We start from the raw sequence: 57671 nt of genomic DNA, 5'->3' as shown, positions 1-57671 counted from the left end.
CGGGTCGGTCAGTCTTCGTCGCCTTCCTCTTCCTCTCCCCGCACCCAGTAACCGGTGGCCTTGAGCCATTCCTTGGGGACGTTGCGTTCGTCGCTGAGATACCGGCGCATGGCACGGGCGCGATGCGATTCGGTCGCGATCCACCAGAAGGTGTCGCCCTTGGGGGATTCGAATTCCGAGAGCGCGCGTTCCAGCAGGCGGCTATCGGCCGGATCGGCACCCTTGCGGTCTAGCCACTGCACGTCGAAATAGGCGTTGCTGGACAACGTCTGGCGATCCGCCAGCTGCGGGATTTCCGCCAGTACGGTCGCCGTGGCGGTGGCCGGCAATTCCTCCAGCCAGCGCCCGATCGCCGGTAACGCCGTTTCGTCGCCAATCATCACGTAATGATCGAAGTCACTGGCCACGACATAGGAACCACGCGGACCACCAGTGCCCAGGCGCTGGCCTGGTTCGGCCTGCGCTGCCCAGGTGGAGGCGGGGCCATCGCCGTGCAGCACGAAGTCGATGACCAGCTCGCCCGCCGTCGCGTTGTAGCGGCGTGGTGTGTAGTCGCGCATCGGCGAGCGTTCCTTGTCCGCCGGGTAATCCAGGCCGTTGGGGCCGGGCGTGGGCTGGACGATCTCGCCGTGGCGATTGGGGAAAAACAGTTTGACGTGATCGTCCGGCGCGGCGGACACGAACCCCTGCAGTTGCTCACCGCCAAGCACGATGCGACGCATATGCGGGGTGAGGTCTTCGACGCGCAGCACGTCCAGCTGACGCATCACGATGGGATGCCGGACCATGCGCGATTCGTGTGTCGACATAGGCACACTCCTTGACGTGGATCGAGCCGGGCCGCGTTCGCGCGACCCGGCCGTGGGGCATTACTCGCGATGGCGGCCCGTGGCGATTTCGCCCGCGGCGCGCTCCAGGATGTCGGCCACGCGCTGGGTTTCCGTGGCATTCCACTCCCCGCCGCGCATAAGCAAAGCATGCTTGAGTGCGTGCATGGCGTGACGAATCGACGTGGGCAGCGACATGCGTGCGGCCATCCGTGCGCTTTCCTCGGTGCGGTTCATCACCGCGTCCACCGCCGGGCGGTTCTGGTCCAAGAAGGCACGGCCGTCGTCGGTGATCGCGTAGAGCTTGCGGCCACCCTGTTCATTGTCGATCTTCGCGTGGCCCAGCTCCTCGAGCATGGTCAGGGTCGGGTAGACGGCGCCCGGGCTCGGCGAGTACTGGCCGTGGAACATCTCCTCGATGGTGCGGATCAGCTCATAGCCGTGGCGAGGCTGTTGCTCGATCAGGGCAAGAAGGAGCAGCTTGAGGTCGCCATGGCCGAACATCCTGCCACCGCCCCGTCGGCCGCCGCCGCGCAGTCCATCGGCCCACTCGGCGAAGAAATCCGCCCCGCCCATGCGGTCGAACGGGCCGCGGCGACCCCCGAAAAACGGCATGTCGTCGCGCTCAGGGCCGGCCTGGGGGCCATGCCAGTAGCGATGCTGGCCATGGTGATCGTGGTCGCGGAAGCCGCGCCCCATGGCGCGGAAAAAGAAATGATGGCGATGCATAGATAGGTTTCCGATATATCGTTTAGTGACAAGTACGATATATCGAAAGACTATCGAGAGTAAAGCGCCCGCGGGGCGGGCGTTGGGGCGCGCCTGCGGCGCTGTGAACGGTGAACGGTAAGAGCAGAAGCAACACCCTCGCTTCTACTGTTCCCCGTTCCCCGTTCCCCGTTCCCCGTTCCCCGTTCCCCGTTCCCAGCCTGCAACGCGGGCGCTCCTCACCGCTTCACTTCCGCCGTGCCCTTCATCTGGGTGAGGACCTCGCGACACGTGTTGTCGTTTTCTTCCTTGCCGGTGGCGATGAGCGGGATGAGCGCCGCAGCCGGAGCCGCAAAGACTGCCAGAGCCACCGCGCCACCACCGCGCAGAATCAGCGGACCCGCTTCAACGCCGACATCCGGATTCTTCAGCGTGCCTTTGACGTAAAGCGGCGAGCGAAGCGAGATGATGCGCAGTCCCTTGCTGCTCGGCTTGACCTTGAGGTCGAGCTTTTCGTTGGCGAAGTTCACCGTGCCATTGACCACGATGATGGCGTCCTCGGTGTCCATGACGAACATGCGCGTGGAGAAGAGGCCATTCGTCGCGCCCAGGTCGGCGGCCGCGCAGTTGATCTTCACCACCTTGTCGCCGAACAGGCGCGCGATGATGATGTTTGCCACGTTGAGGCCCGCCGTTTCGAGCAGCGCCTTGCTGACGGCGCCATCATTCATCAGCAGCTTCAGTTCACCGTCGGCGGTCCCCAGCAGTGCCGCCACCGAGTTGCCTTGTGCGGACAGGTTGGTGCTGCCGTTGATCTCACCGAAGCTGGTCTTCATCACCTCGAACTTCGGGAATAGCTGCTTGAGCTTCAGCTGTCGCGCGTGCAGATCGAGCTTGCCTTTCATCGGCGTGGTGCTGCCGTCGAGCATGATGTTGCTGACCACGGTGCCGCCGGCCATGCCGAAATTGAGTGGCGTGAGTTTCAGCACGCCGTTGTCCAGGATGATGTGCGTGCTGAGCTTGTCGATCGGCAGGTCGGCGTCGCGCACGATGCGCGCACCGGTGAACTGCACATCGGCATCCATCGCTTTCCATCGATCGGTGCGGAAGGGCTCCACGGGCAATGCCTTGTCCGCCGGCTGCATGACCGCATCGCCGCGCTCCTGCTTGTCCGCATTCGAATCGGCGCCAATTAATGGCGCGAGATCGGAAAACTGCAACAGTTGCGAGCGCAGGGTGCCGGCCAGCTTCGGTCGCGCGCCACCGGTATCGAACGTCAGATCACCTGCCAGGTCGCTGCCTCCGACGCGACCCCGAAAATGCTTGTACTCAAAATGACTGCCCTGAGGGCGAAGCTGCGCTGTCAGCCTGCCTTCGGTCGCATAAGGCGGGGTATCCGGCAGGGTGATGCCGGTCAGCGGATACAGCTTGGCCATGCTGCGGCCGGAGAACCACAGTTTGAGGTTCAGCGCACCCATGTGCATGGGATCGGTCAGCGTGCCGACGAAGGCGATATGCGTGTCCTGGACGTGGATATCCGCCTGCACGGGGAAGGGCGTGTTCGTATCCTGCAGCGCCAGTACGCCGCCAGTTTTGCCCGAGCCTTTCACTGGCGCGCCGTGGTACTTGCCCTCTGCCTGCCAGGCGAACTGATACGGCAGGCGTGGACGAGGTCCCTTGTCGTCATCTTTCTCGCCCGATGCGGCAAGCGTTTTCTTTGCCGCGGCGCCGGTGGTCTTCGCGGCCTGATCGCGTGCATCGTCCGACTGTTGCGCCACGATCTGGTCGAAGGGAATGGCCTTCTCGAGCGGGTCGACTTTCACGTCGAGTGTCAGCTGGTTTTGCACATCGCTCAGGCTCGCCTGTCCCTGCGAGAAACCGATCGAACCCAGTTCCAGTTTCCACGGCGAGGGCTCGCTGTCCTGCGGGAAAGTGAAGTCCCATGTGGCGCGCCCATCCTTGTCGCGTTCGAGTGTCAGCACGGGATGGTCAAGCTGGAGCATCGGCACCTTGATGCGATGAGCGATGAGCGGCAAGGGCGCCACGCGGAACCGCAGCGCATCGAGCTGCGCAAACTGAGGCTGCGACGCCCACTGCGGATTGGCCACGCGAATGTCGCGTGCTTCCAGCTCCGGCCAGGGCACGATCGATGCCAGCCAGCCAGCATCCGGCTCCCGTCGCCAGGTCACGCCGAGATTGCCCTGGATCACGAACGGTCGACCGATGGCCTGGCTCACCTTGTCGTTGATCATCGGCTTGAGGCGATTCCAGTCGTACGTGGCAATCACGACGATGGCGATCACGATCAGCGCGACGAACGCGCCAAAGATGCCGACGATCACTTTGCCTTTGCGCTTCATGCGGTCTCCCTCGTTATCCGCATTCACGAATAGCCCGCGCCACGAAAAGATTCCGTGTGCATGGCGCATATGCGCTCAGGGCCGATTCACGCTGTCGCAGGCGAATGACGTGGATCAGGTCGTCATGTGCACGTTGCGTGCACACTTCGTGAGTGAGTCATGGGGAATCGCAGTGAATACGAAGTACGACGCCTTGCAGGTGAGTTTTGGACGCTGTCTGCGTCGACCCGGTTTCATCGAGCGCTTCTACGAGGTGCTTCTCGCCAGTCATCCCTCGATTCCCCCGATGTTCGCTCGCACTGATTTTCGCGGACAGCGCCTGGCACTTCGTCGCGGCATCAGCATGGCCATCTCGTGGGCGGCGGGAAGCACGATGGTGCGGCGTCCGATGCAACAGATGATCGACGTGCATTCACGTACCGGACGGGCACCGGTTGAGCCCGCGCTCTATGCGTGCTGGGTTGACTGCCTGCTGCAATCCATCGGCGAGTACGATCCGGAACTGACGCCGGATCTGGCGCGTGAGTGGCGCGATGCGATGAACAAGGTCGTATCCAATTTCGCCGAGCACTATTAGCGGGTGGAAGAGCGGTGAGTTCGCTCGCTGTAAACGGTAAACGGTAAACGGTAAGTGCGAGGTCAGGTAACCTCAGTCGGCTCTTACCGTTCACCGTTTACTGTTTACAGGCGGCGCCAGCCGCCGACCTCCCCGTTACGGCGCCTTCGCTTCGCGCACCGGTACGTTGATGCTGCATACGTCGATCTTGCCTGCCGGCAGGCGATAGAAATCGTCGCGGCGATTGCGCTTGGCCTCGATCAAAGCGGCGAACGTCGGGCTATCCGTGCGGAGCACTTCAATCTTCGCGCGTTCGCTTTCCGGCAAGTCAGACGCCAGGCTCACCGACTCGATCGTCGTGCGCTGCGAAGCGTTCTCGTAGAAGCCCAGCGGGCCGGTGCCGCGCGGATAGGCGGACAGGAACTCCATGCCCTTCAGGACACGGCCGGCGATCGCCAGGTTGCGATCGAGGCCGCGTGGTGCCTGACCAATGACGGCATACAGCGAGCTGCCGTTGCCGCTGTCGGGGCTCACGTCGCGTGCCACGCCCACCGCACCGTAGCAATGCGTGATCCATTCCTGGCCGCTGGCCTTATCGCGTGCCACGGGGAAACCTTCGGAGAAGCCGACTTCCGGGGCATACACGTCGCCGTCCGGAAGGGCCGTCCACGGCAGCTTGCTGTCGATCGGACGCGTGTATTCCGGCGGCAGCGTCTTGCGCGCCTTGCCCAGCGAGCGGAGCTTGCTCTTGTCGCCCTTGTCGTCGTCTTCCGGGTCGGCCCATTGCGTGACGAAGTTGTCCTGCACGCGCACGATGGCCAGCTTGTCAAAGTAGTGCTGCTTCACCAGCGTGCGGATATTGGCCGCGTGCTCGGGTGTGAAGTCCGGTGCCAGCTCGATCAGCACCGTGCCCTGCGGGAGCTTCATCTGCAGCAGGTTGTTCGGATCGGGCTTGCGCCACTCTGCGGGCTTGGACTGTTCCAGCAACTCCTTCGGCGTCGGGGACTTGCCGGTTGGCGTATCGGCATGGGCAAGCGGCAGGGCGAGAGCGATGGAAAGACCGAGCAGGGCGGGAGCGAGACGCATGGCGAACCTTGGCAGTGGGTACATGCGCCGAACGTAGCAGAGGAAGTGCGCACCATGCACGTGGCGGGAGTTGGGTGACGGGACTATGCTGGCTCGCCGGGGGGCGAAGGGAAGCGCACATACGCAATACGTCCTGGACCGGCGCCTTGTCGCCCGGACTCCCATGAAATGTCACCTGCTTGCTCTTGCCTGTCTTTCACTGTCGTTGGGCGTAGCCGCCGCGGAGGTGCAGCACTCCGGCATCGATGCCTCGGCCCATGATGTCGCCATACGACCCCAGGACAACTTCTACCAGTACGTCAACGGCGGCTGGCTCCGCGCCGCGCAGATCCCCGCCGACGGTGAGCGCATCACGCCTTCGTCCGAACTGGATGCCATCATCCGTCAGCGCTTGAAGGGGATCATCGAAGGTCCTCAGCCGGAGGCGGCCGAACTGCGTCCCGACTGGCAGAAGATGACCCGCCTCTATCGCAGCTATCTCGATGAGTCGCGGCTGGAATCGCTTAGATCGACGCCCCTGGCCGATCTTCGCCAGCAGATCGCCCAAGCCGACACGCCTGAGAAACTCTGTCTCGCCATGGGCGAGCTGGGGCGTCTGTGGGTGATGAGTCCGTTCTCCAACTCGGTGCTCAACGACGCCGACGATCCGTCGATCTATGCCGTGACGATTTCCCAGAACGGCCTGGGCTTGCCCGATCGCGATTACTACCTCGAAAAGGGCGCGCCTTTCGAACAGGCGCGCGCCGCCTACGTCAAGCATCTCGCGACGCTGCTGCGACTCGATGGCGACACCCGGGCCAAGGAACACGCCCCTGCGGTCATGGCGCTGGAAACTCAGCTGGCCAAGGCGCAGTGGAGCGGGGCGGACAGCAGCGATCCGACCAAAACCAACAACCGGATCCGCATCGACACGCTTGCGCAAACGATGCCGTCGCTGGATTGGTCTGCGTATCTCAAGGGTGCCGGCATCGCGGGTCGCATCGACAACATTGTCGTCGCGCAGCCCGGCTATTACGAGGCCGTTGGCAAACTGCTTCACAGCGTGCCCGCCGACACCTGGCAGGCCTACCTGCGCACGCAGATGCTGACGGCCTATGCGACCTATCTCAGCCGTGTTTTCGTCGAAGAAGACTTTGCTTTCAACAGCAGGGTGCTTCGAGGCATCAAGGTGAACACGCCGCGTTGGCAGCGCGGCATGGATCTGATCGAGGCATCGATGGGCGAAGGGTTGGGCCGTCAGTATGTCGCTCAGTACTTTTCGCCAGCCTCGAAAGCACGACTGCAGCACATGGTCGACATGCTGGTGCTGGCGGCGCGCGAGGAGATCGATGAGGCCGATTGGATGGAGCCGCAGACGCGGGCCAGGGCGAAGGAGAAGCTGTCCACCCTGCACGTGAAGATCGGTTATCCCGATCGCTGGCGCGACTACAGCCAGCTCGATATCCGGGCTGGTGATCTCGTGGGCAACGTACGTCGCGCGCGATCGTTCGAATACAACCGCAACATCGGCAAGCTCGGCCACGCGGTGGACAAGGACGAGTGGTACATCACCCCACAGACGGTCGATGCCTACCAGTATCCGCCGCAGAACGAGATCGTCTTTCCCGCCGGCCTGATGCAGCCGCCGTTCTTCGACGTCGACGCGGAAGACGCAGCGAACTATGGCGCCATCGGTGCGTCGATCGGCCATGAGATCAGTCATGGCTTCGACAATATCGGCAGCCAGTACGCGGCGGACGGTCGCTTGCTCGGCAAGCCAGGCTGGTTCACGACCCGGGATCAGGCGCGGTTCGACGAGCGTGCGCATGCGATGGCCGTGCAATACGACAAGGTCGAGGTTCTGCCGGGCCACTTCATCAACGGTCAACAGACGCTCAGCGAGAACGTAGCGGACAACACCGGCCTGGCCATGGCGTATCGCGCGTATCAACTGTCGTTGGGTGGCAAGCCTGCGCCGGTCATCGATGGCCTGACGGGCGACCAGCGCCTTTACATGGCATGGACGCAGAAGTGGCGAGCCAAAGTGCGCGACAACGAAACCATCAGGCTACTGCGCAGCAATCCGCATTCGCCTCGCCAGGTGCGCGGGCAGGAGGCCTTGAAGAACCAGGATGGCTTCTATCGGGCCTTCGACATCAAGCCGGGTGACGGTATGTACCTGGCGCCCGCGCAACGCGTAAAGCTCTGGTAACGCATGATCAGAACGTGCAGGTGAATCAGTCGGCGTTGGCGGCCGGGGCAACGTGGCCCTGGCTGGCGACGGCGGCGGGAGCCGAGACGTCGGTGGTGACCATGGCGCCCAGCGTCATGACACACAGCAGCAGGCAGGCGGCGAAAAAGCTCTTGAGCAGGATGTTTTCAAGTTTCATGGCGATGTTCCTTTCGTACCGATGAATCAGCCGGTTCAGCCGGCGGGAGCGGAGGCAACGGGTGCGGCGTTAGCGATCGTGGTGGAGGCCGGAGCCTTGGCCGTGACCATCGCACCAACCGTCAGTGCGCAAACCAGCAGGCAAGCTGCGAAGAGACCCTTGAGCATCAGCGATTCGAATTTCATGTCCTTTCTCCTTGGATGAAGTGGTTGGGCTTTCACTGGATAGATGGCAAGGGTCGTGCCAACCGCATCGTTGCCTGGAAACCCGCGCCGTTGAGCCGTTTCTTCAAATCGTCATCGACGACTTGCGGTGTCCGCGGACGCACGTCCGACCGCGTCCGGACAGCACGGACAACGCACGTGCGGACGGTTTCACGTTTCGTGTACGCTCGCGCTTCTCTCTCCCCGGGTCAGGCAAATGGACGGCTATCGCTTTACATCGCCGCTATTCAGGGTCGAAGCAGGCGAAGACCTCGCGACTAACCCGGGTATATATGGCAAGCAGCTGGCGCACTGGCTGGGCGAGCGCCTGGCGCGCGAAGGCTACGACCAACCCGTGGTGATCGCCGAGGATTGGGGCTGGTGCGTGCAATGCGCTGCGCAGCCCGTACCCGTGTGGGTGGGCTGCGCGAATGATGAGGATTCGGAAGAGGGCGCCGCCATGCCGGATCACCGGCGCGTGTGGCGATGCTTCGCTGTCGTCGAGCCCGGTTTGCTGGCGCGTCTGTTTGGCGGTGCGGTCGTGAAGGAGCAGACCTTGCGCATTCGTACGGCGCTGGAGCGCGTGCTCGCAGGCGAACCGCTGATCAGCTTTGTCGACGAGGCTTGATCAGCTCGCCACGCCACTGTGCTGCGAGGCGATATACCCGGGTTCGTGACTGCTCAGCGCCATGCTGGCGACGGTGAGGACGGAGACCAGCACGCCAAAGGCGAACAGGGCGGCGAGCAGGGTGGATTCGAGTTTCATGACAGGCTCCTTGCAGTGTCGGGCTCAATGGCCCGGACCATCAGCCACTCAGGGTGGCGGCGGCAGCGGGTGCGGCGTGGGCAATGACCTGGGCCGACGACGGCGCCTTGGCGAAAACCATCGAACCCATCGTCAGCGCGCAGACCAGCAGGCAAGCGGCGAACAGACCCTTCAGCATCAGCGATTCGAACTTCATGACCTTTCTCCTTGGTGGGGAAGTGATGTTGCTTTCATGGGTTAGATGGCAAATCACGTGCCAGGGTTGAAAGGCCTCGCAAATGGCGTGGCTGCGCCATTTGTCGGCGATGGATCGCTAGCCGGGGCCTGTCCGCGGACGAAACGGGTGTCTGTCCGGACACGCGCGCCGGTCAGTCCACAGAAAAAAAAGGGAGGCGCAGGCGTTTGCTCTTGCCTGTGCCTCCCCAAGTCCTTCCGCGAGCGCTCAGGCGCTCGTCATGACATCGATTCAAACACCCCAGAGCTTGCGCGCCTCCTCGGCGATGACGTCCGGGTACTCCTCCTGGAAAAACAGCTTGCCTTCCGCAAGGCGACGCACGCCCTTCGATTGCGGGAACGTGCGATCCAGGTATTCCGCATCCGTCTGAGCGAACACCGTGTCTTCGCCACCCCAAAGCACGCGCATCGGGACATGGCTCTGCTTCAGCTTCGACTCGATGCCCGCCAGCGGATTGGGCTCCATCGCCAGGTGGATGTCGTGGTACTGCTTGCGGCGAAGCTCCGAACTCACCACTGGGCTGACGTAATAGGCGATGTGCTCGCTCGTGAGTACGGAAGGGTTGTGGTAGACGGCCTTGCCAAACGTGGCTTGCGCCATGGCCGTATCGCCAAGCCACGCTTCGGTGGCATCGGCCAGCTTGCCTGCGCGCGCCAGTTCGATCGCCGGCTGCGCGCCGGCGGGCGGGCTGTCGCCTTCCACATCGCCATTGGTCAGCAAGAGGCTGCGTACGCGCTGGGGATGGTTCACCGCCAGCAATTGCGCGATGCCGGTACCCGAGTCACTTGCGACGAAGTCGGCCTTGTCGATGTGCAGTGAGTCCATCAGCGCGACGATCATCGCCATCTGCGCGTGCGCATCAAGCGGCTGCGCGGCCGGCACTTCCGTGTAGCCGAGCCCCATCCAGTCCGGCGCAACACATCGGCGATAGGGCGACAGCCGGGCGATGGCGCCGCGCCACTGAAAGCTGTTGAGCGGTATGCCATGCAGGAAGATCGCAGCCGGGCCGTGACCGCGCTCGATGTAAGCGATCTTGCCCATGCTCAGTGCTGCGTAGCGGCGTGATGCCTTGTATTCGGCGGCGGTCAGGTCGGGCGTGCCGAGGGCGGCCCAGGCGCTGCGCATGGTGCCGGCACCTGCCACGTAAAGGCCCAGGACGCCCAGTGCGGTGGCTCCTGATGCCTTGAGGAACTGCCTGCGCTGCATCGTGATGCTCCATCGGTGGGGATGGGGCAAAGGATGCGGCGGGCAGGTAAACCCGGCGAGCACAAAAGGATGATGTTGAGCACGCCGGGATGATGTTCGGCACGGGTTACCGCGCCGCCGCAGGTGTAGCATGCGCCCCATGACCGATCGGCCATCGTGCTACCCGGATCCTTCCAGCCAGCTCGCGGCGCCGGGCGCCTTGCCCTGGCTGGATGTCTTGCAGACACCTGTGCCCACGGGCGTCTTCCAGTCTCCCGTCGATCATCGCCACGTGCTCTGCCTGCATCTTGGAAAGCCTGTGCCGGTGACCTGGAAGGATGGCCGGATGGAGCGGCAGGGCACGCGCCTGCATGGACAGTTTTGCGTCGTGCCGGCCGGGTCGAGCACGCGCTGGATCGTGTCGCAGCCGGCGACGTCGCTGCTGTTGCGCCTGTCGCCCGATGTCCTTGCCGAGAGTGGTGCCAGGCGTTTCGAGGACCTGGCGCCCGCCATCCATATTCGCGATCCGCACATCGAACGCATCGGCTGGATGATGCAGGCGGAAGAGCGCGACGGTTATCCCGGCGGGCGGCTTTACTCCGACAGCCTCGGCACCGCGTTGGCGGCGCGCCTGCTGGCGCTGCAGCAGCACGACGCACCGTCCGACCTGCGCACGCCTGCCTTGGCGTCATGGCGACTGCGGCAGGTCTTCGATTTTGTCGACGCCCATCTCGACCAGGACCTGACCCTGGCCGAGCTGGCCGCGATTGCCGGTTACAGCGTGTCGCATTTCAAGCCGATGTTCCGTCAGGCTGTCGGCATGCCCGCGCATCGTTTTGTCATGGAGCGTCGCGTGGAGCGGGCAAGAGCGTTGCTCAAACAGGGTGGGATGTCGTCGACGGACGTCGCGCTGGCGACGGGCTTTACGCACGGCAGCCACATGGCGCGATGGTTGCGTCGCAGCTAGGCCGCATTCAGGGGCATTTGCATCGTTGTCATGCGAGGTTGTGCGACGTGCGTATGCCTCAGGGGCGATGAAGCAGCAGGCGAACCACGGATGCTTCCAGCTGACGTGGCCGTGATAGCACCCGTTCGCCAACGAATCGCCTGAGCGTCCCGCGCTCCCAATGCACCTTGATGTCCGGGTGCACATAGCTCTTGCGGCATATGTTCGCTGTGTTCTGCAGCACATCGGCCACCGCTTCGAATACGCCATTTGCCGTTTGCGTTTGCTGCCGCTGATTCATATCCGCATTCGGCGGCGCTTTCGCAAATTGCCTGGCTGCCTCGACGGTGGCTGCCCAGGTGCGGAAGTCCTTGGCACTGAAATCATCGCCCATATGCCTGCGGAGATAGTCGTTGACCATGCCTGACTCCAGCGAGTGGATGATGTTCTGGTCATCGCGGTACTGGAACAAGCGTTGCCCCGGGAGACGCTGCATGCCTCGCAGCAACCGAAAGACGCGCGCATCGGTCAGGGTGACCGTGCTCCGCCGCCCGCCTTTGGCCGGAAAGCGCAGCTCAAGGCCTTCAGCATGTTTGCGAAGGTGATGGTTGCGGAGCGTGGTCAGGCCATAGTGGCCGTTATTCGTGGCGTAACTGTCATTGCCGATGCGCAGCGACGTCTGGTCCAGCAATCGCACGATCAGGGCAAGCACTTTTGCCCGTGGCCATCCGGGCCGTCGCATGTCGATACGCAGCTGGCGACGCAGGTGCGGAAGTGCCTTGCCGAACGCAGCGAGTCGTTCGAATTTTCCCTTGTCGCGAGTACGTCGCCACTGCGGGTGATAGCGGTACTGCTTGCGTCCTCGACTGTCCTTGCCCGTCGCCTGCAGATGCCCCAGCGGATCGCGGCATATCCAGACCTCTTCGTAAGCCGGTGGTATGGCCAGGGCGCGAATGCGCGCCAGCACCTTGGGGTCGTGAATGGCCTGGCCGCGGGTGTTCTGGTAGGCAAAGCCCCGGCCGCGCCTCACCCGGTGGAAGCCGGGCGCGTGGTCGTTGACGTAGTGCAGTCGGGGCATGGCGACGTCGTTTGACCTGTGAGGGAGGCTCGGGGCGCGGCCATCACTTCAAGCGCCTTATTCCGCTTCGTCGGTTTCCCGCGGGTTGCGTGAGGGCCGGCCCGGCGGGTTCGCCTGGTCCGGTTGCTTCGGCTGCTGGCGGTGCGGCTCGCCGCGAGGCTCCTGCCGCTGCGAAGACGTGTGGTTGCCGATCATCGGTTCGTTTGGAATCGGGTTGTTTGGAATCGGGCGCGGAATGTCGGGCGACGTTGGGTGGTTCGACGGTGCTTTCACAGGCCGCTCATGCGATTCGCCGAAGGTCCGTGGCGCCCGCTCAGCCATCGACTCCGTTCCGCGGCGGCTGGTGTCCTGCTGGGTGGCGTGATTCATGACGTGGCTCCTGTCCATGGGGTCACCGGTCCGGCACGGGCCCGGTGTCCGGACGTTGCCCATAAGTCAATCAAGAGGAAGTACCCAAGTCATCAACAAACTCGTGCACAAGTGGAACCGGCACCCATGACTTCCCGCCCATGTACTAGTGTGAACTTCACACTAACCTTCACTCACGGGTAAGTTGCCGTGAGGGTATGTCCATGGACGAAGTCTCCGGGCTATTGAAGAAGTTCCAGAAGGAGCTGTCGGCGGGCACGGTATCGCTGGTCTTGCTGGCGGTCCTCGGGCAGGCGCGGCAGCCCATGTATGGCTACCAGATCGCCAAGCGGCTGGAAGAGGTGGGAGAGGGCGTCCTGGCAGGCAAGCAGAGCGCGCTTTATCCGGTGCTGCGCAATCTGGAAGGCGGTGGTCTGCTCGACAGTGAGGTCGAGCCCTCGGTCAGTGGGCCACCGCGAAGGTATTACCGCATTACCACATTGGGTCGCGACGTTCTGCGTGAGTGGAGCGCGGCATGGCATGCCACGCGCGATTCCGTCGATTCCGTGCTGTCAGGAGGGGTGATATGAACACGCCGCGCACTATCGCGGAGTACCTGGAGCAGCTTCGCGCTGCGTTGTCCGGCGCCGATCCGGCCTTGATCCAGGACGCCTTGTACGACGCCGAGGAACACCTGCGTGCGGAATGGCAGGAGATGCCCGGCAAGTCCGAAGCCGAGCTGGTGGCCAAGGTCGTGGGGAGCTACGGCGCCCCCGAGGAAGTGGCCGAGATCTACCGCGACCAGGAGATCAAGATCCAGCGCGCCCTGCGCACGCCGCCACCGCCGCGTCCGCGCTCGCTCGTAGGCCGCTTCTTCGGCGTGGCCGCCGACGCACGCACCTGGGGCGCCATGTTCTACATGCTGCTGTCGCTGGCGACGGGCATCGTGTACTTCACCTGGGCCGTCACGGGCGTGAGCCTCTCGGCGGGCCTTTCGGTGTTGATCATCGGCATTCCTTTCATCGTGCTGTTCTTCGCAACCGTGCGGGCGTTGTCCCTGATCGAAGGGCGCATCGTCGAGGCGATGCTGGGTGTGCGCATGCCCCGCAGGCCGCCCTATCCGGCGATCAAGGGCCTGTCGATCATGCGTCGCATTGGTCGCATGTTTGGTGATCCGCGCACGTGGACGACCATGCTCTACATGCTGCTGATGCTGCCGCTGGGCATTCTTTACTTCACGCTGACCGTGACGCTGACGGCGGTTTCGGTGGCGCTGGTCGGTGCGCCCATCAGCTACGCGCTGGGCGAAGAGTGGACCCGCTGGATGACGGTCGACTACGGCTTCGGCGGCCACACGCCCACGGGTTGGGACGCGGCGGCGCTGTTCGTCATCGGTGTGCTGCTGCTCTTCGTGACGCTGCACGTGGTGCGGGGCCTGGGCAAGATGCACGGCCAGCTGGCCAAGGGGCTGCTGGTGTCACGCGACAATTGATGGACGGCGCGGCTACAGTCGCGCCTTGCCATGGATGAAGGTGGGGTCGGTATGCGTCGTAGCGAACGGTGGATGGTCGGCCTGGGGCTGGCGATGGGCGTGGTGAGCGGTGGCCTGGCACAGGACGCCAATGACCTCACTCCGTCCCGCGCCAGGGCGCTCTTCGACGAAGCGAAGCAGCAGTGCGACGCCGACGGCGGCAAGCTTTGGGGCAGGAGCCTCTGCGGGCCGATGATGATCGTCGAGCCGGCCACGCGCCGTGTCAGCGCCAACGCGCCTGACCGGTACAACGCGTTGGTGGAGGAGCACGGCGTCTTCATCGGTCGCCTCCCGGAAGGCGAGACCATCGCCAATACGTCGGTGGAGTGGTCGGGCGTCAAATGGGTCCAGGTCCAGTGGCCCATGCCGACCGACGCCGTTCAGCAGCGCGTGCTGATGGCGCATGAGTCCTTCCATCGCGTGCAGGCCGAGCTGGGTCTGGAGGCGAAGGGGGAGCAGAGCAACGGGCACCTGGACGAACTCCAGGGTCGCTATCTCCTGCAGCTCGAATGGCGCGCCCTGGCCGCGGCGCTAAAAGCGAATGACGATGCGACGATCAGGGCACATGCACGCGATGCGCTGATGTTTCGCGACAGGCGCTACGCCACGTTCCCGCAAGCCCGCGCCGCGGAGCGCTCGCTCGAACGCAACGAAGGCCTGGCCGAATACACGGGCATCATGATCGGCGGCTCGGATCCATCGGAGCGCACGGCCCTCGCGCTGCACGACCTTAGCTCGCATGTGGCCGATCCAAGTTTCGTGCGTTCGTTCGCTTACGCCACCGGACCGGCCTATGGCCTGCTGCTGGATCGCTACGCGCCGGACTGGCGGGTGCAAATCCGCGAGCAGGCAGATGAGACGCCAGCCTCGTTGCTGGCCATGGCGTTGAAGGTGTCCGCTTCGGCAACACAGGCCGATGCGCAACTGGCAGTGCGCGCCAAAGCCTACGATGGCGCCACCCTGCTTGCCGGCGAAACGAAACGAGCGGCCGAGCGCGAGCGGGAGCTGGCGACTTATCGAAACAAGTTCGTGCAGTCGCCCATCCTGGTCTTGCCGTTGAGCAACCCCAGGGTCATGTTTGATCCGCGCAATCTGGTGGCCATGGGCGCGGCGGGAACCGTATATCCAAGCGCGAAGTTCGTCGCCGACTGGGGATCGCTTGAGGTGCGCGATGGTGCGCTGCTCGCCGGAGACTGGTCGAAAGTGCAGGTGCCCCGGGCGCTGGCAGCTCCGGGGCAACACGGCACCATTGGCGACAAGGGCTGGACGCTTGTGCTGGCGGATGGATGGCAGATCGTGCCCGGTGAGCGCGATGGCGACGTCACCGTGAAGCGCGTGGCGCAGACACCCTGATCATCGCGCCGTAGTCACACCAGCTGAAGGTCCACGGCCTTCGCGCCCGGAAACACATCGCCCACCTGGGTGGGCGACAGGCCCCAGACACGTCCGAACAATCCGCCGAGGACGCTGCGGTAATTGTTGAGCACCGGGTAGTCGCGGTTTTGCAGCAGATTCTGCGCGGTCACGGCGACCTGCTCGCCAAGGACGCGTCCGCCGCGGACCTGCCCGCCGAGCACCCAGTAGACGGTCCCGTGCCCGTGATCGGTGCCTTTGTTTCCATTCTCCCGAAAGGTGCGGCCGAACTCGGATACCACCACGACGACGGTGTTGTTCCATTCCTCGCCCAGTGCATCGGCGTAACTGGCCAGCCCCTCACCCAGGCTCGCCAGATTATTGGTCAAGGCGCCATTGGCGTTGCCTTGATTCACGTGCGTGTCCCAGCCACCCACGTCGACGAAGCCGAGGCGGAACTGCGCTTGCATCAAGGTCGCCATGCGTCGCGTCTCATCAGCAAAAGCGCGTGCGTTGGCCGCGCCGCGATTGGCCTTGGCCATTTCATCCTGCAGTTCGGCTGAGACCTTCTGGCGAAGCTCGAGGCCATCGGAAGCAGCCGATGCCAGGGGCGTGCCCTTGTACATGCCGGCCAGGATCGACGATTGCCGGTCGTCGAAATTCGCCTTCGCGTTGCCGCGCAGGGACACATTGGGAATGTCGTGCTTGCCGCCCTGGAAACTCAGCGGCAGGGCATCGGTGAATGCAATGGGCGGCGCGTTGGTCAGTTCGCCGGAGAGCCTGGCCAGGAAGCCGCTGCGATAGTCGGACCGCTGGCCCGTGGCCTGGCCTGCTTCGATGTTGTCCTGCGTTTCAAAGTGGCTGCGCGACATGTCGTCGGTGCCGGCGAAGGGGATGAAAGCCAGCTGCTTGCGTTGCCAGAGCGGATACAGGGAGTCGCGGAGCGCGGGATTCAGGCCCCAGCCGCCGTCGAGTGCGATCGCGCTCTGGGCATTCGTGGCGTCGGGCTTCGCGATGGCAAGGTTGGGTCGTGATTCGTAGTAGAAATCGCTGCCGCAAGGCACCAGCAGGTGATTGCAGTCGTACCCGCCGCGCAGGAAAACCACCAGCATGCGCGGCGCGCTTGCGGGCGCCGCGAAAAGGCGAGAGCTGAAGCTCAACGTGGGGGCGGCGATGGCCGCGGCGGTCAGTGAGCGAAGGAATTGGCGGCGATGCATGGTGCGCTCCGGACGATCAACGGTAATTGAAGTCAGGCGAGGCCAGCAGGAACGTATTCCATTCTTGCTGCGACGCAGCCTTGCCAAGGGCATCGCGCGTGGCAGGCGCAAGATGCGGCTCGATGGCGGCGTAGTAGAGCTTGCTGGTCAGCATGGGGAAGCCAGGCGCAACGCCCTGCGAACCTTCCGGCACGAACAGGCGGTTGGTGCCCGTGCCGATGGCGCGGGCGATATCGAAACGCTTGGCCATCTGTCCGGAACTGGACCAGCCCGTGGCATCCAGCGGCCAGCCATCGGGCGTCAGGCGACCGTACAAGGGCTCACCCAACTGGTTGAGCCAGTTCAGCATCGGACGGGCGTTCACGACGGGGCGACCGTCGTAGGCGAGGCGCACGGCCGATACGACGAACTGCGTGGGGTCCTTTAGCTTGCCGCCTTTAGCGGCGACCAGCTCCTTCGATTCGAATAACGTACGCAGCACCTTGGCGATGTCGCCGTCCGTGCGCAGGAACGTTTTCGCCATGCGGTCGACAAGCTCCGGCGGCGGTTCGTCGGCGACGAAATAGCGGGCGAGCTTGAGCGAGATGAAATGCGCGCACGCCGGCTGGTGCGTGATCAGGTCTACGGCCTGTTCGATCTCCGTGAAGCCGCTGCCCTTGATGGTGTGGCCGAGCAGGACCTTGTCACTGAAGTCGTGTCGCATCGGGTTGAACTCGAACAGGCCCTTGCGCACGTAATAATTCGCATAGCGCGGATTGACGCGAGGTGGCCGATCCTGGCGGAGGGCGAGGCCCGCGCCCGTGAGGATCAGCGCGAGTTGCTGGACGTCTTGTTGCGTATAACCCGCATTGACGCCCAGCGTGTGCAGCTCCATCAGCTCGCGCGCGTAGTTTTCGTTGACGTGGCCATTCGCGTTCTGGGCGTTGTCGAGGAATTCGAGCATGGCCGGGCTTTGCAGCGTCGCCATGACCAGATCCCTGAACTTGCCCAGTGCGTAGGGACGGATGCTGTCGCTGGCGTAATGCCCGATGACCAGGCGGACGCGTCCCTTGGCGCCATACACACTGAAGTGGTTCAGCCAGAACCACACCATTTGTTCTTTGAGCTGATTGGCGCCATAAACCGCGCGCAGCAGCTCGGCCTGCTGGGATTCCTGCAGCAGCTCGCCGGCGTGTTTCTGTTGAGCCTTCTTTGCCTCGGTCTTCGCATCGCCGTCCGGCATGTCCTTGATGCGTTGCTGTTCGGTCTGGAACGTCGTCAGCAGTTGGTCCGCAGGCGTGTTGACGACCTCGTAACTCTGGATCAACTGGCTGATGGCCGGCGGTAACGCATCACCGAGGCGATCATCCAGCTGCGCGTCGAGATAGCGCGAACGTCCCATGGCGGCGTACTGGGCGACGCTTGCGCTGTCGAGGTCGAAACCATCGCGGCGCAGCCAGGCGATGTCTTCGCTCGTCAGGGTCGGGTTATCGCGCGCCCAGGCAGCAGGCGCGCCCGCCAGCAAGGTCAGCGCAAGGGTTGCAAAGGCGAAGAGGGGCGGGTGACGTCGTGGCAGCCAGGCTCGTGTGCGCATGCGAAATCGCTTCCGGTCGTGGGCATGTGCGCCGGCGCTGGGCGCCGGACATGGCCTGTGAACGCGGGAGCGGGCGGGAGGAATACAGCGCACGGCGCCTGGGGTGGTCCCGTTCGGGATCGATTCATGCCGGCAAGGCGTCAGAACTCTTCCACGAACTCCGCCACAGCGCCCAGGTTGAACGCCTCGTACTCCACGACGTCACGCACCGCGCCGGCGTGGCGCTGGTCGGATGCCTGGACTTCGATACGGAAGAGCCCGCCGCCTTCGTCGTCAACCAGATCGCTGGAGCTGGAGTCATCACGCATGTCCTGCATCAGGTCATCCACTTCCTCCACGTGCTCGATGCCGTCAATGCCGTGCAGCGCATTGATGACCGTGTCGGCTTGTTCGCGGCTTCCGATCAGGCGAATGCGGATCATGGGCATGGCAAACCTCGCGGGCGGATGGACGGGGTCATGGTGGGATGGCCAGTGTGTGCATCCAGTGATGCATGCGTTAGCGCGGTACACTGCGCGCCTGCATGCCGGAGCGACTTCATGAGCAAGGCCTACGACCGCGCGTATTTCGACAAGTGGTATCGACATCCCGATCACGCGGTGGCCTCGCCAGCCGAGCTGCGCCGCAAGGTGGCCATGGTCGTGGCACAGGCGGAGTACTACCTCGCGCGCCCCATTCGCAGTGTTCTGGACGTGGGTTGCGGCGAAGGCGTATGGCGTGCGCCGCTGCGCGCCTTGCGCCCGGATATCCACTATCGCGGGCTCGATGCGAGTGAGTACGTCGTGTCGCGTTTCGGGCGCAGTCGTAACATCGGGCTGGCGCGGTTCGGGCAGCTGGCGCAGCTGCGTTTTGATCGTCGGTTCGATCTGATCGTTTGCACCGACGTGCTGCATTACCTCAAGCCAGCGGAAATTCGTGCCGGCCTGGAGGGCATCGGGGAGATGCTCGAGGGCATCGCTTTCCTTGAAGTCTTCACCACGAAAGACGACGTGGACGGTGATCGGCAGGGTTTCTGTTCGCGTTCACCATCGTGGTACCTGCGCGAATTCAGCAAGGTCGGTTTGCTGTCCTGCGGATCGCACTGTTACCTCGGGCCGCGGCTGGAGCGTCACGTCGCCGCGCTGGAGCGTGCGCAGGTGGCGGCAGGCTGAGGAAGGGCGCCGGGCGTGAAACCCGGCGCCCGATCCGCTACGGCAGGTTGCCCAGATCCACGTCCGGCTGCTTGCCGGATGCCGGACGCGTGAAGGTCTGGCCGGATGACACCGACTGGCTGAAGAAGCCGTCATTGCGCAGGTAGAACTGACCGTCCTTGCTGCCGCCGGCAAAATCGAGGCGCTGGCGGTTGAGGCCGGTGGGATCGACGTCGTACCAGGCCGAAGTCACTTCGGTCCATTGGCCGGTGTTGCTGACAGCCCATTGATTGGCGAAGCGGCCCTCGCGACCGATGTAGCCGCGGTCCGGATCGAAGGATTCCAGGAACGAATAGACGCCGCGCATATACGTGGCTGTATTGGGGTATTTCCACGTTGCGATGAAGTGCCAGTCCTTGCCCTTGCCGCTTTTGCCGCGTTCGGTGCCGAACCACGCAGAGAACAACGTATTGCCCTGGCCATCGGGCTGGGCGCGGGTAAGGAAACGGTAGGTCTCGCCGGCCTTCCACGGGAAAATGAGATGGCTCTGGCCACCCGTGCCTTCGCCACCGAAGCCGTTGACGATCACATCCGGGCCCTGGCGCACGAGTGTCGTGGATGCGTCGGGCGCATCCCACACCGAGAACAGGACCCAGCGCTCCGTCGCCGAGTTCACCTGCATGCCGAAGTAGCCGGTGCTGAAGCCATTCGCCATGTAGTACGAACCGATCGGGTCCTGGCCCTTCGGTACCGTCACTTCGCTGTAGAAGTATTCCGTGTTTGCCGGCACGTTGAAGCCAAGGTGCACGGAGGGGCCGCGGCGTGACCAGTAGAAGTTGTCCGGGTCGTTGGCGAAGGTGGTGCCGGCCTGCGTGGCGGAGCCGCCGATCTGAAGATCGGTGATATCGCCGAAGTAGCCGCCATCCGTCTGGATGCCCTGCAGGTCGACCTTTACGTAGCCGGGCTTGTCGATGGTAAAGCTGCCCACCGGCGTGACCGGCGCACCGGTACTCGACAAGTCGACCAGGTACGACTGCCGGCCGACCGAGACCTGCACTTTGCTGTGGCTGGCGCCATTGAGCGCGCCGACCAATGACACATCGAGCGTGCCCGCTTGCTGTACGTCGAAGTACACGCTGACGACGGCTTTGCTGGAATCCCAGTTGTGCAGGCCCGTGTCGGAAATGACTTCGTCCTGGGCCTTCGACGTCTGAGTGATGAAGGCGTTGCCGCCCAGGGGAACGGTGGTAACGGATTGCGCGGTGGCGCAACCGCTGGCAAGCAGCGTGGCAAGTGCAAGAACACGAAGTGCGTGATGACGCATGACTCCTCCCGCGTGACGGTGGGTACTGCGAAGGGGCGAGGCGCCGGTCGGAGCGACGAGCGCGCGCCGGTCAGCGTTTCCCCACGCGTGGCCGGTAAACGGAGGATATCGAAATCAATGAAGCTTGCAATTGTTTTCGATGATACTTTCGAAAACTTTCGAAATGAAAATCAAAAGTGAGAAGTGCGCGTGGAGGCCACGCCAGGCGACTCAGACCAGTGTGATGTCGACGCCCGCATTGCGCAGCGCATCGACCGTTTTGGCGTCCGCACTATTGTCAGTAATCGCCTTGTGCAGTTGCTGCACAGGCGTGATGACGGACAAGCTGCGCTGTCCCAGCTTGCTCGCATCGAAGACGGCAATCGTTTCGCGCGACACGCGGATCATCAGTGCATTCAACGAGGCTTCCAGCGGATCGGGCGTCGTGACGCCGACCACCGGATCCAGTCCGTCAACGCCGAGGAACAACTTGTCCGCGGAGAGCTTCGCCAGCGCCTGTTCCGCATCCGGGCCCACCAGTGAGTACGACGTTTCGCGCAGCAGGCCGCCCAGCATCATCACGCGGATATGCGGCAAGCCCGACAGCTCCAGCGCAATGTTCAGCGCATTGGTAATAACGGTGAGCGAGTCGAACTTCATCTGGCGGATCTGTCGCGCGATCTCCACGGTCGTGGAGCCCGAGTCGAGGATGACGGTTTCGCCATCCTGGATCAGCCGCGCGGCCGCCTGGCCGATGCGCAGCTTCTGCGCGTGATGGCGCGTTTCCTTGATGTTGAGCGGCGTGTCGTGCGAAGTCGGCGGCGTGGCGGGCAGGGCGCCGCCATGCGAGCGTGCGATGGCCGAGTTGCGCGCCAGCGCCTCAAGATCGTTGCGGATGGTGACGGTGGAGGTGCCGAAGCGGTTCGCCAGCTCGTCCACCGTGGCTCGGCCCTGGTCCTCGACGTACTCGACGATCAGCCGCCGACGCTCTTCCACGAGCAGGCGACGGGAGGGTAGGCTGGCTTGGGATTCACTCATGGTCACAGGCTCGGCAGGCGCAGGAGTCGGGCAGCGTTGTCATGGTATACCTTGCGCAGAATAGCGTCTGGCAGGTCCAGCCCATAGATGGCCCAGCGACCCTGCGGCGGTACGTCCGCCGGCGCGTAGTCAAAGTACTCGTCGTCCGTTTCCAGGAAACGGTAGTAGATCTCGTAGAGCGCGTCCCCGAACAGCTGCTGCGGCACGTCATTGCCAAACGGCGCCGGCACGGCATCGGTGCCGAACAGGATGCGGTCCTGGTAACGATCGAAGAAGCGACGCGCGGTGCGCGGCTGGCGGCCCAGTTCGCCGATGCGCGCGCTGATGTCGACGACGGTATTGGGGAAGCGATCCAGGCAGGCGGCGACCGCGTCCAGGTTCTCCGCGCCGTTCCCGACGTGCATCAGGGCGAAGGTGGTTTTCGGATGCCGGGCGATCATGCGATCGCGCGCGGCGATGATGTCGGCGTTGCTCGGGAACTCAGGGCCGTAGAACGACCAGTCCGGGTGCTGGCTCAGTTCCTCGTAGCGCTCGTTGTTCTCGTCGGTCGGCAGGAAGAAGGCTTCCGGGTCGGAGACGTGGAGAAACACCGGCATGTCATGCGAGGCGCAGGTCTCCCACATGGCATCGAAGCGCGGGTCGTCGACGGCGACCAGCGGGCCGCTGTCGATGTTCTCGCGCAGGTACAGGCCAAGGGTCTTGAGCAGTTTCAGGCCGCGCGCGCCGACGTGGTGGGCTTGCGCGATAGCGTCGGCCTGACGCTGTGAATAATCGGGTTGATCGAACCAGGCGAAGGAGGGCTCGGTCAGCGTGACGAAGCGTCCCGGCGCGGCATGGTCGAACGTGCGAATGGCCTGCTCGAGGCCGGCACCGTTGCCGCCGGTGAGGTTGACTACCGTGCGGATGCCCTTGCGGTCCATCACCGGCAGCAGGTCTTCCGGCTGCGCGAAAACGGTAATCTCCTCGCCGATCGACACGCCGTTGCGGACGTTGGTCGTCCACGTCAGATGCGTGTGCATGTCGATCACCGGGAAGCGCGGGCGCTCGATGCGGGTCTGCTTGACGTGCAGCATGCTGCGCGGTTTGAAGTCGCGCAGGCGCAACGTGTCGGACGACGGGTCGTGCGCCGTGCTCAGCTGGTTCTTGCTGCTCTCGATGCGCACGGTGCCCTGGCCGGTGGGTGGCGCGCAGCACAGGCAGGATGGTTTGGTCATCGGTCGACTCGGCAAGAAGGCCCGGCGCAGGTTGCGATGCCTGCGCCGGGCAACGGGGATCAACGCGGGTAGCGGGCCATGATCTTGTGCACTTCGTGCACCAGAGCGACGGCCTGGTCGAGCGGGCGCAGCCACATGTTGCGGCCGAACATCACGCCTTGTGCGCCGGACTGCATGTAGAACTCGACCTTGCGCAGCACGGCCGCGTCGTCGTCGTTCTTTTCGCCACCGGAGAAAAGCACCATCGTGCGGCCCGCCGAGCGGACGACGCGCGCGCTGCGCGTGGCGGCATCTTCGTCGAGCGTGTTGTAGGGTGCTGGCGCCTTGTCGCGGCTGTCGTTCGGCTCATGCAGCTTGACGATGTCGGCACCCATTTCCAGTGCGACGCGCGCGGCATAGTCCTGCGCGAACAGGCTGTTCTTCCCGCCCTTGGCCTCGATCGCCTCGCCGCGCGGGTAGGACCACATCACCAGGGGCATGCCGTAGCGCTCGCAGTCCTGGCGCACTTTTTCGAACTGGCGAATCTCATCGTGTTGGCGCGGTGAACCTACGTACAGGGTGTAGCCCACGGCGTCGGCACCCAGGCGCACGGCGTCCTCCACCGAAGCGAAAAGTGGTGAAGTCGCTTCAGCGTCGCTGGGGATATTGGTCTTGCCGTTGAGCTTGAGAATCAGCGGGACCTGGCCGGCGTAGTCAGCCATGTACTTCTCGGCGAGGCCCACCCCCAGGGCGATGGCGGAGAAGTTGCCTTCCACCGCCAGCCGGAACTGATAGTCGGGATCCACGGCCGGCGGGTTGGGGAAGAAATCGGTGGGGCCGTGCTCCAGGCCCTGGTCCAGCGGCAGCACCAGGAGGCTGCCATTGCGCGGCCCGTGGCCGTAGAGCAGGCGCCACAGGCGGGCGCGCTTACCAATCGAAAGCGACAGTTTCGAAAACTTTTCGGAAGCTTTCGAAAGGGGTTGCAACGGCAGATTCATTTCGAATACCTTGGGTTTCGTGACCGAACGGTTTCACATTCGAGCGAATCGGGCCAAATGTCAATACTTGAAAAGAATTCGAAAGCGGAAATGACCCTGTCTGCCTTGCGCGCGGCCTCCCCGCAGCAGCAGGCCGAAGCGGGTTATGCCGACACCTTGCGGGAGATCCTCCAGCAGCCGTCGACCTGGCGCGCCACGGCCGCCTTGCTGCGTGACCCGGCCACGCGCGAGACGCTGGCACGGGCCCTGACGCCCCGTCCCGCGCATATCGTCTTCACCGGTTCCGGCAGCTCGATGTACATCGGCGAGTGCGCTGCCCCCGCCGTGCGCCAGGGCACCGGTATCGCGACGCAGGCCATCGCCGCCGGCACCCTGCTGACCCATGCCTCTTCGGTGCTGCCGCCGGGCCCGGGCCTGCTCGTGTCGCTGGCCCGCTCAGGCGACAGCCCCGAAAGCTGCGGCGTCGTTGATCGCCTGCTCGCGGACGCGCCGGACTGGCGTCATCTGGTGATCACCTGCAATGCGAAGGGCAAGCTCGCCACGCGCTACAACCACGATCCGCGCGTGGCCGTGGTGGTGCTCGACGACCGCACCAACGATCGAAGCCTGGTGATGACCAGCAGCTTCACGAACCTGCTGGTGGCCTGCACCGGCCTGCTGATCGGCACGTCGCAGGAAGTATCGCTTGCGGCCATCGATGCGCTCGCCGCCTCCGTGGAGCGCATCTTCGAGCAGCAAGCGGACACCCTCGCGGCGATGGCACAACGCGATGTCGAAGCGGCGGTGTATCTGGGCAGCGGCGGTGGCATCGGCGAGGCGCACGAAGTCGCGCTGAAGATGGTGGAGATGACCGGCGGCAAGGTCATCACCATGGCCGAAACCTACCTCGGTTTGCGCCATGGCCCGATGTCGAGCATCCGTCCCACCACCTTGATCGTCGGCGTGCTGTCGTCGGATGCCGATGTGCGTGGCTATGAGCTGGATCTGCTGCGCGAGCTGGCACGCAAGCAGCTCGGCATGGGACGGCTGGTCATTGGCGAGCGCATTCCGGCCGATGCGCTGGTGGCGGGCGATGCGGCGATCGAACTGGGTGACATCCACGGTGGCGACGTGCCGGTGCTTCTGGCGGGCGTGGTCACCGGGCAGTTGCTTGCGTTGTTCCGTTGCCTGCAGCTTGGCGATCGCCCGGATGCGCCGTCGGAAGGCGTGCTCACCCGCGTGGTGCAGACCTTCACCCTGCACGGAGCCGACGCGTGACCTCCGCCGGCAAGCGCGTGCTGGTGGTTGGCGAGATCAACGTCGATCTCGTGCTACGCGGTCTGCACGCCGCGCCGGTGCCTGGCCAGGAAGTGCTGGCTGACGACTTTCTGATGACGCCGGGCAGCTCATCGATGATTTGCGCGATGGGGCTGGCCCGTTTGGGTACGCCCGTGTCGTTCCACGGCAAGCTCGGAGCGGATGCATGGGGGCAGTACTGCGTCGATGCCATGCGCGAAGCGGGCATCGATGTTACTTCCCTGGAGCCCGATCCCTCCCTGCGTACCGGCGTCACGGTGTCCTTGTCGACGCCGAGCGATCGCGCGCTGGTGACGTATGCCGGGGCCATTGCAACGCTTACGGCGGATGACGTCGGCAGTGACCTCCTGCGCCATGCCAATCACCTGCATGTCTCGTCCTATTACTTGCAGAAAGCGCTTCGCGCCGGTTGTCGCGAGCTCTTCGCGCGTGCGCGCATCGCAGGCCTGACAACGTCGCTGGATCCGGGCTTCGATCCGGATCGGCGCTGGTCACGCGACCTGATCGACGCACTCTGGCATGTCGATGTATTTCTTCCCAACGAAGAAGAACTCAAGTCGATCACCGGGCGCAAGGATCTTCGTGATGCCTTGCTGTCGCTGGAAAACGGGCACACGACAACCATCGTGAAGCGCGGCCGCGAAGGCTGCGCCACCCTCAAGGACGGCCAGCTGCTGGAAATGCCAGCCTACGTGGTCGATGCCGTCGACAGCACGGGGGCGGGCGACTCTTTCGATGCTGGCTTCCTTCACGCATGGTTGCAGAAGCAGCACCTGCGCGAATGCATGCGCTGGGGTAGCGCCTGCGGCAGCCTTTCGACCCGTGGCATGGGCGGTACCACTCGCCAGGCGACCGTCGACGAAGCGCTGGCACTGATGGCGACGATGGCATGATCACCGTCGCGGGATTCAACACCGCCATCGACCGGCTGATGACCGTGGACCGGTTTGAGCCCGGTACCGTTCAGCGCGCTTCATCCGTTCGCTCGTATCCCGGCGGCAAGGGTGTGCATGTGGCACAGACCATCGCCGCGCTGGGTGAGGCAGTGCAACTGGTCGGTTTGACCGACGGCATGCATCGCAACCTGATTGCGCGCCGCATGAGCGAGCGGGGTGTGCTGTTCCACGGCGTCGAGATCGCCGGCGATATGCGTTGTTGTCTGGCGCTGCGTGAACGCAGCGGTCGCATGAGCGAAGTGCTCGATCCCGGCCCGGAACTTCATGTGCGCGAACGCCAGCAGCTGCTCGATGCGCTTGGCCGATGCATCGAAGAAAGTGATGCCGTCGTCATGTCGGGCAGTCTGCCGCGCGGTTTCGACCCGGACACCTATGCGCAATTGGTTGAGTCGGTGGACCAGCGCCGCACGCCATGCCTGGTGGATGCCAGTGGTGAGACGCTGCGCCTCGCCGCGAAAGCGCAACCGTATTTGCTCAAGCCCAATCGCGATGAAGCCTCGCAACTCGCCGGGCGCGATGTGCAGACGTTGGACGAAGCGATTGCGGTGGCCGTGCAGCTTCATCGCCAGGGCATTGCGCTTCCCGTCCTCACGCTCGGTGCGCTGGGGGCGGTCGGCTTCGACGGCAGCGATACCTGGCATGCAGCGATCGATATCGGCGAAGCAGCGAATGCCGTCGGTTCGGGCGATTGCCTGCTCGCCGGCATGACGGTTGCGCTGGTGCGCACGGGCGATCTTGGGCAGGCGCTGCGGCTTGGCGTGGCTTGTGGTGCTGCCAACGCGGTGCACGAAGAAACCGGCTACGTGCAGCGCGCGCAGGTGAATGCGCTGCTGCCGATGGTGAAGCTCGACAAGATCGGCGGGTAACGAAAACGAGACGCGTCGAGGGAGCGGGGCGTCGTGATGTTGAGGAATCGAAGCTGCGGGGAGGGAAAGTCCGTGGCCCATCTCAGACCTGGAGAAAGTGGCGCATGTCCATGAAGACTCGTTCGATCTCATCCTGCGTCGGCGCGACGCATTCCGGCCTGTCCATGCGGGCACTGGCCGTGGGCCTTGCATTGGCCGGGCTTTCCTGTGGCGCCATGGCCAGGACGTCGGATCCGCAGGCCAGCTTCGGCAATGACACCGTGGCGGCGAACTGGAACTTCGTCGATGGCAAGCTCGACCAGCTGGTCGTCCGGGACAAGATCAACCAGCAGCGGATCGACATCACCGCTCCATTCCAACTGACGCTCGCCGATGGCACGAAGCTCCTCACTTCGGATATGCGTGCCGCAAAGGCACCCAAAGTGTCCGCCTTGCCCGTGCAGCCCAAGGCACCGCGCCTGGCCGATCACCTCAAGGGCAAGGCCGTTGAAGCGCGTTTCGTCGATGCAGGGGGGCGCTTCCAGATCGACTGGAAACTCGAGCAACGCGAAGGGTCCGACTACCTGCGCGAGATCGTCACGATCACCGCATTGAAGCAAGACGAGGCGATCAAGCGCGTCGATCTGTTGCAGTCGAAGGTGGCGGATGCCGCTGTGGTCGGTACCGTTTCCGGTTCGCCCGTCGTCGCCGGTCGCGACTACCTGGGCTTCGAGCACCCGCTCTCTGGCAGCGAGGTGCGTGGTTCCCGCGTCAACCTGTGGATCGATCGTGAGCTTCCCCTGCGCAAGGGCCAGTCGGTCACCTATTCGGCGGTGGTGGGCGCAACGCACGGCAATCAGTTGCGCCGCGATTTCGCCACTTACGTCGAACGCGAGCGCGCGCGTCCCTACGCGCCATTCCTGCACTACAACTCCTGGTACGACATCGGCTACTTCACCCCGTATACCGAATCACAGGCGCTCGATCGCATCCACACATTTGGCGAGGAGCTGACCACCAAGCGTGGCGTGAAGCTGGATTCGTTCCTGTTTGACGATGGTTGGGACGATCGCAGCGGCAGCTGGCATTTCAGCAAGGATTTCCCGAATGGCTTCGCGCCGCTGCGTGATGCGGCAGCCAAATACGGTGCCGCACCGGGTATGTGGCTCTCGCCATGGGGTGGCTATGGCCCGCCGAAGAAGGAGCGTGCCGAGCGTGCCGCCCAGGCCGGCTACGAGATCATCGATGGTGGCATGGCGCTGTCGGGTCCGAAGTACTACCAGCGCTTCCACGACGTAGTCCTGGACCTGGTGCGCAAGGATGGCGTCAACCAGTTCAAGTTCGATGGCACCGGCAATGCGGACAAGGTTTTCCCGGGCAGCGTGTTCGACAGCGACTTCGGCGCAGCCATTGAGCTGATCGAAGATCTGCGCGCGGCCAGGCCGAGTCTCTTCATCAACCTCACGACCGGCACCATGGCGTCGCCATTCTGGTTGCGCTACGCCGATTCGATCTGGCGTGACGGCGAGGATGACGATCTGGCCGGCGTGGGTAGCAAGCGCGAACAATGGGTCACGTACCGCGATCGTGAAACCTACCGCAACATCGTCGAGAAGGGACCGCTGTTTCCGCTCAATTCGCTGATGCTCCACGGCATCATCTACGCGAAGGAAAACCGCAAGCTCAATGCCGACCCGGGCCACGACTTTGCCAACGAAGTGCGTTCGTACTTCGCCACCGGCACGCAGTTGCAGGAGATGTACATCACGCCATCGCTGCTCACCGCAGCCGACTGGGACGTGCTTGCTGAAGCTGCACGCTGGTCTCGCAGCAACGCGAAAACCCTGCGCGATACGCACTGGATCGGTGGCGACCCGGGACGCCTGGATGTCTATGGCTGGGCGGCGTGGTCGCCCGACAAGGCCTTCGTGACGTTGCGCAATCCCGACGCGCGTGCCCAGGTGGCCGTGATTGACCTGCAGCGTCAGCTCGAACTCCCCGACGGCGCAACGCGGCGCTTCACGGTGAAGGACGCCTGGAAGACGGCGAGCGTGGCGCTACCCGCGCAGCTCGATGCCGATCAGGCAGCAACCGTGACGCTGGCGCCATTCGAAGTGCTGACCCTGGAACTGACACCGACGCGATAACGAGATGCGCGGCCGGCGTGGGGACGCGGGTCGCAGCACCGGGGAGGAAGGGCATGACTAGATTCAATGGAACGCGACGTGGACTGCTAAAGGCCGCAGCCTTGCTGCCCCTGGCAAGCGTGTTTGGCGCGCGCGCTCAGACGGCAAGCAGCGCGGTACCTGTTGCTGAATCCACGCTCGCGATTCTCCCGGGGAATCGCGGCAAGGTGGTGAGCGAGTCGCTCGCCAGCCTCAGTTATGAAACCGGGCAGTTGGCGGACCCGACGTTCTTTTCGCCACGCAACCGTTCGTTGATCGCACTGTTCCGGCAGCTCAATCCCAAGGGCATCCTGAGGATCGGCGGCAACACCAGTGATTACACCGTGTGGAGCGAATACCGCGGCACACTGCCTGAGCAGAAGACGCGCAAGGGTGGGCCGCAGCAGCCGGTCGTACTGCATCCGGAATCCCTGCGGGAGCTGGCGGGGTTTCTGCGGGAAACCGGCTGGTCGCTGGTCTTTGGCGTGAACCTGAAGATTGGCGTGCCCGACATGGCCGTGGCGCTGGGACGGGCCGTGCGCGATGCGGTGGGCGATCGCCTGCTTGCCATTCAGATCGGCAACGAAGCCAATAACTACGAGAAAGACTACGACGCCTTCGACGCCGCGTGGTCGCCGAACGCACGCGCGCTGCAGATTGCCGGTCTGCCGTTAGCCGGTCCCGACACGGGGGCCAATACGGATTGGGTCGCCCAATACATTCAGCGCCACGGCAAAGGGCAGGCATTTGCCAGTCGCCATTACTACCGCGATGCGGCGCCACGCGGTTCGATCGGCGATGTACTGGGCAGCGACCCCGGCATGATCGAACACATGGAGGTATTGGCGTCCCTGGCGGAAGCGCAGGGCTTGCCATTGCGGCTGACAGAGGCCAATTCCTACTACTTCGGTGGGCGCGACGGTGTCAGCAACGTGTTCGCGTCGGCCCTGTGGGGCGCGGATTTCATGCTGGCCATGGCGCAGTGCGGCGTGGTGGGCATCCACTTTCACGGTGGGACGCTGGCCTCGGTCGAGGCATCGTTGGGACGTGACGCGAAGTCGGATCTTTCGGCTGATGACATCGTAGCGCGCCGTGATGCCGTGAGCTCCCGCTACTCGGCGATCGCAGGTGACGTTGCGCTGGGCTTCCAGCCGCGCCCGCTGTTCCACGGCCTGGTGTTTGCCCAGCAGTTCGCGGGTGCGCGTCTGATGGATGCGCGACTTGAGACCGCCGGAGCGAACGTCACCGCATACGTCGCCGACCGCGGCGATCAGCGTCTGGTGGCGCTCGTGAACAAGGACATGGCAACCGATGTCGCCATCACGGTGAGCGGCATGGCCGGCTATGGCCGTGGCCAGACGAGGCGTCTTCACGCGCCGTCGCTGGACAGCAGGACGGGAGTGGTTTTCGACGCAACGACAGGTCGTGAGGGCGATATCGCTGTCGATGCGTCAGGTCAGGCACGGGTACACGTGCCGCGTAGCAGCGCCGCTTTGGTGCGATTCGAACAACACATCTGAGAGGTCGGGCAGCGATGCCAGGCCCGCCGGCGTGCGCCGGTGATTCGGGAGAAATGCAGCAATGGTCCAGCGTCACATTCACAACCTGGGGAGTGTTTTGAACATGAGCAAGCATGAGTTGTTGCGTCAAAGCCGGCTGAGCCTGCTGATCGCGCTGGGTCTCGCCAGCGGCGGCCTGCACGCACAGTCCACCACCGCAAGCATCGTCGGCCAGGTGCCGGCGGGCATGGGCGATACCGTGACGCTGCAAAGCGACAGCGGCCTTCAGCGCGAAGTCGCCGTCGACGGTCGCGGTCGCTACGTGGCGAGTCAGCTGCCCATCGGCAACTACACCGTCACGCTGAAGAACCACGGTCAGGTCGTGCAGACGCGCGACAACGTCGCCCTGCGCGTGGGCGTCGCCACGGATGTCTCGTTTGGCGGTGCCCCGGCGAATGCGCAGAACCTTTCGGGCGTGCAGGTGACGGCCAATGCCTTGCCGGCCATCGACGTGACGAGCGTCGACTCGCGTACAGTGATTACTTCTGAGCAACTGGAGCGACTGCCGCTGGGCTTTTCGGCCGAAGCGATCGCGCGACTGGCACCGGGTGCCGTGAACAATGGCGGCGGCTTCACCAGCCCGACGGGCGGTTCGCTGGTGAGCTTCGGCGGTTCGGGTGCAAACGAGAATGCGTACTACATCAACGGATTCAATACGACGGACCCGCTGAAGTCCGAAGGTGGCCTGACCTTGCCGTACGGCTCGATCGAGCAGCAGGAAGCCTATACCGGCGGTTACAGCGCGCAGTACGGCCGCTCTGACGGCGGTGTCATCAACATGGTGGGCAAGCGCGGCACCAATGAGTGGCACTTCGGAGGCATGGCGAGCTGGGAGCCGGCGGCGTTGCGTTCGTCGGCGAAGAACTTTTACTACCAGAACGGTCAGCCTAATCCGCCGCTGCCCACCGGCACGCTGTATTCACTGCGCAGCAAGAACGATTACTGGATCACCACTTACGACGCGTATATCGGCGGCCCGATCATCAAGGACAAGCTGTTCTTCTTCGCGTCGGCGGAGATGCAGAGGCAGCAGGGCAGTTCAATGGGTGCCGTGACCAGCACTTCGCCGCTGCAGAAGTACACCTACGACATGCCCAAGTGGTACGCCAAGGTGGACTGGAACATCAACGACAGCAACATCATCGAGCTGACCGGCGCATCGAACAAGCGCTCGTACCAGGCTGATCTGTACCGCTACAACTACCAGAACAACACTACCGGCGTGCAGACGGGCAGTGCCGACAGCACCAAGAACGGTGGTGATCTGTGGACCGGCAAGTACACCGGTTACCTCACCGACAACCTGACGGTGACGGCGCAGTACGGCAAAATGCAGACGCAGGCGTTCCAGCAGCCGGTGGGCTACGATCCGAACCTCACGTATGTGACGGGCGTGACCGCGCAGAATCCGGCCATCGTCGGTTCGCAGCCGCGCTTCAATAGCCAGAACACTTCATCGCTTTACGATCCGGGTCGCGGCAATACCACCACCAATCTGCGCCTGGCGCTCGAGTACAAGCTGGGTGATCACACGCTGACGGCCGGCATCGACAACCTCGTGGCCGAAGCGCTGAAGCAGGGCAAAGTGACCTCGGGCCCGGGTTACAGCTGGACGTACTATCACTCGGATCACCCGACCAGTCCTGTCGACCCGGGCCTTGGCGTCGGTCCGACGGCCGACTACGCCAACGGCGCCACGGGCTACTACGTCACGCGCAACGTCAACAGCCAGCTCGCGAACGTCAAAACGGTCGAGCACGCGCAGTACATCGAGGACAACTGGCAGGTCAACGACAAGCTTCTGTTGCAGCTGGGTATCCGCAACGACCAGTTCACCAACTACAACGCCGATGCACAGCCGTACATCAAGCAGACGGCACAGTGGGCACCGCGCCTGGGTTTTGCCTGGGACGTCAACGGCGATTCGAGCTTTAAGGTATTCGGCAACGTGGGTCGCTATTACCTCGCATCGCCGCTGGAACCGGCGCTGAGTGCGGCCGGTTCGCAGACGAGCACCACGCAGTACTTCACCTATAGCGGCATCAATGCCGATGGCACGCCGACCGGCCTGACGCAGATGTCGCCGCCGGTGTCGGCCAACAACAACTTCGGCGTGTTGCCCGATCCCAAGACGGTGACGGCCAAGGACATCAAGTCGATGTACCAGGACGAGTACATCCTGGGCTTCACCAAGATGCTCAACAGCGACTGGCTCTACGGTGCGAAGGCAACCCGTCGCCTGTTGCGCAGCGCCATCGACGATTTCTGCGACGTCGACCTGATCACCGCCAAGGCACAGGCCCTGGGCTACAACGTCAGTTCGCTCAACAGCTGCTACCTGATCAACGCCGGTCGTGCGAACACCTTCGTGGTGGTTGACGACGCGGGGCAGCACCATGACGTCAAGCTTAGCCGCGAGGAGCTGGGCTTCCCGGATGCCAAGCGCAAGTACTACGAACTGGAGCTTTTCATGGAGCATCCGTTCAATGGCACGTGGTACGGCAAGATCGACTACGTGTTCTCGCGCAGCTACGGCAACACCGAAGGCTGGACGCAAACCAATGTGCAGTCCGACGGCCCGAGCGAATCGGCCGACTGGGACAACGCGCCGATCATGGTCTACAGCAATGGCGATCAGGGTAACGATCATCGCCATCAGCTGAAGATGTGGGGCTACTACCAGATCACGCCGGAATGGCTGGTGTCGGGCAACATTTCGCTGATTTCCGGCGCACCGAAGACCTGCCTTGGCCTGTTCCCGGGCGATAACCCGGATCCGGCCGGTTACGGCTCGTCCTACCACTTCTGCAATGGCGTGCCGGTGACGCCGGGCAGCATTGGTCGGCTGCCGTGGCAGCGTCAGGTGGATCTGGGGGTGAAGTACACGCCCTCGTTCGCCAGGCAGCACCTCGGCCTGCACCTGGACGTCTTCAATGCGTTCAACAACCAGGTGGTGGTCAACATGACGCCGAGCCTGTACGCCCGTCCGGATGGCACCGCCAATCCGCTGTATGGCACGCCACGCGTCATGCAGTCGCCGCGCTACGTGCGATTCTCAGTGACGTACGATTACTGAGTCGACGCCACCCGCTGCCGGCCCGGTGCCGGCAGCGGGCTCGATGTTCGCAACAGGAGAGGGGAACACGATGACGTATCGCCACTGGCTGGCCGCTTTCATGATGGGCGTGGCCTGCGTTTCGATTGCTGATGCGGCCGGCGACAAGCCGCGCAAGGCGGTCGTGGTTGACGATGATGACGCCAACGCACCGTACAAGACGTTCGACAGCACGCCCGCGATCACGATGGGGCCGTTGCTTCTCGATGTATCGGAAGACTCGGTCATCGTCGAGTGGATGACCGATTCGCCGAGCGACGCCAAAGTGCTGTACGGCGAGGCAGGGTTGACGGAGGAGGCGCTGCCGCAAACGGACGGACTCGTGCCCGTCGGTAATGTGCACCGGGTGATCCTTCGCGGACTCAAGCCCGGGCACACGTATCAGTACAAGGTGGCATCGCGCCGCGTGGTGAACCTGCGGCCGTACTGGCCCGATCGCGGGCGCACGGTTGAAAGCCCGGTGTCGCAGTTCACGACCTTTGATGCCACGCGCCCCAGCACCCGCTTCGTGACGATGACCGACACGCACGAGGACGTCGGCAGAGTGCGTGCCTTAATGGACATGGCGCGTCAGGCCAAGGTCGACTTCGTCGTGCACACGGGCGATGGCGTGCATTACGCCGTCAACGAAAACCAGGTAAAGGACAAATTCCTCGGCCCCGTGGCGGATGGGCTGCAGGGTTCGATACCGCTGATCTATGCGCGCGGCAATCATGAATATCGCGGCGAGTTCGCGCGATCGCTCGGTGACTACCTGCATGAGCAGTCGGGCCGGTACTTCTATACCCGGGACCAGGGCCCGGTGCATCTGGTTGTCGTGGATACGGGCGAGGACAAGCCCGATGCCACCAACGTCTACGCCGGCCTGAACAATCTGCGCGAATACCGAAAGGATGAACTGGCGTGGTTTGCCCACGTGCTTGCTGCCGAGCCGCGTACGAAGTCAGCGCCATTTACGGTGGTGCTTGGGCATGATCCGGAATGGGGTTGGTCGGACGGCCAAAACGCGGAATGGACGCGTGCTGCCAATGCGGCAAAAGTCGATCTGTATATCGCCGGACATCTGCATCGCCTCGAACGCATTCCGCCTGGCAAGCAGGGCAACGATTTTCCGATTCTGGCGTTGGGGCAGGATCAGGTGGCGCAGGTTGACGCTACCGCCACGGAACTGAAAGTCAGGGTGATCGATCGCACCGGGAAAATCTTGGATGCGTTTACCGTGGCGCGAAAGGCCAAGTGAACCAGTGCGCGCGGTAAGGATGGGCCGCGCTCATGAGGCGCTAAGGCGGCGAAAGGGATACGTGACAGACAATTCATCGTCTCCATCACGATCTCTTTTCCCATGCCATCCATCGCCCCTGTAGCCACTTCATACCCACACGCCATGCCGTTGTCGACATCGGCGCGCGTGCCCATCGCCACGGCCCGCAATGAGGGCGACACCGGCCCATTCTGGCTCAATCGGCGGGCGTTGGTGGATGAGGCTGATGCAGAGGTCCAACGCGCGTTGCGTGCCGTCCACTTTGACAGTCGAAAGTCCGTTGCACCGCACGGAACGTTCGCAGCTGAGGCATTTGGCGCTATCCGGAGTTGGCTCATGCCGGATAGCGAATCCACATCGAATGCCATTTCCAGGGGCAGGGGAGTGGACCCTGCGTCAGAAGCGCGCGCCCGGAAAACGAGATCCGCCGACGTGCTACCGATGGGCCCCGGCGAATCGCCGAGTCCGCGAGTGGCGTGGGTCAACTGCACCGATCCGGTCATGGCCTATTTCGATGACACGCCAAGATTGAAGCATTTGGTCCAATGCAGCCTCCTGACCGTTCCCCTCGATCACGGCAATCGCGAAGATACGAGGACATTGACGTTGCCGTTAGTGCGAATCCGGGCCCTGGGCAGCGGTCAGGCGCCCCGGCCGCCGCTTTTTTTCAATCCTGGCGGGCCCGGAGGGATGCCTTTGGAGGGCATGGCCCAACTGCGTGACATGTGGGAGAAGAATTTTTGGAGCCTCGCTCAGTCGCTCCCCAGTGCATACGATCTCGTCAGCGTTCATCCACGCGGATTGCCCGGACTTGGGCTGACGGGCGACGTGGGTTTGAAGTGCCGATCAGATGTCGTCGTGGAGGCGCATAACGATGTCATGGATGATCAGAGTGCCGATAACCTCAGGCGTGCGGAACGAGCGACGCAGCGCATCGCCGAGGCTTGCGAAAGCCAGCCGTTGACGCCCTACGTCACGACAGCCCAGATGGTGGGTGATCTGGAAGTGGCGCGCCGGGCGCTTGGTTACCATCCCCTCAACGCGGTGGGTATTTCCTACGGCACGCGCCTGTTTGCTTCCTACGTGGCGACCTATCCGCATTCCGTAGGAAGGGTTCTGTTGGACTCGAACATGAACTTGCTGGCGGATTTCGACGCCAACATCCTGGCTATGGCACCCGAGCGCCAGTTGCAGTTTGAGACGATGATTTGTCATCTGGCTGCATCCGATGAGCAGAAATACCATCTGGGTTCGACGATTCAGGACGTTGCCGGCGTCTTTACCCGTCTGGCGCCTGCGGTCAGAAGTGTGGTTCGACCGCTTCTTTTCGAAGGGCCGGAAGCTCTGATGATCGGGCGTTTTATCGATCGGACCATTAAGCAGTTTCCGTCCATCGACGAGCCTGACCTCAAGCGCATGGTGAACCGCCACGTCCCCCATCATCCCGAACTGCAGGAAAATCTCCGGCATCTTGGGCACGCGATGGTCGAGGCGTATTTTGATCCGCTCGTTGATGATGTCGTGCGCATGGAGGCCGCGCAAAGTGTGTACGTCGCCGTGCGCTGCGGCACGACGCCTTCCATTCACGATCTTGGGTACTGGCGGCAGCAGTTGGATCATCAGGTGACCCACTATCCGACTGCGTCCGCAAACACGTTGTTTTCCCCTTGCAACTTTTGGTCGGGGCGGACCGATAACCCGCCTGACTTTGTAAGTGCCCTGAGTAATCGATCCAACGTCATGTACCTTCAGGGGGAATATGACCCGAGTACGCCATTTTCAAATGTTGTCGCCATGAACGAGAGAATTCCCGGGATGGATCTCGTCGTCCTGGAAGGCGGTCCGATGCATGGCGTGCTGGGCGAGGGCTCGCTCTGTGTCGACAACTACGCGGCCAGTTTCTTGCTGCATGGACGTCAGGCCAATCCAGGCGGTGGCATGACGATCTGCCATCCGGATGCGCCTTCGGGTGCGCGTTCTCGCCGTGATGTGGCTGCTAACGTCGTCCCCCCGCGAGCGCGGGGCCTGGTCGATGCAGCAAGGAGGGCCGAGTACGAAAGCGCGCGTCGTCGATTCTCCAATGCGCTGCGCCGTTCTGCCCTGGCCTGAATCGGGTCACCGGGGTTGCGGGTCGTGGAAATGCAAAAGGCCGCCAGAAGGCGGCCTTTTGCTTGCGACAGGTATCGACCATCAAGCCGAACGCGAGGCCTTCTTGCGGTCGTTTTCCGTCAGGTGCTTCTTGCGCAGACGGATTTCCTTCGGCGTGATTTCAACCAGCTCGTCGTCATCGATGAAGTCCAGCGCCTGCTCCAGCGAGAACTTGATCGCCGGCGTCAGCTGGATCGCATCGTCCTTGCCCGAGGCGCGCATGTTGGTCAGCGGCTTGGGCTTGATGGCGTTGACGGTGAGGTCGTTGTCCTTGGCGTGGATGCCGACCAGCTGGCCTTCATACACCGAGTCACCTTCGGCGGCGAACAGCTTGCCGCGTTCCTGCAGCGGTCCAAGCGAGTAGGCCGGGGTGGTGCCGGCGGCGTTGGCGATCATCACGCCGTTCAGGCGCTTGGCGATCTGGCCTTCTTCCTTCGGACCGTAATGGTCGAACACGTGGAACAGCAGGCCCGAACCCTGGGTGAGGGTCTTGAACTGGTTCTGGAAGCCGATGAGGCCACGCGCCGGGATCATGTACTCAAGGCGCACGCGACCCTTGCCGTCCGGCTCCATGTTCTTGAGCTGGCCCTTGCGGATGCCCAGGCGCTCCATCACCGGACCCTGGTGGATCTCTTCGACGTCGACCACCAGCTGCTCGATCGGCTCCATCTTCTGGCCGTCAACTTCCTTGATGATCACTTCCGGACGCGACACGGCCAGTTCGTAGCCTTCGCGACGCATGTTTTCGATCAGCACCGACAGGTGCAGTTCGCCACGGCCCGACACGAGGAACTTGTCGGCGTCCGAACCCTGCTCGACGCGCAGTGCCACGTTGTGCACCTGCTCGCGCTCAAGGCGATCCTTGATCTGGCGGCTGGTGAGGAACTTGCCGCCGGACAGATCCTTGTTACCGGCGAACGGCGAGTTGTTCACCTGGAAGGTCATGCTGATGGTCGGCTCGTCCACGGTCAGCGCCGGCAGCGCCTCGGGCGCGTCCAGGGTGGTGACCGTGTCGGAAATGGTGAGCTCCTGGATACCCGAGATGGCGACGATGTCACCCGCCTCGGCGGTGTCCTGCTCGATGCGCTCCAGGCCCATAAAGCCCAGCACCTGCAGCACCTTGCCCTGGCGCTTCTTGCCGTGGCGGTCGATGACGGCCACCGGCATGTTCTTCTTGAGCGTGCCGCGCTGGATGCGGCCGATACCGATGACGCCCACGAAGTTGTTGTAGTCGAGCTGGCTGATGCGCATCTGGAACGGGCCTTCCGGGTCGACGTCCGGCTTGGGCGCGTGCTGCATGATGGCTTCGTACAGCGCGGTCATGTCGCCGTCGCGGGCGTCCTGGTCCAGCGAGGCATAGCCATTGAGCGCCGAGGCATAGACGATCGGGAAATCCATCTGTTCCGGCGTGGCGCCGAGACGATCGAAGAGATCCCACACCTGCTCGACGACCCACTCCGGACGGGCGCCCGGGCGATCGATCTTGTTCACCACGACGATCGGCTTGAAGCCCATGGCGAAGGCCTTCTGGGTCACGAAGCGCGTCTGCGGCATCGGGCCGTCCATCGCGTCGACGAGAATCAGCACCGTATCGACCATCGACAGCACGCGCTCCACTTCACCGCCGAAGTCGGCGTGTCCGGGGGTGTCGACGATGTTGATGCGGTTGCCCTGCCAGGTGATGGCCGTGTTCTTGGCCAGGATGGTGATGCCGCGTTCCTTTTCCTGGTCGTTGCTGTCCATCACGCGCTCGGCCAGCACCGTGCGCTCATTGAGGGTGCCCGACTGCTTCAGCAGCTGGTCGACGAGCGTGGTCTTACCGTGGTCGACGTGGGCGACGATGGCGATATTGCGCAGATTTTCGATGGACATGGGCTTGGCTCGGGCGGGCCGCTGAGGACCGTCACGTGGGTTTTTGAAAGGCGAATCGGTCGATTATACATAGGTGAGGCGCCGTTGGCGCCCTTGCGCGTGCAGCGCGGGTGCGGAGATTAGAGGGCGGGGATGACAGTTGTGCGGAAATCGCAGGGGAATTGCGACGCCGGGTACGTCAGGACTCCGCCCGGCCGCGGCCGGGGGCCTGAATGGCCATTCAGGCTAAAGGGCGGGAGCACCGCGGCGCATCAGGCCGTCCGGGCCCGGGTTACCCGCGACGCCGTTTCCTTGTGGAGCTGTGCGGCGAGCCACGCGCCCGTCGCCACCAGCAGGTCCAGGTCGATCCCCGTGGGCATGCCCATGCCGTGCAGCATGTAGACCACGTCTTCGCTGGCCACGTTGCCGGTGGCACCTTTGGCGTAGGGGCAGCCCCCGGTGCCCGACACGGCACTGTCGAGAACGCGGACGCCTTCCTCCAGGCACGCCAGGATGTTCGCGAGGGCCTGGCCGTAGGTGTCGTGGAAGTGGACGGCGAGAGCGGTCATCGGGACCTCCCGCGCCACCGCGCCAAGCATGGCCCTGGCCTTTGCCGGCGTGCCGACGCCGATCGTGTCTCCCAGGGAAATCTCGTAGCAGCCGAGCTCATGCAGGCGCTTTGCGACACGGACGACGTCGCTGACCGGGACCTCGCCCTGGTAAGGGCAGCCAAGCACCGTTGAGACATAGCCCCGCACTTTCACGCCGTCCGCAGCGGCTCGCTCAAGGACCGGCCGGAAGCGCTCGATCGATTCGTCGATCGACGCATTGATGTTCTTGCGGTTGAACGCCTCGGACGCTGCGGTGAACACCGCCACTTCCGTGGCACCGACGGCACGGGCACGGTCGTAGCCTTGTTCGTTGGGCACCAGCACCGGATAGCTCACCCCCGGGACCTTGCGGATGCCTTGGAAGACTTCGGCGGCATCGGCCAGCTGCGGCACCCATTTGGGGCTGACGAAGCTGGTGGCTTCGATGGTCTGCAAACCGGTGGAGGAAAGGCGATCGATCAGCGCGATCTTCACATCGGCCGGCAGCAGGGTCTTCTCGTTCTGCAGGCCGTCGCGGGCGCCGACTTCGACGATGCGGACGTGGTTGGAGGCGGTCATGTGAGCAAGCCTGGCGCGATGGGTGTGGAGGTTCCGGCGATTTCCGTCGCCCTCGATGCACAGATGGGGTCAGGAGGCGAAACGCACCAGTACCGAGTCGGCTTCCACGAACTCGCCCTGGACGGCCGAGACGCCGTCGATCGTGCCGGCGCGGGGTGCCTTGAGCGCCAGCTCCATCTTCATCGCTTCCATGACCAGCAGCTCCTGGCCTTCCTCGACCACGTCGCCGGCCTTCGCCTTGACCAGGACGATGCGGCCCGGCATGGGGGCGATGATCTGGTTGCCACCGCCCGCCTTGCTTGACTCCCAGGCGAAGGCGGCGGCGCGCGCGAAGACATGCCGCATGCCGTCAGCACCGTGCAGCAGGATACGCTGCGCATCCGCACGCAACGGCAGGCGCAGCGATTCGCCATCGAAACGCGCGCTCAGCGCCTGTTCGTCGATGCGAGCGCCGCGCACCTGTGCGCGTGCATCGCCATGGGCGAGGTCGTAGTTGCCGTCATGTCCGTGGGCTTCGACCTCGAAGCGCTGGTCGCGCAGGGTAAGCGCGACGATGCGCTTGCCCGCGTGCCCGACGCGCCATGCGTCGGCACTGGACCACGGCGACCAGGGGTCGCTGGCCGGTGCGGCGAGATGACTTCGCGCTTCGTCGACAAGCAGTGCAGCCGTGGTGGCGGCAAACAGGTTCGTGTTCGAGGGGGCCGTGTCGCCCGCCAGAAATTCATCGAGGTGGCGATCGAGGTAACCGGTATCGATGCGCCCTTCGACCACCACCGGGTGACGCGCCAGGCGCTCGAGGAAGGCGATGTTGGACTTCGGTCCCGTGATTTCGCACTGCGCCAGCGCGTCGCGCAAACGCTGCAGCGCCTGCGGGCGATCGCGATCGTGCACGATCAGCTTGGCGATCATCGGGTCGTAGAAAATGGTGACGGTATCGCCTTCAATGACGCCGCCGTCGAGTCGAACGTGTTCCGTTTGGGCGGGCAATTGCAGTCGCATGAGCTTGCCCGAACCCGGCAGGAAATTCTGCTCAGGATCTTCGGCATACAAACGCACTTCGATGGCGTGACCGTGCGCCCGTACCTGCTCCTGCACCAGTGGCAAGGCGTCGCCGGCGGCAACGCGTAGCTGCCATTCCACAAGATCCAGTCCCAGGGTTTCCTCGGTGACCGGGTGCTCCACCTGCAGGCGCGTGTTCATCTCCATGAAGAAGAACTCGCCGTCCTGCCCGACGATGAATTCCACGGTGCCGGCGCCGACGTAGTCCACGGCGCGCGCGGCGGCGACGGCGGCCTCACCCATGGCCTGGCGACGTTCGGGCGTAAGGAAGGGCGAGGGCGTTTCTTCCAGCACCTTCTGGTAGCGACGCTGCGCGGAACACTCGCGCTCATTGAGATGGATGATGTTGCCGTGCGTGTCGCCGAACACCTGGAATTCGATATGGCGCGGGTGCTCGACATAGCGTTCGAGAATGACGCGCGTGTCACCAAAGGCGTTGGCCGCTTCTCGCTGAGCGGATGCCAGGGCGTCGGCGAATTCCGCATCGCTGCGTACGATGCGCATGCCCTTGCCGCCGCCGCCGGCCGCGGCTTTGATCATGAGCGGAAAGCCGGTGCGCTGGGCCTCCTGCTGAAGATACGCAGCGTCCTGGTTCTCGCCGTGGTAGCCGGGCACCAGCGGCACCGCGTGCTGCTCCATGAGCGCTTTCGCTGCTGCCTTGGAGCCCATGGCATCGATGCTTTCCGGTCGTGGTCCAATGAAGGCCATGCCGGCATCGGTGCAGGCGCGCGCAAACGCTGTGTTTTCCGAAAGGAATCCATAGCCCGGATGGATGGCCTGAGCACCGCTGCGACGCGCGACGTCAAGGATCGTGTCGCCGCGAAGATAGGAATCGGCCGGACGCGGGCCACCGATCGGCCATGCTTCGTCGGCCAGGCGCACGTGCTGTGCATTTGCGTCGGCTTCCGAATACACCGCGATGGTGTGGATGCCCAGTCGGCGGCATGTGCGTATCACGCGGCAGGCGATTTCACCGCGGTTTGCGATCAGGACGCGCTCGAACATGGGGCAGTTCCGGAAGACGGGACGGAGCCGTTAAAGCTAGCAGAATGCGCCTTGTTAGCCGATGCGCAGCGCAGCAAGCGATCAGGCTGGCATGTGGCAAACCGCCTCGATGTTGTGTCCGTCCGGGTCGGTCACGAAGGCGCCGTAGTAGTTCGGGTGATAGTGCGCGCGAATGCCGGGCGGGCCGTTGTCCCGGCCGCCGGCCGCCAGGGCCGCGGCGTAGAAGGCATCGACGGCGGCACGGTCGGGCGCGACGAACGCGCAATGAGCGCGACCCACGCCAGCGTCCGCGCCGCTGATCCAGAACGAAGGCTTGCCCTCGTGGCCGAAGCCGGCATGTGCCTGATTGCCGGTTTCCTCGGCGGAGACTTCCATCACCAGACCTGCGCCCAAAGGCGCGAGTGCACGCGTGTAGAAGGATTTGCTGCGTTCGTAGTCGGTGACGCCTATACCGATGTGGTCGAGCATGGGAAGTCTCCAGCAAAGTGGTTCAGTTCGCGTCGATCCATGCCGGCGCGCGTTTGTCGAGAAAGGCACCCAGACCTTCCTGGCCCTCCATCGACACGCGCAGCCTGGCGATCAGTGCTGCATTGTCGCGGTCGATCGTTTCGGCGCGCTGCAGGTCCGTACCCGCCACCTCAAGTGCCAGTTGCTTGGCGGCGGCCTGTGCCTTCGGGCCCGCCTTGGCGAGCAGCGCCAGCGCACCCTCGACTGCCTGGTCCAGATCATCGGCGGCAACGGTCTGATGGAGCAGGCCGATACGCAGGGCCGTCGCCGCATCGAACAGTTCGCCCGTCAGGAACAGGCGGCGCGCCTGGCGCAGGCCGATCGCGGCGATGACGTAGGGCGAGATCACGGCGGGCACCAGGCCCAGCTTGACTTCGGTGAGGCCGAATTTGGCCGAGTCGACGCCCACGGCGATATCGCAGCAGGCAATGAGCCCCACGCCGCCGCCAAAGGCCGAGCCGTTGACGCGGGCAATCGTCGGTTTGGGAAGGTACTGGAGCGTACGCATCAGCCGCGCGAGCCGCAGCGAATCGGCGAGGTTGTCGGCCTCACTCGCTTTGGCCATGCCGCGCATCCAGTTGAGGTCGGCGCCGGCGGAAAAACTTGCGCCATCGCCGGTCAGCACCACGGCGCGCACATCCGCGTCCTTGCCGGACGACTCCAGTGCTTCGGTGAGCTCGGCGATCAGGCTGTCGTCGAACGCGTTGTGCAGTGCCGCCCGGTCCAGGGTAAGGGTGCGGACGCTGCCTCGATCGGCGATCTGGATGCTGCTCATGCATGGTCTCCGGGAAAAGTCCGTCATCATAAACATGCTCTGCGGCCATCCGGGGGGTGTGCCGCAGGGCGGGGCCGCGCCCGTTCCAGGTGCGGCAAGCCGCCGGGCTGCGCGCCATAAAGGCTTAATGTACAATGCGAACCATTCTTATTTGAGTGGTTGCCGTGCGACTGTCCGACTTGCCGAAGGGTACTGCTGCCGTGGTGGACCGAGTGGACGATGCTCACGCTTCCGACCCGATTGCGCAGCGACTGCGCGACCTGGGTTTCGTGGAAGGCGAGCCCGTGCGTGTGGTTGCGCATGGGCCGCTGGGCGCTGATCCGATCCTGATCCAGATCGGCTCCACGCGTTTCGCCTTGCGCAGGGCCGAAGCGGCGCGCATCACCGTGCGCCAGGAGCAGGCCGCATGAGCACGGGAACGCTTCGCATCGCCCTCGTCGGCAATCCCAACTGTGGCAAGACAGCGCTGTTCAACCAGCTCACCGGCGGCCGCCAGAAAGTGGCGAACTACGCGGGTGTCACGGTGGAACGCAAGGAAGGTCGCTTCACCGCACCGTCCGGCCGCCTGCTGCAGCTGCTCGATCTTCCGGGCACCTACAGCTTCGATACCACCAGCCCGGACGAGCAGATCACGCGCGACGTGCTGGAAGGCAATTATCCGGGTGAAGCCGCACCGGACCTGATCGTCTGCGTGGCCGATGCCACCAATCTGCGTCTGCATCTTCGCTTCGTGCTCGAAGTGAAACGGCTCGGTCGCCCGGTGGTACTCGCACTGAACATGATGGATGCGGCCCGTCGTCGCGGCATCGTGATCGACGTGCCTGAGTTGCAGCGTCGACTTGGCATGCCGGTGGTCGAAACCATCGCGGTGAAGCGTGGCGGCGCGAAGGCGCTGATTGAACGCGTCGATGGCGAGATTCCCGAGGCGGCGCCGGCGCAGCCGGACGATGCGGTCAGCCGCGCGAGTCTTCATGCGCAGGTGCGCGAGATCCTTGCCGCCACGGTCACCATGCCACGCGATACGTCGGCCATCGACGACGCCATCGATCGCTGGGTGCTGCATCCGGTGCTGGGCTTGGGCATCCTGGCGGTGCTGATGTTCATGATCTTCCAGGCGGTGTTTTCCTGGGCGCAGCCGATCATGGATCTCATCGAAGGCGGCATCACCGACCTGGGTGGCTGGGTCGCGGCGGCGGTGCCCGAGGGCAGTGCGCTGCACAGTCTGCTGACCGACGGCATCTTCGCCGGCCTCGGCGCCGTGCTGGTGTTCCTGCCGCAGATCCTGATCCTGTTCCTGTTCATCCTGATTCTCGAGGAATCGGGTTATCTGCCACGCGCGGCGTTTCTGCTCGATCGGATGATGTTCAAGGCGGGTCTCACGGGCCGTGCGTTCATTCCGCTGTTGTCGAGTTTCGCCTGCGCGATCCCCGGCATCATGGCGACGCGCAGCATCACCGATCCGCGCGACCGCCTGACCACCATCCTGGTGGCACCGCTGATGACCTGTTCGGCACGCCTGCCGGTGTACACGTTGCTGATCGCCGCGTTCATTCCGCAGCAGACGGTGTGGGGCATCTTCAATCTGCAGGGCATCGTGCTGTTCACGCTCTACGTGGCGGGCGTTGTCAGCGCGCTGATCGTCGCCTTCGTCATCAAGCGCTTCCGCAAGGACAAGAGCGAGCATGCGCTGCTGATGGAGCTGCCGTCGTACCGCATGCCCAACGTGCGCGACGTGGCGCTCGGCCTTTGGGAGCGCGCCAAGATCTTCCTGAAGCGCGTCGGCGGCATCATTCTCGCGCTGACGGTGCTGCTGTGGTTCCTTTCGAGCTTTCCGGCTCCACCGGACGGCGCAACTCAGCCGGCCATCGATTACAGCCTCGCCGGCCGTATCGGTCGCGCGCTGGAATACGTGTTTGCGCCGATCGGTTTCAACTGGCAGATCTGCATTGCGCTGATCCCGGGCCTGGCCGCTCGTGAAGTGGCGGTGTCGGCGCTGGGTACCGTGTATGCGATGTCCGGCTCGGATGACACGCTCGCGACGCAGCTGGGTCCGGTCATCGCCAACCAATGGTCGCTGGCGACCGCGCTGTCGCTGCTGGCCTGGTATGTCTTCGCGCCGCAGTGCATGTCGACGCTCGCTGTGATCCGCCGCGAAACCAACTCCTGGCGCAACGTCGGCATCGCGGCCGGTTACCTGTTTGCGCTGGCCTACCTGGCTTCGCTCATCACGTACCAGGTGGCGAGGGCGCTGTCGTGACGACCTTCGCGGTGGTGCAGGCGATCATCATCGGCGCGCTCGTCCTGGGCAGCGCGATCTTCGCCTTCCGCCGCCTGCTGCCGGGTACCAGCACCCGTTGGATGGCATCGGCTTCCGCGTCGCTCAACAAGCCCTGGCGAAAGCCGTGGGTGCAGGCCATGGGCCGATGGTTGCAGCCAGCCAGCGCCACGGGGAACTGCGGCGATGGCTGTGGAACATGCGGTAGTTGCGGGCCGAAGCCTCCCGCCAACGCGCGGCCGGATGTGCAGCCGCTGGAATTTCGTCCGCGCAACAAGGGCTGAGCGTTCGGCCCGGCATCATCGAGTCCGTGCGCGTCGCTTCTGGCGAAGCGTCTTGATCAAGTCCGTCGTCCAATACCCCATCGTCACCAGGTTGACGGCCGTAAGCGCCCACCACTCGCCCCAGCCGATGGCGCTGAATTGCGATACGGGCAGCTCCAGGATGAACACATAAACGTAGGGGCGAATGCCCGACACGGGCTTGCCGGCCGGATGGCGACGGTGGAGACGGTGGAAAGCCAGCCAAAGCGCGGCGATGGCCACCGAGGCCACGGGAACCGGATTGTCCCCGAGCAGAAGGAGCGTGAGATAGCTCAGGCAGCACAGCAGGGGGATGAACGCCCAACGTGCGGGCGAATCCCTGGCTTTTTGTGGCGCGGCCTGCCAATGCTGGAGTGCCATCGCGCCGGCGTAGGGGAGCCAGAGGCTTGCCGCCATGACACACAGCAGCACCCACCCTCCGTAACCCGACCACTCCAACGGGTTCTCGGTGTTCAGTTGGTTGACAACCAGCACGAAGCCCCCGGACACCACGACGACGAACAGTAGCGCCAGGAGCACGCGAGCCGTACCGAGGATGAATCGTGGCTGCGCCATGCGCGAGTGATCGTCGGCGTCGAACAGAAACTTCAGGGACTTCTCATCGAAGAAGTTCAGCAGCAGGCTCAGGCGTCCGCGCGAGAAAGTTCGCAAGAAGTTGGTGATGTGGTCGGGGCGGCCGCGGGGAACCAACAACCAGAGCATCGGCCAGAAACGAAAGCTCCCGGAGAGTCGTTGAACGATGCGCTGCGCAAGTTTGGGCTCGGGCTGTCGCTTGCCAAAAATACGCGTATGTCGCGCAAGCTCCCTTGACTGCGCCGGCAGGAGCTCCCACGCCATGATGCCTCGGGTGCGCTGATCGTCAATGACATACGGGTTGTCGAAACCTCGTATGAGATCCAGGTCGAAGAATGCCAGCAAGGTTTCGAAGCAGCTCGATGGCATGGGCGGAGATTTGTTGAACTGTTTCATCAGTAGCTTGCCGACTTGCGCCTTGGCCTCGATCGACCAAAGTTCCTCGCGTTGCTTCAGCCAGGCGAGCAGGCCGTCGGCATTTCCCTCAGCGGCCACGTCGAGCACGAGTGGCAGCAACTTTGCCGGAGAAAGCAGCGTCGACTTGGGTGTTCGCGTCGACGAGCGGGGCTTGTGCCGGGGCCGCTCGGACAAATGTGACGGTGGGTTCGACGCGTGTTCGCTCGTCGCGAGGTCGACCGATAGTTGCGTCGGTGGCGGTGATGTCGCCCCCGCTGCCCCGGACGGCTGCCTGGCCGATGCCTTCAACGCTTGCTTGTACGCCTGGTTGAGTCGCTGGAATCCTTCAGGATCTTCGTCAGGTCGACAGCTGCGCATGCGCTGGGCATAGGCGCGCTTGATCGCACGCTCATCGGCGTCCGGTTCGATGCCAAGGATCTTGTAGATACTCATCCGTTCTGGCTTTCGAGCTGGTCGAGCGCACCCATGAACTGCTTGCGATGCTCACGAATCACCAGTTCGTCCTGGGAGTCGAGGGTCATCCGGAACTGGGCGATCCAGCCCTGCACCAGGTCGCGGTGGTGCAGATGCTCTTCGTACATGCGTTCCGCGCGCGCCAGCACGGCGATGTTCTCCTGCTTCTCGCGCGGATGGATCTTGATGTGTTCAAGCTCTGCCAGGCGACGACGTATCTCTTCCTGGCTCAGCAAGCCTGGATTCTGTTCAAGAATGAGTTCGAAACGCTGGTTGGTGCGCAGGACCAGCGCCTCGGCCTGAAGCACGCCGTTGATGTCATACGTGAAGCGAAGGCGAACGCCGTTCTCGTCCTTGGGAATCCCGCGCTCCAGTGGCACGAGGATCTCTCCCAGGAGAATATTGCGCTCGACCATTGGGTTCTCGCCCTGGTAGATCCGCAGCCTGACCTGAGGCTGGTCGTCGTGCATGGGGGAATAAACTTCTTCGCGACTGACGGGGACCGTGCAATTGCGATGGATGATGGGCGAGAAAAAGCCGTTCTGAATCTGTCCGCGCTCATCACGGCGCGAAATCTCCACGCCAAGCGTGTAAGGACAGACATCCGTGAGGATGACTTCTTCGAGGCGTGCATCGCGCGCCTTGAGCCCGGCGGCGACGCAGGCACCCATGGCAATGGCCTGATCGGGATTGACATGCCGCAGGGGCAGTCGACCAAACATGCGCGAAACGACGCGGGCGACCAGTGGCATGCGGCTGGCGCCACCGACGAGGACGATCTCGTCCAGTTGGCTGGGTTGCAGCTGCGCGTCGCGCATTGCACGCTCCAGCGGCGCGCGCAGGCGTTGTACCAGGCCGTCGCACCGTCGCGTGTACGTCTCTTCATCGATGGACCAGACGATCTGACGTTCGCCCAGGCTGACATCGACGGATGCCTGGGCGGCATGGGTGAGTTCGCGCTTGGCACGCTCAAGGCGACGACGCAGCTGGCCACGTTCGCCCGGGGCGAGCTTGTTGGCCTGGATCTGGTTGTCGGCGCAGAACGCCTCCTCCAGCACATCCAGGAAATCCTCGCCACCAAGGAAGTTATCGCCCGCGCTGGCGTGGACTTCGACGACGCCATCGAAGAGCTCCAGGATCGACACGTCAAAGGTGCCGCCGCCCAGGTCGAAAATCAGGAAGCGGGCACCATCGCGCTGCGCCTGCAATCCGTACGCCAGGGCGGCCGCGGTCGGTTCGTTGATGAGGCGCTCCACCTTGATGCCGGCCAGCTCGCCCGCGGCGCGCGTCGCTTTACGCTGGGCATCCGAAAAATAGGCGGGCACGCTGATCACGGCTTCGGTGACTTTCTCGCCCGTTGCGGCTTCCGCGTCGGCGATGAGCGAGCGCAGGACCAGTGCGGAAAGCTCCTCGGGCCGGAAGTTGCGGGTCCCCAGGCGGGTATCGCGCGCGGAACCCATCCAGCGCTTGAAGGACGCAACGCTGCTGGCCGGATGAGAGACCATGCGGTCACGGGCCGCCTGCCCGACAATGATGTGGTCTTCGTCATCCACGCTGATGACGGACGGCGTCAGGAACTCGCCCAGGGCATTGGGGAACAGGCGAGGACCTTCCGCGTCGAAGCGGCCTATGAGCGAATGGGTGGTGCCCAGGTCGATTCCGACGATCATGCGGGTAGTTCCTGTTTCGACGTATGGTTGAAGATAAGGCGCGTGCTGAGCGGTGCGATCACGCCGCTGGTGCGTCCGGTGATGCCGACGGTGGGCGAGGGCACTGCAACCAGAACACGATCGCCACGGCGGCCAGGCAGAAGGGCTCGAGCGTCCACTTCAGCAGGGGAAGGTCGACGTCATTCAGAAAGTGCCTCGAGCGCAGGAGGTACTCCGCGAGGAACGGCATGGCGATCAGCACGATGGCCCCGACGCGCCGTTCTGCATCGCCTGAGACATAGCGGAGCGCGGCAAAAAGGAGCACCACGATGGCGGCGCCCTCTGTCGGTGCATACCAGGCGGGCCATGCCAGGCCAGCAGCGGCCGTGATGCCTGCGAGGAAAGGGATGAGCGCCGCATGCGCCACGCGGCCGGCCGGATGGGCCGGCGGCGGGCGTCGCTGCCAGAAGAGCAGCGCATCGAAGGTGTACCAGGCGATGCCGCATGCCAGCGTCGCAAGCATCACAGGTGCCCACCGTGAAATCGCATGCAACGGAACGCCGAAGAACGGGCCCAGTGACAGCAAGGCGATGGCTTCAAGCAAGAGCACGAACTGGGTTCGCGCCAGATACATCAGCCCACGCGCGGCACTCATGCGGCGGGTGTCACCCGCGTCCGACCAGAACCGCACAGCGCGCGCGTCGAAATACCGGTCGAGCACCGAGGCTTCCGAGGGGCCGATGCCGCAGGCCTCTCTCAGGCGCGACAGAAACACATGCAGATGTCCCGGGATATGCAGTGAGAGGCAAAGCCAGAGCGTGTATGTCCAGGAGAATGGCCGCTTGAGCAACTGACAAGCTTTTTGTGCGAGCTGGACATCGACGTAGCGGTCCTTGGGCGGCCTTACCGTGCGAGCCAGTTCGTTTCTTTGGCCGTCCGACATCAGCCACGCGAGGTGGCGATCGCTTTTTGCCTGCGCGTGCGTCATGTCATGCGTCGCGAGTGCGTCGCGTGGCCAGTCAAAAAACGCAGCCATGACGTCGTAGCTCGCTGATGTCATGGCTGGTCGCTGGGTGCGCACGATCTCCAGGACATCGCGACTGGCCTGCGTGGTGTCGAGCGCATCCCAAAGCAACGTGGTGAGGGTGAGCCACGCACCGAGCTGACTGGCGTTGCCTGCGCGAAGCATGTCAGCCCAGGTGCTGAGGAACGTCCTTGCCACGTAGTGCGGGCTGAGGGTGTCGGTGGGCGTGCGCGACACTTGCTGGGCCAGAAACAGACCGACCGGCGCATAGGATGTCTGGCAGCGACGACGAAGCAGCACCACCAGTGCGGGATCGATGCCGCGCACCAGCTCGTCGAGCCCAAAGAAAGCCATCAGGGTATCGAAATTGGCGTTCGACAGGGGTAACGGCTCTTCGGTCATCGCCAGCAGCAGGGAGCGGCCGGTACTTTGCTTCGTGTCCAGCGACCAGAATTCCGGTCGTCCATCCAGCCAGCGGCGCAGGCGCAACGGGTCGTCGAGGATGCCCTGCACGGATAGCTCGCGCATGAAGGTCGGGAAGTCGAGCGGCGCACTGGCGGCCAGGGGCCCCGATGAGGCAGGAGCGTCGGGGCCTGCCGGTGATGTCGTCGGCGGCGACGGCATGCGGACGGCCCGCCCATCCGGCTGGCGGGCGCGGCAGATGGAAAGCGCCGACTGATAGTCGTCGTGGAGTTGCTGGAAGGCGACCGGATCCTCGTCGGGCCGACATGCCTTCAGTAAACGAGCATACGCGCGCTTGATGTCCAGCTCGCTGGCGTCGGCGGCGAGGCCCAGTCGCTCAAACGCGTCGTGCATCGCGACGCTTCCTGCGCGTGGACAGTTCGGTTCCATACCGAACGGCAGCCATCCAGGTCTGGATGGCCGCACGAGTAGTGCTGGCGTACAAGCTTCTTCCCCCTGTTGAAGAGCGCTTTCTTGCCTTACATGCGGAAAACACCGAAGCGTTGCGGTTCGATCGGCGCATTAAGGGAGGCCGAGATGGCCAGGCCCAGGACGCGACGGGTATCCGCAGGATCGATGATGCCATCGTCCCACAGTCGGGCACTGGCGTAATAGGGGTGGCCCTGGCGCTCGTACTGATCGCGGATGGGGGCCTTGAAGGCCTCCTCGTCCTCGGCGCTCCAGGACTTGCCGCCGGCTTCCAGGCCATCCCGGCGGACGGTCGCGAGCACGGACGAGGCCTGTTCACCGCCCATCACGCTGATGCGCGAATTCGGCCACATCCACAGGAAGCGGGCGCCATAGGCGCGGCCGCACATGGCGTAGTTGCCAGCACCAAAACTGCCGCCGATCACGACGGTGAACTTGGGGACGTGTGAGCACGCCACGGCGGTCACCATCTTGGCGCCATCCTTCGCGATGCCGGCGTTCTCGTATTTCTTGCCGACCATGAAGCCGGTGATGTTCTGCAGGAACACCAGCGGCACGTTGCGCTGGTTGCACAACTCGATGAAATGCGCACCCTTGAGCGCGCTTTCGGAGAAGAGAATGCCGTTGTTGGCGACGATGCCGACCGGGTAGCCGTGAATGTGGGCAAAGCCGCAGACCAGGGTCTTGCCGTAACGCGCCTTGAACTCGTGGAACTCCGAGCCGTCGACGATACGTGCGATGACTTCGCGAATGTCGAAGGGGCGGCGCGTATCGAGCGGAATCACGCCGTAGAGTTCCTCGGCGCTGAATTTGGGTTCGACCGGCGCGCGCAGGGCGAGCGGCATGTCCTTCTTGCGATTGAGGCTGGCGACGATGTCGCGCGCGATCGACAGGGCGTGCGCATCGTTCTCGGCAAAATGATCGGCGACGCCGGAAACCGACGTATGGACGTCCGCGCCGCCGAGTGCTTCGGCGTCCACGATTTCGCCGGTCGCCGCCTTCACCAGCGGAGGACCGCCCAGGAAGATGGTTCCCTGCTCACGAACGATGATGGTTTCGTCGCTCATGGCCGGAACGTACGCGCCGCCGGCCGTGCACGAACCCATGACGACAGCGATCTGCGGGATGCCCAGTGACGACATGCGCGCCTGGTTGAAGAAGATGCGGCCAAAGTGCTCCTTGTCGGGAAACACTTCGTCCTGGAGCGGCAGGAAGGCGCCGCCGGAATCCACCAGGTAGATGCAGGGCAAGCGGTTCTCCAGCGCGACTTCCTGCGCCCGGAGGTGTTTCTTCACCGTCATGGGGAAGTAGGTGCCACCCTTGACCGTCGCGTCATTGGCGACCACGAGGACTTCCTGGCCATTGACCCGGCCGATACCCGTGATGATGCCGGCGGCGGGCGCGGCATCGTCGTACATGCCATGGGCCGCCAGTGGCGACAGCTCGAGGAAGGGCGAGCCCGGATCGAGCAGGGCGCGGATGCGCTCACGCGGCAGCAGTTTGCCGCGCGACGTGTGCTTCTCGCGGGCCTTTTCGCCACCTCCTTCCGCACTGCGCGCCAGTTCGCGTCGCAGGTCATCCACCAATCCACGCAGGTGCGTGCTGCTGGCCTGAAACTCCGGGGCGCGGGGATCGATCTGCGAAGCGAGGACGCTCATCGTGCTTGGCTGCCATCGTGTGGGAATGCACGATGATAGCGGCGGGCGCGGCGCATTCGAAATGCACTGCAGCGATGCACGGAAAATCCGGTAACGCAGGCTTCCGACGATTATGCGGCGCGTCGTTCGCCGCGTTGCAACAACACCATGCAAGATTTACACGCGCCCATAAAAAAACCGGCCGCGCGAGGCGGCCGGTTTCCTGGAGCAAACAAAGGGTATTAGTGACCCTTCATCGCGTCCTTGGTCTTGTCAGCTGCGTCCTTGGCGGCACCAGCAGCGTCCTTGGCAGCGTCAGCAGCCTTGCCAGCCTGGTCGGCGGCGTTGGAAGCAGCGTCCTTGGCCTGGTCGACGGCGTCGGCAGCAGTCGGAGCAGCAGCAGTGGTGGCGGCAGCAGCAGCCTGCTGAGCCTGGCCAGCAGCCTGGCTGGCAGCGTCAGCAGCAGCCTTGGCCTGATCAGCGGCCTGGTCGGTCGCCGTGCCCGGAGCCTGCGCAGCAGCCTGCTGCGCCTGGTCAGCCGACTGCTGAGCCTGGTCAGCCGACTTCTGGGCGTCCTGCGCGGAATCCTGCGCGCCGTTGCTGCAAGCCGCCAGCAGCGCGACGAGCGCGGAGGCGAGTAGGGTACGCGTGAACTTCATTGTGAATCTCCTTTGCCGTGGAATGCCGTTTGGCGGGCGTATTAATAGCGCTTTCGCGGAAATTGCGCCAGATCTTTATTTAACAACGTCATCTCCGGTTATCCCCCTTTCATAAGCGGGGGATAATCGGCCAACCCGGGGAATCGTCAGTCGAGGCGTTCGATGGCGACGGCCGTGGCCTCGCCACCGCCAATGCACAGGGAGGCCACGCCGCGCTTGAGGCCGCGGACCTTCAATGCATTCAACAACGTAACGACGAGACGCGTGCCGCTGGCACCGATCGGGTGACCCAGGGCGCAGGCGCCGCCATTGACGTTGAGCTTCTCATGCGCAATGCCGAGCTCGCGCATCGGTGCCATGGCCACCACGGCGAAGGCTTCGTTGATTTCGAACAGGTCCACGTCCTCGACCTTCCATCCGGCCTTGTCCAGCACCTTGGTCAGCGCGCCGATCGGCGCGGTGGTGAACCACTCCGGCTCCTGCGACTGGGTGGCGTGGGCCACGATGCGGGCCAGCGGCTTGACACCACGTGCCTTGGCGTCATCGGCGGACATCAGCACCACAGCGGCGGCGCCGTCGGAGATGCTCGACGAGCTGGCGGCGGTGATGGTGCCGTTCTCCTTGCGGAAAGCCGGCTTGAGGGTCGGGATCTTGGCCACGTCCGAACGACCCGGCTGCTCGTCGGTGTCGACCTTCACTTCGCCTTTGCGGCTGGCCACGGTCACCGGAACGATTTCGTCGGCGAACGCGCCGTTCTGCTGCGCGGCCTGCGCACGCTTGACCGACTCGATGGCGAAGGCGTCCTGCTCTTCGCGGGTGAAGTGGTACTTGTCGGCGCACAGTTCGCCGAACACGCCCATGGCTTTGCCGTCGTACGGGTTGGTCAGGCCATCCCACGCCATGTGGTCGACCAGGGTGCCGTCGCCATAGCGGATGCCGGTACGGGCATTGACCATGTGCGGGGCGTTGGTCATGGACTCCATGCCACCTGCGACGACCACCGCGGCCGAGCCGGCCTTGATGAGGTCATGGCCGATCATGATGGTCTTCATGCCCGAGCCGCACACCTTGTTGACAGTGGTGCAGCCGGTGGCGACCGGCAGGCCGGCCTGCAGCGCTGCCTGACGAGCGGGAGCCTGGCCGAGGTTCGCCGGCAACACGCAGCCCATCAACACTTCGTTGACATCCTGGGCGGCGACACCCGCCTGCTCCAGCGACGCACGAATGGCGGTGGCGCCCAGCGTGGGCGAGGGCACGCCGGTGAACTGGCCGAGGAACGAACCGATGGCCGTGCGCTTGGCACCGACGATGACAACACTGACGTCCGACATGAGGATCTCCGCAGGGACTGATTCGGGCGCAGGCGCCCATGACTGATCCCTAGGATTATCGCAGCCGTCCGTGACAAGCGGCAAATTGGCGTTATAACGATGTTTACGGCGGCCTGGGGAGGCGCCGGGATCACGCGGCCGGATTCGCTGAGGGGCATTCTGGGGGCAACGATCATGAGTATCTGTGCGCTCTGCCGGGGGCGATGGCTTCCGGTGATCGGTCTGGCACTTGGCCTGGCAGCCTGCGGCGGGGGAGGCAGCGGGGGCACGCGTCCCACGACGTCGCCGCCGTCTGCGCCGGTTACGCCACCGGCGGCTGCGGCCCAGCAACCGCCCATCGATGCCCAGCTCGCCATCACCAACACCTATGCGGCCCATGCGGCGGGCTACACCGGCGCCGGCGTCACCATCGGCGTGGTCGACAGCGGCATCATGCGTAACCATCCCATGCTGGCCGGGCGCGTGATCGACGAGCTGATCTACGTCGATCCCCAGACCAACAACACCAGTGTCGATGACGTGGTCGGACATGGAACCTGGGTCAGCGAAGTGGCCGCGGGTACCGCCTTCGGGGCGCTTCCGGGAGGCATCGCACCGGCGGCAAAACTGGTATCGGCGCGGCTGATCGATGACGTCGCGCCCAAGGACGACGGTTCCGGCCAGGGGAATCACGCATCCAACGCCGATCCGCTTGGCGCCATCAATGCGGATTTCATGGCGCGCGGCGTCAAGATCGTCAACAACTCCTGGGGCGGTGTGTATTGGAGTGCCACCGATACCGCCACGACACTGAGTTTCCGCAATGCGTACTACCCGTTCGTGCACGACTGGAGCGGGTTGGTTGTGTTTGCCGCAGGCAATGACAGCGCGGCCAACCCCAGTGACGCGGCCGCCTTGCCCCTGCGTGTCCCGGAAGTGATGCCGGGCTGGCTGACGGTGGTGGCCGTGGACAGCAATCATCCCGATCAGCTGGCCAGTTACTCCAACAAGTGCGGAAGCATGATGTCCAGTTGCCTGGCGGCACCGGGCGACGTCATCGTGAGCAGCAAATCCGATACGACGACCAGCCAGAACCTGCTCTGGGTCAGCGGCACGTCATTCGCCGCACCGCAGGTGTCGGGTGCCGCGGCGCTGGTGTGGCAGGCCTACCCCTATTTCACCAATGACCTGGTGCGCCAGACCTTGCTTGGAACGGCGACGGATCTGGGTACGCCCGGCCCCGATGCGACATTTGGCTATGGCCTGCTCAACGTCGGCAAGGCGGTCAACGGGCCCGCGCGTTTCGATTGGGGCGATGTCACGGTGAGCTTCGATGGCACGTCGCAGTGGAACAACGCCATCAGCGGCGCGGGCGGACTGACCAAGCAGGGCAGCGGTACCTTGCTGCTCACCCAGCCTTCGACGTACGCCGGTGCCACGACGGTAGCGGCCGGGGTGTTGTCGGCGGTGTCGTTACTGGGCCGTGTGAGCATCCTCCCGGGAGCGACGCTCTCGCGGACGGCCACCGTCTCGAATGCGGTCGACAATCAGGGCGTGCTCGTTGTGGCCGGCGGGAACACCACCATCCAGAATCAGTACACGCAGTACGCCGGCGGGCGTCTCGCCCTCGAGCTGGGTTATGTGCTTCATGTCGGCGTGGCCAGCCTGCTCGGAGGCGATCTCTATGTCATGGGGGCGGCAAGCGGTTACGTCGCCAGTTCCCATACGTCGGTCATCCAGGCCGATACCGGCGTCTCCGGTACGTTCAACGCCTTGAATCTCGCGCCGGGCGTGTTCCTGACGGCGACGCTCAACTACGGCAGCAAGGAAGTGTGGCTGAATGTGTCGCAAGTGCAAGCATCGGCGGTGCCGGGCATGCAGTACACAGCGACGACACTCGCCGCGGCGCAGCGCGTGGACGGCGCGTTCGCGACGCTCAACAGTACGGCTGCATCGGCTGCGAGCGGATCGACACTACAGGCGGCTGCCAGCCTCCAGCAGTCGAGCGGCTTGTCGATGGCGCAGCAATCCCTGCATTCGCTTGCGGGGCAGCTGCATGCCGCCAGTCTGTCGATGACCCTGCAGGCTATCGACGCGGGATCGCGCGCGGTGTCGGACCGGTTCATGGCGCTGTCGGGTGGACCGGCAGACAGCATCTGGAGCCAGAGCCTCGGCTATCGCGGCAACCTCACGCGGAACGGTTACGACAGCGTCGGTGCGGACATGGCCGGCTGGATGGTTGGCAGGGATCTTCACCTCGACTCAGAAGTCGTCGGATTCAGCGTTAGTCAGACCCGGGGCATGGGCCGCCTCCATGCCAGCGACGACTGGCAGAGTCAGCAATCCGTGGAGGCGAGCGGCTACGCGGGTACGGTATCCGACCGGTGGTATGGATTCGGGCGCGTCGCACTGGGCAGTTATCGCCAGACGATGCATCGAAGCCTGATGCTGGGCGCAACCCCGATGAGTGTCGGCGACGATGGCGGCGGCAGCTACAGCCTGGGTTATGGCGAGCTGGGCGCGCCGTGGCGGTGGGATGTGTTTGACCTCACGCCCTACGCGAGCCTTCAGTACACGCAGGTGCACGACCGCGGGTTCGATGAGCTGGGCGGCGCGGGTTTCGGTCTGAAGGCGGGTGCCAGCACGAGTTCGCGCTGGCTGGGCGGTATGGGGCTGCGAATGTCGCGAGGCTGGAACTGGCGAAGCAACCGCCTGGTACTTGAAGGCCATTCCTTGTGGCAGCGCG

At 64.0% G+C, this 57671-nt stretch carries 49 protein-coding genes (1 of these 49 cut by a window edge); 20 read left to right on the top strand and 29 right to left on the bottom strand.

All coding sequences use genetic code 11. The features are described 5' to 3' along the window. Nucleotides 1–8: 8 nt before the first annotated feature. The 3 genes from EYV96_RS06625 to EYV96_RS06615 form a co-directional block, all read right to left on the bottom strand. Nucleotides 9–809, bottom strand: coding sequence for a siderophore-interacting protein (locus EYV96_RS06625; protein ID WP_131150656.1), 801 nt, complete (start codon nt 807–809; stop codon nt 9–11). Between the two features lie 60 nt (nt 810–869). Beyond that, a complete protein-coding gene (locus EYV96_RS06620) occupies nt 870–1556 on the bottom strand; it encodes a PadR family transcriptional regulator (protein WP_131150655.1) in 687 nt (228 codons plus the stop codon). Nucleotides 1557–1774: 218 nt separating this feature from the next. Further along, nucleotides 1775–3895 carry an AsmA family protein gene (locus EYV96_RS06615; protein WP_131150654.1) on the bottom strand — a complete coding sequence of 707 codons (2121 nt, stop codon included), beginning with the start codon at nt 3893–3895 and terminating at the stop codon, nt 1775–1777. Between the two features lie 172 nt (nt 3896–4067). Between EYV96_RS06615 and EYV96_RS06610 the strand changes: the two genes are divergently transcribed. Further along, a complete protein-coding gene (locus EYV96_RS06610) occupies nt 4068–4472 on the top strand; it encodes a globin family protein (RefSeq protein ID WP_131150653.1) in 405 nt (134 codons plus the stop codon). A 135-nt stretch (nt 4473–4607) separates the two neighbouring features. Here the strand turns inward: EYV96_RS06610 and EYV96_RS06605 are convergent, their stop codons facing one another. After that, a complete protein-coding gene (locus EYV96_RS06605) occupies nt 4608–5537 on the bottom strand; it encodes a peptidylprolyl isomerase (RefSeq protein ID WP_131150652.1) in 930 nt (309 codons plus the stop codon). Between the two features lie 163 nt (nt 5538–5700). Here EYV96_RS06605 and EYV96_RS06600 point away from each other — a divergent pair, with 163 nt between their 5' ends. Then, nucleotides 5701–7728, top strand: a complete 2028-nt coding sequence (locus EYV96_RS06600) for a M13 family metallopeptidase (protein ID WP_165488616.1) — start codon at nt 5701–5703, stop codon at nt 7726–7728. Nucleotides 7729–7753: 25 nt separating this feature from the next. On the opposite strand, the gene EYV96_RS18750 is transcribed toward EYV96_RS06600, so the two are convergent. After that, complete coding sequence (locus EYV96_RS18750; protein WP_165488615.1) at nt 7754–7906, bottom strand: hypothetical protein; 153 nt, start codon at nt 7904–7906, stop codon at nt 7754–7756. 35 nt (nt 7907–7941) lie between these two features. Continuing rightward, nucleotides 7942–8091, bottom strand: a complete 150-nt coding sequence (locus EYV96_RS18745; RefSeq protein WP_165488614.1) for a hypothetical protein — start codon at nt 8089–8091, stop codon at nt 7942–7944. Between the two features lie 235 nt (nt 8092–8326). Here EYV96_RS18745 and EYV96_RS06595 point away from each other — a divergent pair, with 235 nt between their 5' ends. After that, nucleotides 8327–8737, top strand: a complete 411-nt coding sequence (locus EYV96_RS06595) for a hypothetical protein (protein ID WP_131150650.1) — start codon at nt 8327–8329, stop codon at nt 8735–8737. On the opposite strand, the gene EYV96_RS18740 is transcribed toward EYV96_RS06595, so the two are convergent. The 3 genes from EYV96_RS18740 to EYV96_RS06590 form a co-directional block, all read right to left on the bottom strand. Beyond that, a complete protein-coding gene (locus EYV96_RS18740; protein ID WP_165488613.1) occupies nt 8738–8875 on the bottom strand; it encodes a hypothetical protein in 138 nt (45 codons plus the stop codon). A gap of 40 nt (nt 8876–8915) precedes the next feature. Then, complete coding sequence (locus EYV96_RS18735) at nt 8916–9071, bottom strand: hypothetical protein (protein ID WP_165488612.1); 156 nt, start codon at nt 9069–9071, stop codon at nt 8916–8918. Between the two features lie 270 nt (nt 9072–9341). Then, nucleotides 9342–10316 carry an alpha/beta fold hydrolase gene (locus EYV96_RS06590; protein WP_131150649.1) on the bottom strand — a complete coding sequence of 325 codons (975 nt, stop codon included), beginning with the start codon at nt 10314–10316 and terminating at the stop codon, nt 9342–9344. 139 nt (nt 10317–10455) lie between these two features. On the opposite strand from EYV96_RS06590, the gene EYV96_RS06585 reads away from it, so the two are divergent. Continuing rightward, nucleotides 10456–11262 (top strand): helix-turn-helix domain-containing protein, encoded by an 807-nt coding sequence (locus EYV96_RS06585; protein ID WP_131150648.1) that lies wholly within the window; start codon nt 10456–10458, stop codon nt 11260–11262. Between the two features lie 58 nt (nt 11263–11320). Here the strand turns inward: EYV96_RS06585 and EYV96_RS06580 are convergent, their stop codons facing one another. Both EYV96_RS06580 and EYV96_RS06575 read right to left on the bottom strand, forming a co-directional pair. Next, a complete protein-coding gene (locus EYV96_RS06580; protein WP_131150647.1) occupies nt 11321–12319 on the bottom strand; it encodes a DNA topoisomerase IB in 999 nt (332 codons plus the stop codon). A 57-nt stretch (nt 12320–12376) separates the two neighbouring features. Beyond that, complete coding sequence (locus EYV96_RS06575) at nt 12377–12688, bottom strand: hypothetical protein (protein WP_131150646.1); 312 nt, start codon at nt 12686–12688, stop codon at nt 12377–12379. Nucleotides 12689–12891: 203 nt separating this feature from the next. On the opposite strand from EYV96_RS06575, the gene EYV96_RS06570 reads away from it, so the two are divergent. From EYV96_RS06570 to EYV96_RS06560, 3 genes are read left to right on the top strand one after another with little or no spacing between them, the layout of a single operon-like run. Continuing rightward, nucleotides 12892–13257 (top strand): PadR family transcriptional regulator, encoded by a 366-nt coding sequence (locus EYV96_RS06570; RefSeq protein ID WP_131150645.1) that lies wholly within the window; start codon nt 12892–12894, stop codon nt 13255–13257. Further along, the gene (locus EYV96_RS06565; RefSeq protein ID WP_131150644.1) at nt 13254–14159 is read left to right on the top strand and encodes a sensor domain-containing protein; all 906 of its coding nucleotides are present in this window, start codon (nt 13254–13256) and stop codon (nt 14157–14159) included. Before EYV96_RS06570 ends, EYV96_RS06565 begins: the two co-directional genes overlap by 4 nt. Nucleotides 14160–14210: 51 nt before the next feature. Continuing rightward, complete coding sequence (locus EYV96_RS06560) at nt 14211–15551, top strand: hypothetical protein (RefSeq protein WP_131150643.1); 1341 nt, start codon at nt 14211–14213, stop codon at nt 15549–15551. A gap of 14 nt (nt 15552–15565) precedes the next feature. On the opposite strand, the gene EYV96_RS06555 is transcribed toward EYV96_RS06560, so the two are convergent. From EYV96_RS06555 to EYV96_RS06545, 3 genes are all read right to left on the bottom strand, one after another. Next, nucleotides 15566–16768 (bottom strand): DUF1501 domain-containing protein, encoded by a 1203-nt coding sequence (locus EYV96_RS06555; protein WP_131150642.1) that lies wholly within the window; start codon nt 16766–16768, stop codon nt 15566–15568. 16 nt (nt 16769–16784) lie between these two features. Beyond that, nucleotides 16785–18341 (bottom strand): DUF1800 domain-containing protein, encoded by a 1557-nt coding sequence (locus EYV96_RS06550; protein ID WP_131150641.1) that lies wholly within the window; start codon nt 18339–18341, stop codon nt 16785–16787. Between the two features lie 140 nt (nt 18342–18481). After that, the gene (locus EYV96_RS06545; RefSeq protein ID WP_131150640.1) at nt 18482–18769 is read right to left on the bottom strand and encodes a hypothetical protein; all 288 of its coding nucleotides are present in this window, start codon (nt 18767–18769) and stop codon (nt 18482–18484) included. A gap of 111 nt (nt 18770–18880) precedes the next feature. Between EYV96_RS06545 and EYV96_RS06540 the strand changes: the two genes are divergently transcribed. Then, the gene (locus EYV96_RS06540; RefSeq protein WP_131150639.1) at nt 18881–19492 is read left to right on the top strand and encodes a class I SAM-dependent DNA methyltransferase; all 612 of its coding nucleotides are present in this window, start codon (nt 18881–18883) and stop codon (nt 19490–19492) included. A 37-nt stretch (nt 19493–19529) separates the two neighbouring features. Here EYV96_RS06540 and EYV96_RS06535 read toward each other — a convergent pair whose 3' ends face one another. The 4 genes from EYV96_RS06535 to EYV96_RS06520 form a co-directional block, all read right to left on the bottom strand. Next, nucleotides 19530–20795 carry a DUF3472 domain-containing protein gene (locus EYV96_RS06535; protein WP_131150638.1) on the bottom strand — a complete coding sequence of 422 codons (1266 nt, stop codon included), beginning with the start codon at nt 20793–20795 and terminating at the stop codon, nt 19530–19532. A gap of 210 nt (nt 20796–21005) precedes the next feature. Continuing rightward, entirely contained in the window at nt 21006–21812 is an 807-nt protein-coding gene (gene agaR / locus EYV96_RS06530) for a transcriptional repressor AgaR (RefSeq protein ID WP_131150637.1), read from the bottom strand. 2 nt (nt 21813–21814) lie between these two features. Further along, nucleotides 21815–23026 carry an amidohydrolase family protein gene (locus EYV96_RS06525; RefSeq protein WP_131150636.1) on the bottom strand — a complete coding sequence of 404 codons (1212 nt, stop codon included), beginning with the start codon at nt 23024–23026 and terminating at the stop codon, nt 21815–21817. A gap of 59 nt (nt 23027–23085) precedes the next feature. Continuing rightward, nucleotides 23086–24003, bottom strand: coding sequence for a class I fructose-bisphosphate aldolase (locus EYV96_RS06520; RefSeq protein WP_131150635.1), 918 nt, complete (start codon nt 24001–24003; stop codon nt 23086–23088). A gap of 90 nt (nt 24004–24093) precedes the next feature. On the opposite strand from EYV96_RS06520, the gene EYV96_RS06515 reads away from it, so the two are divergent. From EYV96_RS06515 to EYV96_RS06480, 8 genes are all read left to right on the top strand, one after another. After that, on the top strand, nt 24094–25260 hold the full coding sequence (locus EYV96_RS06515; RefSeq protein WP_131150634.1) for an SIS domain-containing protein: 1167 nt from the start codon (nt 24094–24096) through the stop codon (nt 25258–25260). After that, nucleotides 25257–26192, top strand: coding sequence for a carbohydrate kinase family protein (locus tag EYV96_RS06510; RefSeq protein ID WP_131150633.1), 936 nt, complete (start codon nt 25257–25259; stop codon nt 26190–26192). Before EYV96_RS06515 ends, EYV96_RS06510 begins: the two co-directional genes overlap by 4 nt. Next, a complete protein-coding gene (locus EYV96_RS06505; protein ID WP_131150632.1) occupies nt 26189–27121 on the top strand; it encodes a 1-phosphofructokinase family hexose kinase in 933 nt (310 codons plus the stop codon). The genes EYV96_RS06510 and EYV96_RS06505 overlap by 4 nt, the downstream gene beginning before the upstream one ends. Before the next feature lie 104 nt (nt 27122–27225). Further along, complete coding sequence (locus EYV96_RS06500) at nt 27226–29247, top strand: alpha-galactosidase (protein ID WP_131150631.1); 2022 nt, start codon at nt 27226–27228, stop codon at nt 29245–29247. 53 nt (nt 29248–29300) lie between these two features. Beyond that, nucleotides 29301–30785, top strand: a complete 1485-nt coding sequence (locus EYV96_RS06495) for a glycosyl hydrolase family 79 C-terminal domain-containing protein (RefSeq protein ID WP_131150630.1) — start codon at nt 29301–29303, stop codon at nt 30783–30785. A gap of 103 nt (nt 30786–30888) precedes the next feature. Further along, the gene (locus tag EYV96_RS06490) at nt 30889–33900 is read left to right on the top strand and encodes a TonB-dependent receptor (RefSeq protein ID WP_131150629.1); all 3012 of its coding nucleotides are present in this window, start codon (nt 30889–30891) and stop codon (nt 33898–33900) included. A gap of 70 nt (nt 33901–33970) precedes the next feature. Beyond that, complete coding sequence (locus tag EYV96_RS06485) at nt 33971–35179, top strand: purple acid phosphatase family protein (protein WP_165488611.1); 1209 nt, start codon at nt 33971–33973, stop codon at nt 35177–35179. A gap of 522 nt (nt 35180–35701) precedes the next feature. Then, a complete protein-coding gene (locus EYV96_RS06480; RefSeq protein WP_165488610.1) occupies nt 35702–37309 on the top strand; it encodes an alpha/beta fold hydrolase in 1608 nt (535 codons plus the stop codon). A gap of 81 nt (nt 37310–37390) precedes the next feature. On the opposite strand, the gene typA is transcribed toward EYV96_RS06480, so the two are convergent. The 5 genes from typA to EYV96_RS06455 form a co-directional block, all read right to left on the bottom strand. Continuing rightward, nucleotides 37391–39220: a translational GTPase TypA gene (typA, locus tag EYV96_RS06475; RefSeq protein ID WP_131150626.1), complete on the bottom strand. Its 1830-nt coding sequence runs from the start codon at nt 39218–39220 to the stop codon at nt 37391–37393. Nucleotides 39221–39471: 251 nt separating this feature from the next. Then, nucleotides 39472–40368 (bottom strand): hydroxymethylglutaryl-CoA lyase, encoded by an 897-nt coding sequence (locus tag EYV96_RS06470; RefSeq protein ID WP_131150625.1) that lies wholly within the window; start codon nt 40366–40368, stop codon nt 39472–39474. Nucleotides 40369–40437: 69 nt separating this feature from the next. Further along, entirely contained in the window at nt 40438–42432 is a 1995-nt protein-coding gene (locus EYV96_RS06465) for an acetyl/propionyl/methylcrotonyl-CoA carboxylase subunit alpha (protein WP_131150624.1), read from the bottom strand. Between the two features lie 81 nt (nt 42433–42513). Next, the gene (locus EYV96_RS06460) at nt 42514–42900 is read right to left on the bottom strand and encodes a VOC family protein (protein WP_131150623.1); all 387 of its coding nucleotides are present in this window, start codon (nt 42898–42900) and stop codon (nt 42514–42516) included. A gap of 22 nt (nt 42901–42922) precedes the next feature. Beyond that, entirely contained in the window at nt 42923–43714 is a 792-nt protein-coding gene (locus EYV96_RS06455) for an enoyl-CoA hydratase-related protein (protein ID WP_131150622.1), read from the bottom strand. Between the two features lie 164 nt (nt 43715–43878). Between EYV96_RS06455 and EYV96_RS06450 the strand changes: the two genes are divergently transcribed. From EYV96_RS06450 to EYV96_RS06440, 3 genes are read left to right on the top strand one after another with little or no spacing between them, the layout of a single operon-like run. Continuing rightward, nucleotides 43879–44124: a FeoA family protein gene (locus EYV96_RS06450; RefSeq protein ID WP_131150621.1), complete on the top strand. Its 246-nt coding sequence runs from the start codon at nt 43879–43881 to the stop codon at nt 44122–44124. Further along, nucleotides 44121–45971, top strand: a complete 1851-nt coding sequence (gene feoB, locus EYV96_RS06445) for a ferrous iron transport protein B (protein WP_131150620.1) — start codon at nt 44121–44123, stop codon at nt 45969–45971. The genes EYV96_RS06450 and feoB overlap by 4 nt, the downstream gene beginning before the upstream one ends. Continuing rightward, nucleotides 45968–46273: a DUF6587 family protein gene (locus tag EYV96_RS06440; protein WP_131150619.1), complete on the top strand. Its 306-nt coding sequence runs from the start codon at nt 45968–45970 to the stop codon at nt 46271–46273. Before feoB ends, EYV96_RS06440 begins: the two co-directional genes overlap by 4 nt. A 15-nt stretch (nt 46274–46288) precedes the next feature. On the opposite strand, the gene EYV96_RS06435 is transcribed toward EYV96_RS06440, so the two are convergent. The 6 genes from EYV96_RS06435 to EYV96_RS06410 form a co-directional block, all read right to left on the bottom strand. Next, nucleotides 46289–47734 carry a J domain-containing protein gene (locus tag EYV96_RS06435; protein ID WP_131150618.1) on the bottom strand — a complete coding sequence of 482 codons (1446 nt, stop codon included), beginning with the start codon at nt 47732–47734 and terminating at the stop codon, nt 46289–46291. Beyond that, a complete protein-coding gene (locus EYV96_RS06430; protein WP_131150617.1) occupies nt 47731–49425 on the bottom strand; it encodes a molecular chaperone HscC in 1695 nt (564 codons plus the stop codon). The genes EYV96_RS06435 and EYV96_RS06430 overlap by 4 nt, the downstream gene beginning before the upstream one ends. Nucleotides 49426–49483: 58 nt before the next feature. Continuing rightward, the gene (locus EYV96_RS18845; RefSeq protein ID WP_205746102.1) at nt 49484–51244 is read right to left on the bottom strand and encodes a J domain-containing protein; all 1761 of its coding nucleotides are present in this window, start codon (nt 51242–51244) and stop codon (nt 49484–49486) included. A 125-nt stretch (nt 51245–51369) separates the two neighbouring features. Further along, nucleotides 51370–52977 (bottom strand): carboxyl transferase domain-containing protein, encoded by a 1608-nt coding sequence (locus EYV96_RS06420; protein ID WP_131150616.1) that lies wholly within the window; start codon nt 52975–52977, stop codon nt 51370–51372. A 221-nt stretch (nt 52978–53198) separates the two neighbouring features. Next, the gene (locus EYV96_RS06415) at nt 53199–53615 is read right to left on the bottom strand and encodes a hypothetical protein (protein ID WP_131150615.1); all 417 of its coding nucleotides are present in this window, start codon (nt 53613–53615) and stop codon (nt 53199–53201) included. Nucleotides 53616–53761: 146 nt separating this feature from the next. Next, nucleotides 53762–54946: a thiolase family protein gene (locus EYV96_RS06410; RefSeq protein ID WP_131150614.1), complete on the bottom strand. Its 1185-nt coding sequence runs from the start codon at nt 54944–54946 to the stop codon at nt 53762–53764. A 174-nt stretch (nt 54947–55120) separates the two neighbouring features. Between EYV96_RS06410 and EYV96_RS06405 the strand changes: the two genes are divergently transcribed. Continuing rightward, on the top strand, nt 55121–57671 hold the 5' portion of the coding sequence (locus tag EYV96_RS06405) for an autotransporter serine protease (protein ID WP_131150613.1). Its footprint extends 221 nt past the window's final position; the window shows 2551 of its 2772 coding nt (coding positions 1–2551); its start codon is at nt 55121–55123; its stop codon lies off the right edge, out of view.

Source organism: Dyella terrae (genome assembly GCF_004322705.1).
In the GTDB taxonomy this organism is placed as follows: Bacteria; Pseudomonadota; Gammaproteobacteria; order Xanthomonadales; family Rhodanobacteraceae; genus Dyella_D; species Dyella_D terrae.
Note: the sequence above shows the minus strand (reverse complement) of the source record. Positions and strands in the feature narration are given on the sequence as shown.

Excerpts from the sequence above, each read along its gene's own strand:
- EYV96_RS06625 (WP_131150656.1), bottom strand. The coding sequence starts at position 809 with ATGTCGACACACGAATCGCGCATGGTCCGGCATCCCATCGTGATGCGT.
- EYV96_RS06620 (WP_131150655.1), bottom strand. The coding sequence starts at position 1,556 with ATGCATCGCCATCATTTCTTTTTCCGCGCCATGGGGCGCGGCTTCCGC.
- EYV96_RS06615 (WP_131150654.1), bottom strand. The coding sequence starts at position 3,895 with ATGAAGCGCAAAGGCAAAGTGATCGTCGGCATCTTTGGCGCGTTCGTC.
- EYV96_RS06605 (WP_131150652.1), bottom strand. The coding sequence starts at position 5,537 with ATGCGTCTCGCTCCCGCCCTGCTCGGTCTTTCCATCGCTCTCGCCCTG.
- EYV96_RS06600 (WP_165488616.1), top strand. The coding sequence starts at position 5,701 with ATGAAATGTCACCTGCTTGCTCTTGCCTGTCTTTCACTGTCGTTGGGC.
- EYV96_RS18750 (WP_165488615.1), bottom strand. The coding sequence starts at position 7,906 with ATGAAACTTGAAAACATCCTGCTCAAGAGCTTTTTCGCCGCCTGCCTG.
- EYV96_RS18745 (WP_165488614.1), bottom strand. The coding sequence starts at position 8,091 with ATGAAATTCGAATCGCTGATGCTCAAGGGTCTCTTCGCAGCTTGCCTG.
- EYV96_RS06595 (WP_131150650.1), top strand. The coding sequence starts at position 8,327 with ATGGACGGCTATCGCTTTACATCGCCGCTATTCAGGGTCGAAGCAGGC.
- EYV96_RS18740 (WP_165488613.1), bottom strand. The coding sequence starts at position 8,875 with ATGAAACTCGAATCCACCCTGCTCGCCGCCCTGTTCGCCTTTGGCGTG.
- EYV96_RS18735 (WP_165488612.1), bottom strand. The coding sequence starts at position 9,071 with ATGAAGTTCGAATCGCTGATGCTGAAGGGTCTGTTCGCCGCTTGCCTG.
- EYV96_RS06590 (WP_131150649.1), bottom strand. The coding sequence starts at position 10,316 with ATGCAGCGCAGGCAGTTCCTCAAGGCATCAGGAGCCACCGCACTGGGC.
- EYV96_RS06585 (WP_131150648.1), top strand. The coding sequence starts at position 10,456 with ATGACCGATCGGCCATCGTGCTACCCGGATCCTTCCAGCCAGCTCGCG.
- EYV96_RS06580 (WP_131150647.1), bottom strand. The coding sequence starts at position 12,319 with ATGCCCCGACTGCACTACGTCAACGACCACGCGCCCGGCTTCCACCGG.
- EYV96_RS06575 (WP_131150646.1), bottom strand. The coding sequence starts at position 12,688 with ATGAATCACGCCACCCAGCAGGACACCAGCCGCCGCGGAACGGAGTCG.
- EYV96_RS06570 (WP_131150645.1), top strand. The coding sequence starts at position 12,892 with ATGGACGAAGTCTCCGGGCTATTGAAGAAGTTCCAGAAGGAGCTGTCG.
- EYV96_RS06565 (WP_131150644.1), top strand. The coding sequence starts at position 13,254 with ATGAACACGCCGCGCACTATCGCGGAGTACCTGGAGCAGCTTCGCGCT.
- EYV96_RS06560 (WP_131150643.1), top strand. The coding sequence starts at position 14,211 with ATGCGTCGTAGCGAACGGTGGATGGTCGGCCTGGGGCTGGCGATGGGC.
- EYV96_RS06555 (WP_131150642.1), bottom strand. The coding sequence starts at position 16,768 with ATGCATCGCCGCCAATTCCTTCGCTCACTGACCGCCGCGGCCATCGCC.
- EYV96_RS06550 (WP_131150641.1), bottom strand. The coding sequence starts at position 18,341 with ATGCGCACACGAGCCTGGCTGCCACGACGTCACCCGCCCCTCTTCGCC.
- EYV96_RS06545 (WP_131150640.1), bottom strand. The coding sequence starts at position 18,769 with ATGCCCATGATCCGCATTCGCCTGATCGGAAGCCGCGAACAAGCCGAC.
- EYV96_RS06540 (WP_131150639.1), top strand. The coding sequence starts at position 18,881 with ATGAGCAAGGCCTACGACCGCGCGTATTTCGACAAGTGGTATCGACAT.
- EYV96_RS06535 (WP_131150638.1), bottom strand. The coding sequence starts at position 20,795 with ATGCGTCATCACGCACTTCGTGTTCTTGCACTTGCCACGCTGCTTGCC.
- agaR (WP_131150637.1), bottom strand. The coding sequence starts at position 21,812 with ATGAGTGAATCCCAAGCCAGCCTACCCTCCCGTCGCCTGCTCGTGGAA.
- EYV96_RS06525 (WP_131150636.1), bottom strand. The coding sequence starts at position 23,026 with ATGACCAAACCATCCTGCCTGTGCTGCGCGCCACCCACCGGCCAGGGC.
- EYV96_RS06520 (WP_131150635.1), bottom strand. The coding sequence starts at position 24,003 with ATGAATCTGCCGTTGCAACCCCTTTCGAAAGCTTCCGAAAAGTTTTCG.
- EYV96_RS06515 (WP_131150634.1), top strand. The coding sequence starts at position 24,094 with ATGACCCTGTCTGCCTTGCGCGCGGCCTCCCCGCAGCAGCAGGCCGAA.
- EYV96_RS06505 (WP_131150632.1), top strand. The coding sequence starts at position 26,189 with ATGATCACCGTCGCGGGATTCAACACCGCCATCGACCGGCTGATGACC.
- EYV96_RS06500 (WP_131150631.1), top strand. The coding sequence starts at position 27,226 with ATGTCCATGAAGACTCGTTCGATCTCATCCTGCGTCGGCGCGACGCAT.
- EYV96_RS06495 (WP_131150630.1), top strand. The coding sequence starts at position 29,301 with ATGACTAGATTCAATGGAACGCGACGTGGACTGCTAAAGGCCGCAGCC.
- EYV96_RS06490 (WP_131150629.1), top strand. The coding sequence starts at position 30,889 with ATGAGCAAGCATGAGTTGTTGCGTCAAAGCCGGCTGAGCCTGCTGATC.
- EYV96_RS06485 (WP_165488611.1), top strand. The coding sequence starts at position 33,971 with ATGACGTATCGCCACTGGCTGGCCGCTTTCATGATGGGCGTGGCCTGC.
- EYV96_RS06480 (WP_165488610.1), top strand. The coding sequence starts at position 35,702 with ATGGCCTATTTCGATGACACGCCAAGATTGAAGCATTTGGTCCAATGC.
- typA (WP_131150626.1), bottom strand. The coding sequence starts at position 39,220 with ATGTCCATCGAAAATCTGCGCAATATCGCCATCGTCGCCCACGTCGAC.
- EYV96_RS06470 (WP_131150625.1), bottom strand. The coding sequence starts at position 40,368 with ATGACCGCCTCCAACCACGTCCGCATCGTCGAAGTCGGCGCCCGCGAC.
- EYV96_RS06465 (WP_131150624.1), bottom strand. The coding sequence starts at position 42,432 with ATGTTCGAGCGCGTCCTGATCGCAAACCGCGGTGAAATCGCCTGCCGC.
- EYV96_RS06460 (WP_131150623.1), bottom strand. The coding sequence starts at position 42,900 with ATGCTCGACCACATCGGTATAGGCGTCACCGACTACGAACGCAGCAAA.
- EYV96_RS06455 (WP_131150622.1), bottom strand. The coding sequence starts at position 43,714 with ATGAGCAGCATCCAGATCGCCGATCGAGGCAGCGTCCGCACCCTTACC.
- feoB (WP_131150620.1), top strand. The coding sequence starts at position 44,121 with ATGAGCACGGGAACGCTTCGCATCGCCCTCGTCGGCAATCCCAACTGT.
- EYV96_RS06435 (WP_131150618.1), bottom strand. The coding sequence starts at position 47,734 with ATGAGTATCTACAAGATCCTTGGCATCGAACCGGACGCCGATGAGCGT.
- EYV96_RS06430 (WP_131150617.1), bottom strand. The coding sequence starts at position 49,425 with ATGATCGTCGGAATCGACCTGGGCACCACCCATTCGCTCATAGGCCGC.
- EYV96_RS18845 (WP_205746102.1), bottom strand. The coding sequence starts at position 51,244 with ATGCACGACGCGTTTGAGCGACTGGGCCTCGCCGCCGACGCCAGCGAG.
- EYV96_RS06420 (WP_131150616.1), bottom strand. The coding sequence starts at position 52,977 with ATGAGCGTCCTCGCTTCGCAGATCGATCCCCGCGCCCCGGAGTTTCAG.
- EYV96_RS06415 (WP_131150615.1), bottom strand. The coding sequence starts at position 53,615 with ATGAAGTTCACGCGTACCCTACTCGCCTCCGCGCTCGTCGCGCTGCTG.
- EYV96_RS06410 (WP_131150614.1), bottom strand. The coding sequence starts at position 54,946 with ATGTCGGACGTCAGTGTTGTCATCGTCGGTGCCAAGCGCACGGCCATC.